This is a genomic window from Providencia sp. UF-183, assembly GCF_058246155.1.
Map to the genome: position 1 here is coordinate 288,356 of NZ_JBSICD010000001.1, position 57,671 is coordinate 346,026.

The 57,671-nt window shown below is 41.8% G+C and carries 56 protein-coding genes (2 of these 56 running past the window's edge); 39 read left to right on the forward strand and 17 right to left on the reverse strand.

Features of this window, described 5'->3' with window-relative positions; genetic code table 11:
• Positions 1-818, forward strand: the 3' portion of a protein-coding gene (locus AC4IFT_RS01180; RefSeq protein WP_490733767.1) for a LysR family transcriptional regulator. Its footprint begins 43 nt before the window's first position; only the last 818 of its 861 coding nucleotides appear in the window; the start codon falls outside the window, past its left edge; its stop codon occupies positions 816-818.
• Between the two features lie 182 nt (positions 819-1,000).
• Positions 1,001-1,480 (forward strand): DUF4822 domain-containing protein, encoded by a 480-nt coding sequence (locus AC4IFT_RS01185; RefSeq protein ID WP_490733765.1) that lies wholly within the window; start codon positions 1,001-1,003, stop codon positions 1,478-1,480.
• A 55-nt stretch (positions 1,481-1,535) separates the two neighbouring features.
• On the opposite strand, the gene yegD is transcribed toward AC4IFT_RS01185, so the two are convergent.
• A complete protein-coding gene (gene yegD / locus AC4IFT_RS01190) occupies positions 1,536-2,888 on the reverse strand; it encodes a molecular chaperone (protein WP_490733763.1) in 1,353 nt (450 codons plus the stop codon).
• 182 nt (positions 2,889-3,070) lie between these two features.
• Here yegD and AC4IFT_RS01195 point away from each other — a divergent pair, with 182 nt between their 5' ends.
• On the forward strand, positions 3,071-3,325 hold the full coding sequence (locus AC4IFT_RS01195) for a GDCCVxC domain-containing (seleno)protein (protein ID WP_490750430.1): 255 nt from the start codon (positions 3,071-3,073) through the stop codon (positions 3,323-3,325).
• 218 nt (positions 3,326-3,543) lie between these two features.
• On the opposite strand, the gene AC4IFT_RS01200 is transcribed toward AC4IFT_RS01195, so the two are convergent.
• The 7 genes from AC4IFT_RS01200 to nrfA all read right to left on the reverse strand — a co-directional run bounded on the left by AC4IFT_RS01200 (position 3,544) and on the right by nrfA (position 10,854).
• On the reverse strand, positions 3,544-3,942 hold the full coding sequence (locus AC4IFT_RS01200; protein ID WP_490733759.1) for a hypothetical protein: 399 nt from the start codon (positions 3,940-3,942) through the stop codon (positions 3,544-3,546).
• 314 nt (positions 3,943-4,256) lie between these two features.
• Positions 4,257-5,300, reverse strand: coding sequence for a heme lyase NrfEFG subunit NrfF (gene nrfF, locus AC4IFT_RS01205; RefSeq protein WP_490750432.1), 1,044 nt, complete (start codon positions 5,298-5,300; stop codon positions 4,257-4,259).
• A complete protein-coding gene (locus tag AC4IFT_RS01210; RefSeq protein ID WP_490733755.1) occupies positions 5,293-7,152 on the reverse strand; it encodes a heme lyase CcmF/NrfE family subunit in 1,860 nt (619 codons plus the stop codon). Before AC4IFT_RS01210 ends, nrfF begins: the two co-directional genes overlap by 8 nt.
• Before the next feature lie 24 nt (positions 7,153-7,176).
• Positions 7,177-8,133 (reverse strand): cytochrome c nitrite reductase subunit NrfD, encoded by a 957-nt coding sequence (gene nrfD, locus AC4IFT_RS01215; protein WP_490733753.1) that lies wholly within the window; start codon positions 8,131-8,133, stop codon positions 7,177-7,179.
• A complete protein-coding gene (gene nrfC, locus AC4IFT_RS01220) occupies positions 8,130-8,801 on the reverse strand; it encodes a cytochrome c nitrite reductase Fe-S protein (protein ID WP_490733751.1) in 672 nt (223 codons plus the stop codon). The genes nrfD and nrfC overlap by 4 nt, the downstream gene beginning before the upstream one ends.
• On the reverse strand, positions 8,798-9,367 hold the full coding sequence (nrfB, locus tag AC4IFT_RS01225) for a cytochrome c nitrite reductase pentaheme subunit (RefSeq protein ID WP_219246320.1): 570 nt from the start codon (positions 9,365-9,367) through the stop codon (positions 8,798-8,800). The genes nrfC and nrfB overlap by 4 nt, the downstream gene beginning before the upstream one ends.
• A gap of 47 nt (positions 9,368-9,414) precedes the next feature.
• A complete protein-coding gene (gene nrfA / locus AC4IFT_RS01230) occupies positions 9,415-10,854 on the reverse strand; it encodes an ammonia-forming nitrite reductase cytochrome c552 subunit (RefSeq protein WP_490750433.1) in 1,440 nt (479 codons plus the stop codon).
• Positions 10,855-11,665: 811 nt separating this feature from the next.
• Here nrfA and napF point away from each other — a divergent pair.
• The 13 genes from napF to AC4IFT_RS01295 all read left to right on the forward strand — a co-directional run bounded on the left by napF (position 11,666) and on the right by AC4IFT_RS01295 (position 22,731).
• The gene (gene napF / locus AC4IFT_RS01235) at positions 11,666-12,157 is read left to right on the forward strand and encodes a ferredoxin-type protein NapF (RefSeq protein WP_490733746.1); all 492 of its coding nucleotides are present in this window, start codon (positions 11,666-11,668) and stop codon (positions 12,155-12,157) included.
• Positions 12,147-12,425 (forward strand): chaperone NapD, encoded by a 279-nt coding sequence (gene napD, locus AC4IFT_RS01240; protein ID WP_273803969.1) that lies wholly within the window; start codon positions 12,147-12,149, stop codon positions 12,423-12,425. Before napF ends, napD begins: the two co-directional genes overlap by 11 nt.
• Complete coding sequence (gene napA / locus AC4IFT_RS01245; protein ID WP_353242170.1) at positions 12,406-14,892, forward strand: nitrate reductase catalytic subunit NapA; 2,487 nt, start codon at positions 12,406-12,408, stop codon at positions 14,890-14,892. The genes napD and napA overlap by 20 nt, the downstream gene beginning before the upstream one ends.
• Positions 14,893-14,898: 6 nt before the next feature.
• A complete protein-coding gene (gene napG, locus AC4IFT_RS01250; protein WP_219246330.1) occupies positions 14,899-15,609 on the forward strand; it encodes a ferredoxin-type protein NapG in 711 nt (236 codons plus the stop codon).
• Complete coding sequence (gene napH, locus AC4IFT_RS01255) at positions 15,596-16,459, forward strand: quinol dehydrogenase ferredoxin subunit NapH (RefSeq protein WP_273803968.1); 864 nt, start codon at positions 15,596-15,598, stop codon at positions 16,457-16,459. The genes napG and napH overlap by 14 nt, the downstream gene beginning before the upstream one ends.
• A complete protein-coding gene (napB, locus tag AC4IFT_RS01260) occupies positions 16,456-16,905 on the forward strand; it encodes a nitrate reductase cytochrome c-type subunit (RefSeq protein ID WP_273803967.1) in 450 nt (149 codons plus the stop codon). Before napH ends, napB begins: the two co-directional genes overlap by 4 nt.
• A 9-nt stretch (positions 16,906-16,914) precedes the next feature.
• Positions 16,915-17,553: a cytochrome c-type protein NapC gene (napC, locus tag AC4IFT_RS01265; protein ID WP_490750434.1), complete on the forward strand. Its 639-nt coding sequence runs from the start codon at positions 16,915-16,917 to the stop codon at positions 17,551-17,553.
• A gap of 197 nt (positions 17,554-17,750) precedes the next feature.
• Positions 17,751-18,491: a heme ABC transporter permease gene (locus AC4IFT_RS01270; RefSeq protein WP_353242173.1), complete on the forward strand. Its 741-nt coding sequence runs from the start codon at positions 17,751-17,753 to the stop codon at positions 18,489-18,491.
• The gene (ccmD, locus tag AC4IFT_RS01275) at positions 18,488-18,700 is read left to right on the forward strand and encodes a heme exporter protein CcmD (protein ID WP_490733740.1); all 213 of its coding nucleotides are present in this window, start codon (positions 18,488-18,490) and stop codon (positions 18,698-18,700) included. The genes AC4IFT_RS01270 and ccmD overlap by 4 nt, the downstream gene beginning before the upstream one ends.
• Positions 18,697-19,182, forward strand: a complete 486-nt coding sequence (ccmE, locus tag AC4IFT_RS01280; RefSeq protein ID WP_225819741.1) for a cytochrome c maturation protein CcmE — start codon at positions 18,697-18,699, stop codon at positions 19,180-19,182. The genes ccmD and ccmE overlap by 4 nt, the downstream gene beginning before the upstream one ends.
• Positions 19,179-21,110: a heme lyase CcmF/NrfE family subunit gene (locus AC4IFT_RS01285; protein WP_490750435.1), complete on the forward strand. Its 1,932-nt coding sequence runs from the start codon at positions 19,179-19,181 to the stop codon at positions 21,108-21,110. Before ccmE ends, AC4IFT_RS01285 begins: the two co-directional genes overlap by 4 nt.
• A complete protein-coding gene (locus AC4IFT_RS01290; protein ID WP_219246344.1) occupies positions 21,107-21,664 on the forward strand; it encodes a DsbE family thiol:disulfide interchange protein in 558 nt (185 codons plus the stop codon). The genes AC4IFT_RS01285 and AC4IFT_RS01290 overlap by 4 nt, the downstream gene beginning before the upstream one ends.
• Positions 21,661-22,731, forward strand: coding sequence for a cytochrome c-type biogenesis protein CcmH (locus AC4IFT_RS01295; protein WP_490733735.1), 1,071 nt, complete (start codon positions 21,661-21,663; stop codon positions 22,729-22,731). Before AC4IFT_RS01290 ends, AC4IFT_RS01295 begins: the two co-directional genes overlap by 4 nt.
• A gap of 76 nt (positions 22,732-22,807) precedes the next feature.
• Here the strand turns inward: AC4IFT_RS01295 and AC4IFT_RS01300 are convergent, their stop codons facing one another.
• A complete protein-coding gene (locus AC4IFT_RS01300) occupies positions 22,808-22,954 on the reverse strand; it encodes a hypothetical protein (protein ID WP_490733733.1) in 147 nt (48 codons plus the stop codon).
• Between the two features lie 390 nt (positions 22,955-23,344).
• On the opposite strand from AC4IFT_RS01300, the gene AC4IFT_RS01305 reads away from it, so the two are divergent.
• The 6 genes from AC4IFT_RS01305 (at position 23,345) to AC4IFT_RS01330 (ending at position 30,381) form a co-directional block, all read left to right on the forward strand.
• The gene (locus AC4IFT_RS01305; RefSeq protein ID WP_490733731.1) at positions 23,345-24,565 is read left to right on the forward strand and encodes a ribokinase; all 1,221 of its coding nucleotides are present in this window, start codon (positions 23,345-23,347) and stop codon (positions 24,563-24,565) included.
• A 26-nt stretch (positions 24,566-24,591) separates the two neighbouring features.
• Complete coding sequence (locus tag AC4IFT_RS01310) at positions 24,592-25,329, forward strand: glutamine amidotransferase (protein ID WP_490733729.1); 738 nt, start codon at positions 24,592-24,594, stop codon at positions 25,327-25,329.
• A gap of 119 nt (positions 25,330-25,448) precedes the next feature.
• A complete protein-coding gene (locus AC4IFT_RS01315; RefSeq protein ID WP_353242179.1) occupies positions 25,449-26,414 on the forward strand; it encodes a DMT family transporter in 966 nt (321 codons plus the stop codon).
• A 2-nt stretch (positions 26,415-26,416) separates the two neighbouring features.
• Positions 26,417-27,448: a phosphotriesterase family protein gene (locus AC4IFT_RS01320; protein ID WP_490733727.1), complete on the forward strand. Its 1,032-nt coding sequence runs from the start codon at positions 26,417-26,419 to the stop codon at positions 27,446-27,448.
• Positions 27,449-27,728: 280 nt separating this feature from the next.
• Positions 27,729-28,169: a DUF2946 domain-containing protein gene (locus AC4IFT_RS01325; RefSeq protein ID WP_490733725.1), complete on the forward strand. Its 441-nt coding sequence runs from the start codon at positions 27,729-27,731 to the stop codon at positions 28,167-28,169.
• Positions 28,170-28,344: 175 nt separating this feature from the next.
• Complete coding sequence (locus AC4IFT_RS01330) at positions 28,345-30,381, forward strand: TonB-dependent copper receptor (protein WP_490750436.1); 2,037 nt, start codon at positions 28,345-28,347, stop codon at positions 30,379-30,381.
• 51 nt (positions 30,382-30,432) lie between these two features.
• Here AC4IFT_RS01330 and AC4IFT_RS01335 read toward each other — a convergent pair whose 3' ends face one another.
• On the reverse strand, positions 30,433-31,317 hold the full coding sequence (locus AC4IFT_RS01335; protein ID WP_490733721.1) for a helix-turn-helix domain-containing protein: 885 nt from the start codon (positions 31,315-31,317) through the stop codon (positions 30,433-30,435).
• 912 nt (positions 31,318-32,229) lie between these two features.
• Here AC4IFT_RS01335 and AC4IFT_RS01340 point away from each other — a divergent pair.
• Positions 32,230-32,484 (forward strand): helix-turn-helix domain-containing protein, encoded by a 255-nt coding sequence (locus AC4IFT_RS01340; RefSeq protein ID WP_490733719.1) that lies wholly within the window; start codon positions 32,230-32,232, stop codon positions 32,482-32,484.
• A gap of 179 nt (positions 32,485-32,663) precedes the next feature.
• Here the strand turns inward: AC4IFT_RS01340 and AC4IFT_RS01345 are convergent, their stop codons facing one another.
• Both AC4IFT_RS01345 and AC4IFT_RS01350 read right to left on the reverse strand, forming a co-directional pair.
• A complete protein-coding gene (locus AC4IFT_RS01345; protein ID WP_490733717.1) occupies positions 32,664-33,659 on the reverse strand; it encodes a hypothetical protein in 996 nt (331 codons plus the stop codon).
• Between the two features lie 257 nt (positions 33,660-33,916).
• Positions 33,917-34,753, reverse strand: a complete 837-nt coding sequence (locus AC4IFT_RS01350; RefSeq protein ID WP_490733715.1) for a MurR/RpiR family transcriptional regulator — start codon at positions 34,751-34,753, stop codon at positions 33,917-33,919.
• A gap of 393 nt (positions 34,754-35,146) precedes the next feature.
• Here AC4IFT_RS01350 and AC4IFT_RS01355 point away from each other — a divergent pair, with 393 nt between their 5' ends.
• The 5 genes from AC4IFT_RS01355 to AC4IFT_RS01375 all read left to right on the forward strand — a co-directional run bounded on the left by AC4IFT_RS01355 (position 35,147) and on the right by AC4IFT_RS01375 (position 42,411).
• Positions 35,147-36,658: a CoA-acylating methylmalonate-semialdehyde dehydrogenase gene (locus AC4IFT_RS01355; protein WP_490733713.1), complete on the forward strand. Its 1,512-nt coding sequence runs from the start codon at positions 35,147-35,149 to the stop codon at positions 36,656-36,658.
• A 12-nt stretch (positions 36,659-36,670) separates the two neighbouring features.
• Positions 36,671-38,608 (forward strand): 3D-(3,5/4)-trihydroxycyclohexane-1,2-dione acylhydrolase (decyclizing), encoded by a 1,938-nt coding sequence (gene iolD / locus AC4IFT_RS01360; protein WP_490733711.1) that lies wholly within the window; start codon positions 36,671-36,673, stop codon positions 38,606-38,608.
• 513 nt (positions 38,609-39,121) lie between these two features.
• Entirely contained in the window at positions 39,122-40,108 is a 987-nt protein-coding gene (iolG, locus tag AC4IFT_RS01365) for an inositol 2-dehydrogenase (protein ID WP_206082752.1), read from the forward strand.
• 413 nt (positions 40,109-40,521) lie between these two features.
• Entirely contained in the window at positions 40,522-41,928 is a 1,407-nt protein-coding gene (locus AC4IFT_RS01370) for a sugar porter family MFS transporter (RefSeq protein WP_219246419.1), read from the forward strand.
• 54 nt (positions 41,929-41,982) lie between these two features.
• Positions 41,983-42,411 carry a PTS mannitol transporter subunit IIA gene (locus AC4IFT_RS01375; protein ID WP_206082750.1) on the forward strand — a complete coding sequence of 143 codons (429 nt, stop codon included), beginning with the start codon at positions 41,983-41,985 and terminating at the stop codon, positions 42,409-42,411.
• A 67-nt stretch (positions 42,412-42,478) separates the two neighbouring features.
• Here the strand turns inward: AC4IFT_RS01375 and AC4IFT_RS01380 are convergent, their stop codons facing one another.
• Positions 42,479-42,763, reverse strand: a complete 285-nt coding sequence (locus tag AC4IFT_RS01380) for a helix-turn-helix domain-containing protein (protein ID WP_490750437.1) — start codon at positions 42,761-42,763, stop codon at positions 42,479-42,481.
• A gap of 419 nt (positions 42,764-43,182) precedes the next feature.
• Between AC4IFT_RS01380 and AC4IFT_RS01385 the strand changes: the two genes are divergently transcribed.
• The 4 genes from AC4IFT_RS01385 to iolB all read left to right on the forward strand — a co-directional run bounded on the left by AC4IFT_RS01385 (position 43,183) and on the right by iolB (position 48,179).
• Positions 43,183-44,316, forward strand: a complete 1,134-nt coding sequence (locus AC4IFT_RS01385; protein WP_490750438.1) for a Gfo/Idh/MocA family protein — start codon at positions 43,183-43,185, stop codon at positions 44,314-44,316.
• Between the two features lie 25 nt (positions 44,317-44,341).
• Complete coding sequence (locus AC4IFT_RS01390) at positions 44,342-46,246, forward strand: bifunctional 5-dehydro-2-deoxygluconokinase/5-dehydro-2-deoxyphosphogluconate aldolase (RefSeq protein ID WP_490733704.1); 1,905 nt, start codon at positions 44,342-44,344, stop codon at positions 46,244-46,246.
• Between the two features lie 30 nt (positions 46,247-46,276).
• Positions 46,277-47,170 (forward strand): myo-inosose-2 dehydratase, encoded by an 894-nt coding sequence (gene iolE / locus AC4IFT_RS01395; RefSeq protein WP_219246425.1) that lies wholly within the window; start codon positions 46,277-46,279, stop codon positions 47,168-47,170.
• Positions 47,171-47,348: 178 nt separating this feature from the next.
• Positions 47,349-48,179, forward strand: coding sequence for a 5-deoxy-glucuronate isomerase (iolB, locus tag AC4IFT_RS01400; protein ID WP_219246428.1), 831 nt, complete (start codon positions 47,349-47,351; stop codon positions 48,177-48,179).
• Positions 48,180-48,279: 100 nt separating this feature from the next.
• On the opposite strand, the gene AC4IFT_RS01405 is transcribed toward iolB, so the two are convergent.
• A complete protein-coding gene (locus AC4IFT_RS01405) occupies positions 48,280-48,921 on the reverse strand; it encodes an NAD(P)-dependent oxidoreductase (RefSeq protein WP_490750439.1) in 642 nt (213 codons plus the stop codon).
• 128 nt (positions 48,922-49,049) lie between these two features.
• Positions 49,050-49,691 (reverse strand): TetR/AcrR family transcriptional regulator, encoded by a 642-nt coding sequence (locus AC4IFT_RS01410; protein WP_490750440.1) that lies wholly within the window; start codon positions 49,689-49,691, stop codon positions 49,050-49,052.
• Positions 49,692-49,783: 92 nt separating this feature from the next.
• On the opposite strand from AC4IFT_RS01410, the gene AC4IFT_RS01415 reads away from it, so the two are divergent.
• Positions 49,784-50,476 (forward strand): DAPG hydrolase family protein, encoded by a 693-nt coding sequence (locus tag AC4IFT_RS01415; protein WP_490750441.1) that lies wholly within the window; start codon positions 49,784-49,786, stop codon positions 50,474-50,476.
• A 19-nt stretch (positions 50,477-50,495) separates the two neighbouring features.
• On the opposite strand, the gene AC4IFT_RS01420 is transcribed toward AC4IFT_RS01415, so the two are convergent.
• Positions 50,496-51,491 carry an FUSC family protein gene (locus AC4IFT_RS01420; RefSeq protein WP_490750442.1) on the reverse strand — a complete coding sequence of 332 codons (996 nt, stop codon included), beginning with the start codon at positions 51,489-51,491 and terminating at the stop codon, positions 50,496-50,498.
• A gap of 207 nt (positions 51,492-51,698) precedes the next feature.
• On the opposite strand from AC4IFT_RS01420, the gene AC4IFT_RS01425 reads away from it, so the two are divergent.
• On the forward strand, positions 51,699-52,319 hold the full coding sequence (locus tag AC4IFT_RS01425; RefSeq protein WP_490733691.1) for a malonate decarboxylase holo-ACP synthase: 621 nt from the start codon (positions 51,699-51,701) through the stop codon (positions 52,317-52,319).
• A gap of 148 nt (positions 52,320-52,467) precedes the next feature.
• Here AC4IFT_RS01425 and AC4IFT_RS01430 read toward each other — a convergent pair whose 3' ends face one another.
• Positions 52,468-53,097 (reverse strand): glutathione S-transferase family protein, encoded by a 630-nt coding sequence (locus AC4IFT_RS01430; RefSeq protein ID WP_490733689.1) that lies wholly within the window; start codon positions 53,095-53,097, stop codon positions 52,468-52,470.
• 371 nt (positions 53,098-53,468) lie between these two features.
• On the opposite strand from AC4IFT_RS01430, the gene AC4IFT_RS01435 reads away from it, so the two are divergent.
• The 5 genes from AC4IFT_RS01435 to tehB form a co-directional block, all read left to right on the forward strand.
• A complete protein-coding gene (locus AC4IFT_RS01435) occupies positions 53,469-54,026 on the forward strand; it encodes a cytochrome b (protein ID WP_219246442.1) in 558 nt (185 codons plus the stop codon).
• Between the two features lie 13 nt (positions 54,027-54,039).
• Positions 54,040-54,618, forward strand: a complete 579-nt coding sequence (locus AC4IFT_RS01440; protein ID WP_219246444.1) for a YceI family protein — start codon at positions 54,040-54,042, stop codon at positions 54,616-54,618.
• 312 nt (positions 54,619-54,930) lie between these two features.
• Positions 54,931-55,704 carry a topoisomerase IV gene (locus AC4IFT_RS01445; RefSeq protein ID WP_490733684.1) on the forward strand — a complete coding sequence of 258 codons (774 nt, stop codon included), beginning with the start codon at positions 54,931-54,933 and terminating at the stop codon, positions 55,702-55,704.
• A 182-nt stretch (positions 55,705-55,886) separates the two neighbouring features.
• The gene (locus AC4IFT_RS01450) at positions 55,887-56,966 is read left to right on the forward strand and encodes a linear amide C-N hydrolase (protein WP_490733682.1); all 1,080 of its coding nucleotides are present in this window, start codon (positions 55,887-55,889) and stop codon (positions 56,964-56,966) included.
• Between the two features lie 120 nt (positions 56,967-57,086).
• A protein-coding gene (tehB, locus tag AC4IFT_RS01455) for an SAM-dependent methyltransferase TehB (protein WP_490733680.1) crosses the window boundary here: on the forward strand, positions 57,087-57,671 show its 5' portion. Its footprint extends 303 nt past the window's final position; the window shows 585 of its 888 coding nt (coding positions 1-585); it begins with the start codon at positions 57,087-57,089; the stop codon falls past the right edge of the window.

The following is a 57,671-nucleotide window of genomic DNA, read 5'->3' on the forward strand; positions in this document are numbered from 1 at the left end:
CATCGCTAAAATCATTTTCTGCGGCAGCAAGGAAGCTCAATAAAAGTCAGTCCACGATCAGTAGCACGATAAGTGGCTTTGAGGATGACATGGGTTTTGTGTTATTTGACAGACAAGGCCGTGAATCTACGTTAACACTGGCAGGGAAAAAAGTGTTGAGTTTGGTTGAAGATATATTATCAGCGGATGAGCGTTTGCAAGCATTAAGAGTGGAATTATCGCCTGATATAGAGCCACAATTAAGTTGTGCTTTTTCAGATATTTATCAGCCACCCCATGCTGAGCATATTCTAACAACACTAAATAGACAATTCCCTCATATTGAATTCGAATTTCTAATTGCAGAAAATAATGCGGTTATTGAGATGATCCAAAACCAGCAGGCTCATGTTGGAATGATGGAGTCGAGGACTGAATACCCTGCCGATATTTCTTTTTCACGTCTACCTATTCAAGGTGAGCTCGGATTATATGTATTAAAAACACATCCTTTAGCATTAGAAAAGGAGGTGACTTACCAGCATTTAACCATGACCCGTCAATTGCGCTTGAGTAGCAGCAGCCAAATTATTATTAACAGCGAGAAAAATTGGCTAGCACCGAATTATTTATTGTTATTGGAAATGGCGGAGCAAGGTATTGGCTGGGCTATTTTACCTACATGGTTAGTTAAACAATTTGGACATAATGTATTAGTTAGCCTAAATTACGATTTATGGCCTCGTAAAATAGATGTTGATTTAGTTTGGTCTAAAAATAGCCCTCCAGGTAAGGCAGGCTATTGGTTAATCAATAAATTATTGGCTGGTGAGGTTTAAAATAGACGTTATTTAGTATTAATAACGCGTATAAAAATCATCATTTTTAGATTGAAAATCTAAATATTTCATGTAACAAAATGTTATCTTGTAAATAAACGTAATACTATTTTGATAATAAGGCTCATATCGTTAACCTAAATAATATAAATGCTGTCGTTAGCGTTAATTGAGAGGAAAAAATGAAAAAACTATTAGTACCTACATTATTTGCTGTTGTATCTACTATGTCATTTGGTATTCATGCCGCTACAACTCAAGCTGCTACACAAGTTCAAAGTGCAGAACATAAATTAAATGCTTACGAAGAAATTATGGTCGGCAAAGTTTGGACAACGACGGAAGCGTTGGATCAAGATAAAAAAGCGGTAAGTGCTGATGATAAGCAAGTCGCTAATTTCTTTGGTTTAGCTGAGTATTACCCTGATGGTACATTTAACATGACCACTTTCGATGGCAAACCGAAAATGAAAGGGGATTGGTCGTTTGATGAAAATGGAAAAACACGGTCATTAACGGCAAAAAATGATAAGGGTGAAGTCTTATTTACCCGTGTTGTTGAAAATGTCACTGTGACTCCGGAAGAATATACTTACCGTATTTACCCAGAACAAGATAGCAAAGATAAGTACTTTGATATTGTTCATAAAGTAAAAAAATAGTTTTTAATTAATGCCGCGTAATGCGGCATTAATTTTAGGTAAGCTACCGTTCCTTTTATTTAAAACAGGTTTCTGCCCAGCGCGCTAATCCAGCCGTGACGGAGCCAAAATCATCACCTTTTACAATTGGAATATTAGGGAGTTCTTGGGTAATCGCTTGGTGTAATACAGGTGAGCGAGCACTTCCTCCGGTAACAAAAACGGCATCAGGTTGTACGCCACCTTGAATAACCGCTTCTTTCACCAGTTCAATCATTTTACTTTTGGGTGATTCAATAGACTCAACCATTTGGTCATGATGAATATTCACTTCTAATATTTCGCTCATTAGATTAATTTTCGCTAAATATTCAGTGCTATTTGATAATGCGATTTTGGCTTCCTCTGCTTTGCGAACAAGGCTATAACCTAATGTTTGGTTATAAACTTCCAGCAAACGAGCAATCTTTTCTGGTTCTTTGGCATCTTGTTTTAAGCGGGTGAGTGCTAATAAATTTGGCCTTGAATAAAATTCCTTTTGGGCTTCCACATTGTTAATGGCAATGGGGTTCCAAAATTGCAAAAATGGCATTTTTAGCCCTGAGAGTGATTGACTCTCCATACCAAAAGGTTGCATTAATTGTTTTAAGGCGAGGTAAATATCAAGATCATTTCCGCCTACACGTTGACCACTGTGAGCTAATAACGATTGCGTTCTGTCTTTAGTAGCGCGGTAGCTTGGTCCCATTTGAATTAATGAACAATCTGTTGTTCCACCGCCAATATCAACGACTAGGATTATCTGGTCATTATTTAGTGTTGACTCATATTCTAAACCCGCTGCAACGGGTTCAAATTGAAAGGCAATATTATGGAAGCCAGCCCGTTTTGCTGCGCGATATAAAATAGCTTCTGCTTGCTGGTTGGCGGTTTCCCCCCCACGACCATGAAAGTTAATTGGTCGCCCAATGACTGTATCTGCTATCTGATTTTGTGTACTGATTTCAGCAGTATCTTTTATATTACGCATCATGGCGCAAACCAGATCTTCAAAAAAGCTTATTTGTGTTTCATGTAAGCCTGAAGCACCTAAAAATGACTTTGGTGATTTAACGTAATATACGTCACGGGGATCCCGTAGATACAAATCCAATGCAGCTTGGCCGAAAACAATGTCTTCTGGCACTAAATCAATCCCTTCTTCTTGGTTAAATGCGATTGATCTTCTTAGAATTTGTTGCCCAATATTATCGGAAGGTGAAATTTTGCAATGACGAAATAAATGTTCAGAGACGGATTCTCTCGTTGGGGCACAAAGCGTCGATGGAATGTAAGCCTGATTACCCTCCAAAGGTAATAGTTTAGGAACGCCATTTTCCATTACCGCGACAGCACAGTTGGATGTTCCATAATCAAAGCCAATAAACATCACGCCTCCAAAAAGTTGAGTAGCCAAACAAAAAAGGGGAAAGACTTTATATCAAGCGGCTTTGAATTACTATCAGAATAGTAATTTTTATCTTGTTCTGCATTTAGCTCAAGGAAATCAGGGTTAATTCACGCTATCATCATAAGATAAACAATAATGAGACTGGGATGTACGGAGAGGAAATGAACAACCAACAAATAGAATTAATGTCCACAATTACCTGCCCTGAATGCGGGAAATCTGAAACGGAAGAAATGCCAACGGATTCATGCCAATGGTTTTATGAATGCAAACATTGTGGTGTTTTGTTGAAACCATTAAAAGGGGATTGCTGCGTTTTTTGTTCTTATGGCTCAGTTAAATGCCCACCGATCCAAGAAGCTGCAATTACAGGATCTTCCTCTTGCTGTTGCCAAAACTCAGAGAGTTGCAAATAAAAATAAAGCCCCATGGCTGTGAGGTGATCTTTAATAATATGTTTTCCAAATATTAGTGGTCACATTAACGCTATATGGGGCTTTGTTATTTTTTTAAAATGGGTAAGTCTAGGTATTGCCAAGGTTATTTGGTATCAAATTTATATTTAATATATATGCTTCTTACTTTTTTAATTAAGTTAAATCATAAATATGAAGTATGAAATATTTACGTTTTGTTAATTATTGCAATATTTATTCCAAAGAATATTAAAATCATCATTTGGAAACTCTTTCTCATCACTGTCGATTAGTGGAATGGAAACCACATTACGCCCATCTTGATGCAGGTATGTTTTAACAACAAATCGCTTAAAGCTATAAGTGTTTTGTGCAGTAAAAATGAGCACTTCCCCACAAACATAACCTAGCATACCATGGTCTAGAGTTTCTCTTATCTCATGATATTTAACGTTTTTATATTCCGCTGTTTTCGGAAAAGCTAAGAAGTCTTCCACCGCTTTTTGTGATTTAGAAACAATATCTAAATCCGGTGTATAGTTGCTGGCAACACCAGCGACAAACGAAGCGCCAGCTATAAGGCCAATGACTAAAAATGAAAATATTTTATTTTTCATAGTGTTTATTTCTATGTGTAGTTATTTTAATTATTCCTAATAATGCGTAGCTAAAAATAGTTAATATAATTAGTATATATAGATTATATGACTAAATTACTTACGGTATTTTACGCGTACATATTAAGAAATGCTGATTTCATTCAATCTAGCATAAATTTTTTTTAAGTAATAGAGGAAGGAAATAATGACAATCAATAAGAAACGAAAAATTACATATTTAAATAGATTGTCATCCTTTTGAGGGGAAATATCACTTAGTGATAGATTAGCATGTATTAATACCTAAGGTTAGCAATATTAGAATAAAGTTATTATTGTTTATTATTCATGATTTTTGCCATTTGAATAGCTTCAATAAGTTGGGCTCGATTAATCCGAGGACTATTGCTATCGAGTAAGGTTTGCCAAATTCGAATGGCTTTATCATAGTTTGCATTCATAAACGCATCAGAAGCGAGTAACATAAGTGCAGTCACTTCATTATTATCAAGGCTGAGTGCTTTGTTGATAACGGCTAAGGTATCATCTGTTAGGTGCTGGCCCGCTTGATAGTATAAAACAGTGGCAATAGCGGAATACAACTGTGCATTTTCACCTGTGTATTTTAAGGCTCTCTGGTAGGCGATTAACGCATTATCAAAGCTATTTTGGTATAAATAATACTCCCCAAGAACGGCCCAAAGCTCACCGTTTTCAGGAGATTGACGAATATCATTTTGTAGGCGTAATAAGTCATTTTGTTCTTGTTCTAATGGCGTAAAGGCGTTTATTGGGTCAGAAATACGTTGGTATTCATTATAAGTTAATTGAAAACGGGGCAATAAAAAATAGCTTGCCGTAATGCCTGCGAATAATACGATGAGTGAAATATTGAGTTTGCGATTCCATATATTTAGTTGCGAATTTAATTCAGGCATAGCCAGTAATTGTTCTGGCTGGCTTACTGATGATTGTGGCGACCCTTGTTTTCGTTGGGTACGAATGGCGCGTATGAGGTAGTAAGAAATCAGACAAAATGCAAAAAAAGGCAATATCCAAAGAATGGCGGTGGTGAAATTAATAGGCGGATTGTACAGGACAAAATCACCGTAGCGGTCAGTCATATACTGCACTATTTGGGTTTGATCTTTTCCTTCTGACACCATTTTATACACTTGATGGCGCATACTGACAGCGGTAGGGGCGTTAGACTCTAATAGATTTTGATTTTGGCATTGAGGGCAGCGCAGTTGTGAGGCAATCTGCAAAGAATATTCTTGTTCTTCAGCAGAATTAAATTGCCAAGTATCGACAATTTGCGCATTTGCGACCATTGAAATCAATAATAAAAATAGGGCGCGTAAGAGATTAACCATGTTTTTTTCGCCCTCGTATCCAGCCAAATAACAGCCCTAGGCACATGAATATGCCACCGCCCCATATCCATTGAATACCATCTTGCACATAAAAGCGCATTGCATAATGTTGGTCACTGGTTTTCTCACCGAGCACGGCATACCAGTTACGAAGCCATCCCCAGTTGATACCAGGTTCTATCATTAATTGTTGCCGAGCCAAATAAAAACGGCGTTCGGTAATTAAATCATGTTGAAATTGGTCCTCTTGAGTAATATGGATAATGGCTTTTTCAGTGGTGTAATTCGATTGTGCAGCAAGTTGTAAATCAGTAAATTTAAATTGATAGCCTGCCAATGTGATGGTTTGCCCAACGGCCAGATTGACACTGGTTTCTTGACGGCTACCGACGGATAAGGCAATACCCGCAGCAAAAATAACCACGCCAGTATGCGCTAGTAAAGCCGGAAGCTGTTGGCGGATTGTTTGTAAGGGTTTTAACCATAAAATCAACAAAATAGCCACTAATAAACTACAGGCTATCGCGATAATAGCACCTTGTGACGCTAACACTAGGCCAAGTAATAAGCAGAAAAGTGCAATATAAAGAATACGGTGTTTTTTCTGATTAGGATTAAATGCACTTAATGTGATTACCAGCAACATCAGGATGCCAAATGGCAATAAGGTTTGGTTGAAGTAGGGCGCGCCAACCGAAATTTTACCCCAGCTAAATAGCGTATAAATCATTGGGTACAGCGTACCTGTGAGTACAATAAATAGCACGGCGACGAATAAGATTAATGTGAGTAATAAATAAACTTCACGCTGTGTTTTTTCTTGGTTTGTACTGTCAGCTACTTTGGCCTTCCACCCATAGATAAGTAAGCTGGAGAGACTTAAAAAACTGAATAATATAAAGAGCGGGACGGCTCTTACATTGTCTAATGCGAAGGCGTGTACAGACATTAAAATGCCGGAACGGACTATCAGTGTTCCTAATAATGACAGAATAAATGTTGCGATAGCGAGTAATATTGACCAATGGCGATAGAGCCCATTTTTACGTGATACGGCTAAGCTATGAAGGAGTGCGGTAGCACTCAGCCACGGTAACAAAGATGCGTTTTCGACAGGATCCCAAAACCACCATCCACCCCAGCCCAACTCACTATAAGCCCACCATGAGCCAAGGATGATACCGAGAGTGAGTATACACCAACTAGGTACGAGGAAGCGCCAGCAAACCCAAGCGGTTGTTGCATTAAAGGCATTAGATAAAAGAGAGCCAATGACTACAGCACAAACCACGATTAACCCGCTATAACCTAAATAAAGAAGTGGGGGGTGCAGGATTAAGCCCCAATGTTGCAGCATTGGGTTGAGATCTCTCCCTTCAATTGCTGGAGGGAAAATACGTGCGAAAGGGTCGGAGTACAGAACAATAAACAGCAATAAAGCCGCATTAACAATGGCGAGTAGGGTAAGCGTTAATGAAAATAATGGGTGATTTTGCTGACGGTAGCGCCACGCAAATAAGGTACTCCAAGCGGAGATAAACAGTAACCAGAGGAATAATGACCCTTCGTGCCCGCCCCAAACAGCGGCAATTTTGATGGATAACGGAGAGAGTCGGTGGCTATGTTGAGCAACATAAACCACCGAAAAATCACTGTTAATAAAACTGACGGTTAAACAAATATACGCGCCGAGCAATAGGATAAACTGCAAAGATGTCCAAAACACGTTCTGAGGCATCTGCCTCGGAACATGTCTGAAGTGACCAATAAACCCAAATAATGCTTGGAAACTGGTGAGACCCAGCGCCAGCACAAGGCAGATGAAACCCACTTCTGGGAGTATTAGTTCCAATTATCACCTTTATTCTTGAATAAATTATGCAACCGTCAATTGCCCTGCATATAACACAAAAAAACGCAGGCAAAATACGCCGAATAAACTTGCACCACTTACCAGCAAAATTCTTGCTGCACCGTGGCTTTTATCCGCCCATTTTTTTAAGGCTAATGGGATAATAAAACCGAATCCAACCACACCAATCCAGAACCACCACGTCCAGAATCCGCCGCCTAATGCAGCAACTAATGAACGAATTTTACCGTCATCACCTAAGGCTAAGCCGACAAAAAATGCCGCCAATAGGAATATCTCTAACCAAATTACAAACCCTTCTACGCGATGCAAAAAGGCAGCTTCTGGGTTATGAATATTTTTGCGATAGCGTAATGCTAATGCAATTAATGACACGGCAATTCCTGACGATATTCCAGAGAATAGGAATAAAGCAGGTAATAATGGATTGTTTAAGAACGGATAAGATTTTAAGGCTGATAGCAAGAAGCCTGTATAAGCGCCCAGCAATACCGCTAAAACCAGCATAATGATATCGAGAAAGCGCATCACTCGGGTGAGCATTGCTAAGACTCGAGGAATGATGCTGAGTTTCGGCAGCCATTTTTGTTGCAAGCCAATCAGTTCGGTTTCATAAATTTTAGCCAGCCAAACCACTAAGACCGCCATATACACTTGGAATAGCATTACCCCCATCGACATGACGGAGGTTGGGCTGTAATGGAACATCAATTTCCAAAACGTCCATGGACGTGTTAAATGGAGAATCAAAATCAATAAGCCCAGCACAATGGTGGTTGGCGCTAAAATCAGGGTCGTGCGCATTAAGGTGCTGTCACTGCCAGCGGCGTTAGGGTAGTACTGGCGCAATAACACGGCTAATACAACCAAGCCCGCAGAAATACCGATTAAAAATAGGTAAACCGCGATAGGCCAGTCCCAAACCAGTGATTCAAAATGGAAAGCAGAAGCGGTTGTCATTGGCTAACCTCCCCATATTTGAATGGAACTCGGTACATTTTGGGGTGAGTACCAAGTGCGATTTTAAATCGATAAGTAGGTTTCTCTTTTAACATCAAAGAAATATCACTCTTCGGATCGTCCAAATTACCAAATGTGAGTGCTTTGGTTGGGCAAGACTCAACACAAGCAGGTTGCTTGCCATTTTTCAGATTGGTTTTTCGACAAAAATCGCATTTATCCGCTGTTTTATTGACTGGGTGAATAAACCGCACACGGTAAGGGCATGCCGCGATGCAGTATTGGCAGCCCACGCACAAGTCTGGGTTTACATCCACAATCCCTGTGGTTTTATCGATAAAGGAAGCGCCTGTTGGGCAGACATCAACACAAGGTGCACTTTCGCAGTGTTGGCATGAATGGCGAAAGAAGCGATATTTGACATCTGGAAACTGGCCGATGGGTTCACTACGAATAATGGTTAACCGTGAAACACCCTCTGGGACTTGGTTTACCTCGCGGCACGCATCCATGCATGCCGTACAGCCGATACACAAATTTTCATCGTGGATCATACCGTAGCGAACGCCGTCTATTTTCATGGTATTCGCCAGAGTTTGGCCAGCCATCCCTCCTACCGCCGCCAGTGCTCCTGAATAAATAATGAATTGACGACGAGAACAACTCATGGCTGCTCCTTACGCAATTTCACCGCTGCTGGGTTGAAAGCAGGGTTGTCGCGCTGCTCAGAGTGGCAATCAACACAAATCTTCACTTTGCCTTTATCGGTCAGTACCTTCATCGTATCTTGTTTTGGATGGAGGTCATGGCAACTGGCACAGGCCACTTTTGTCACGTGGACATCATGGGGCCAGAATGCTTTTTGTAGTTGCTCCGGTAAGTGGCAAGATAAACAGACACTGTTTTGCTGTTCCACCGTGTACATCGGGTTATTGAAGCGCATAACATCTTTTACGCCTTCGCGGTGATCAGGCCCTGGGTTACCGTGGCAGTTGGTACAAGTCACGGGTAAGTTATTGTTTGGGTTGACCACTTCTGAGTGCGTGCCGTGCATGCCTTCTTTGTCAGGCTTGTGGCAATCTAAGCATGCACCATCAGCGCTGCGTTGCTGTGTGACAACCCAACGGCCATCAGCATTTTCCTCAGCAATTTGAGGTGTAGCGGAGGCGGCAGCTGCCCATAATAAGCCTGTTGCCAGCACCCCAGCAGTGAATAACGAACGTAGTACGCTCATAATTACTCCATTGGTTGTATTGCCCCTTATCATCGGGGCAAATGCGGTTATTTGGCTAATAGGTCATTTTTACGAGCTTGTTCATCCCACTGTGGAACAACAGTTTTTAAGAACTCTTGTTTCTCAGCATTGATTTTTTGCATGTCTAAACCAATGGCTTTTTGCGCTTTTTCTTTAGTGGAAATATCTGGGATGGCAATTTCATGGGTGATGCCTTTCGAACCAAGCAGACGAGCAAGTTTAGTCCGTGCATCCGCGGCTTTATCCATTGCGCCACCTAACATGCGTAAGCCTTCATCAGGGGCATGCATATGGATACCGTGAGACGCAATCGCTAAGTCCCAGCGCCATTGTGCATGGCGAATATCGGTTAGGATTGGCTTCATTTCGTCTTCCGTTGCACCTGCATCCCAAGCGGCTTTCGCCTCAAAGTGAGCACGAACTAACTGATCTTCCACTTTGATTTTCATTTCTTGGATAGCATGTTTACGCTCTGCAACGACATCTTGCAGCTGTTGTTTGCTTTGAGTGTGGCAGTTGCTACAGGTTTGCTCGAAATTATCGAACGGGTTACCAATTTTATGGCTGGTATACAGTTCGCCTTTTTCGTTTTGCAGTTTCGGCATGTGGCAATCAATACAAGTCACATTGTTTTTACCGTGAATGCCTGCGCTCCATGTTTCATATTCAGGGTGTTGTGCTTTTAACAGTGGCGCTTTAGATAGTGTATTTGTCCAATCAGAGAAACCAATATTGTCATAGTACACTTCCATTTCTTCGACTTTGGTTCCGTTATCCCACGGGAACTTAACGGCTTTTTTGTCGCCAGAGAAATAGTACTCAACGTGGCATTGACCACACACCATGGATTGTTGATCAAAGCGGCTCGCTTGGTCGAATGGTTTACCAATGGTTTCCATCGCACGCTCTGCATAAGGGCGCGTTAGGGTGAGCTCAGGTTTTCCTTTCGCAAAATCAGGGGAGTCAGTTTTGTGGCAGTCACCGCAACCGAGAACATTAACGACTTCTGGGCCACCTTTTGCCCATTTACCTTCAAAATAGCCATCTTCACCATGTTCTTGAATAAGTCTTGCAACATCGGGGCTTTTACAGCTCCAACAAGCCATCGGTAGAGGGCCATCTTGTGCATCTTTTGGTGCGCCTGTACGCAATGTTTCGCGCACATCAATGATGGCATACGCATGACCCCGTGGTTTGTTATAGTCACGGGAGAATGGGTATCCTGCCCAAAGAATCACTAAACGCGGATCTTCTGCCAGGGCATCTTCGCGGTTAGCTTGTTCAGAGGTTGCTCGCCAAGAGTGGTATTGGTCTGGGTGAGCGGCTTCGAAAGTTTCATTTCGTGTATTTATTGTGGAGGTGCCATCCTTAGTCGGAGTAGGGGTTTGTGCATGAACAGAGGTAAAGAGAAATATTCCTGCAACTAGACTCAGTAAGCACAGTACATTATTTCTTATGTTTGCCATAAAAAGGGCCTCGAGTAATGTGAGCCAACCATCCCTTCATGTTTCGAGCGATTATTTTAGGGGGTAATCCTGCCCGAACGATTTTGGGTATTTTTTGTTATATAGGTTTGATAGCAAACAGACAGATGCTATCAAGACATTGCCAACTTATATGTGTAACAAAAAACCACACAAAAAATATTGTTTTTGATCAAAAGATAATTTGGATTAAAGAAATAGAATGCAGATAAATAATAAATACGGAGTATTAAAGAAACTGCTATAGTTATTATTGACTAGTTTTAAATTGATCATTTAGGGTAATTATTTAGTAATGATTCTTATTTTTACCCATGAGGTTTGTTTTACATAATAAATTGATTTTTAATAGTATTATCTTTTGATGTGATCCTTTTTATATTTCGCAAAGTAAAATAAGAAATAAATCGTGCGTAATATCAAAAAACTTGCAATTAATTTTTTTCAAAATGACATTACATCTACCACTTTGGTGGTAGATATTGGTGTTAATTTAAACTTAGAACATTAAAACTCGCGTCTAAATTAAATATCTATATTGAATGATTGTTAAAAAATAATTAAAAAATTGTCGGTATTCCCTGATTTTAGTCGTTTTGATATTCAAAAGTTATCAGGAATTCGGATACGGTGATTTTCAGTTGTAAGTCGTGTTATTACTCCTTTTACCTACTAGGTAGTATGTATTTTTCTAACCTCTATCGTTAATATTTCTCATAAATAATACACATATAAAAACTGCGGTTTATCAGTACTTTTTTACGATTTTGTTGGCAATGTAAAGGAAATAAACATGGTTGATCTCACCCGTCGGGGAGTATTAACTGGTGCGTGGCGTAATGCCGCTCCAGTGGTTCGACCGCCATGGAGTGGTAGTGAAGCGCACTTTATTGAAAAGTGTACCCGTTGCAACGCTTGCGTAGAAAGTTGTGAAACGACTATTTTGCAAGCTGGCGCAGGCGGATACCCTGTTGTCGATTTTAAACGTGGCGAATGTACCTTTTGCTACGCGTGTGCGACCGCCTGTCCTGAACCTATTTTCCTGCCACAACAAACCCAACCTTGGGATATCACCGTTTCTATCGGTCAAAACTGCCTTGCATTTAAATCTATCGAATGCCGCCGTTGCCAAGACAGTTGTGAACCTGAAGTTATCTCTTTTCGTCCGTCACTGGCAGGTATTTACCAGCCAAAAATAGAAACACAAGGCTGTACAGGCTGTGGTGCCTGTGTTGCAGGTTGCCCTGTATCAGCCATTACCGTGGAGCATGAACATGCACAGTAAATATCAAGTGTGCAGTTTGATTGTACAAATAAAAAGCGAACGAATGTCTGCTGTGACCGAGAAAATAAATCAGTTTCCGAACTGTGAAGTGGCGATTAGCGCCCCTGAAAACGGAAAACTGATTGTCGTTGTTGAAGGGCAAGGCAGTAAAACGTTGTTAGATACTATTGATTTAGTACGCGATTTAGAAGGCGTGCTAGATGTTTCGCTGGTGTATCACCAGCAGGATGAGCAAGGTGAGGAAGATTATGAAACTCAGTCGTCGTAGCTTTATGAAAGCCAATGCGATAGCGGCCGCTGCTGCGGCGGCAGGTATTGGCACACCCAGTATTGCGAAAGCGGTCGTCGGTCAACAAGAAAGCATTAAGTGGGACAAAGCCCCATGCCGTTTCTGCGGTACAGGTTGTGGTGTCCTTGTTGGCACACAAAATGGCCGTATTGTTGCGAGCCAAGGTGACCCTGAAGCCCCTGTAAACCGTGGCCTAAACTGTATCAAAGGTTATTTCTTACCGAAAATCATGTACGGAAAAGACCGTTTAACGCAGCCAATGCTGCGCATGAAAGACGGTGAATATGACAAAAATGGCGAATTCACTCCGATTACGTGGGAACAAGCATTTGATGTCATGGAAGAAAAAGTCAAAACCACCTTAAAAGAAAAAGGCCCAGAAGGGATCGGCATGTTCGGTTCGGGTCAATGGACAGTTTGGGAAGGTTATGCCTCATCTAAACTGTTTAAAGGTGGTTTTCGTTCTAACAACTTAGACCCGAATGCGCGCCACTGTATGGCGTCAGCGGTAGTCGGTTTTATGCGTACCTTTGGTATGGATGAACCGATGGGTTGTTATGATGATATTGAGCACGCAGATGCTTTCGTTCTGTGGGGCTCAAACATGGCCGAAATGCACCCGATTTTATGGTCGCGCATTACTAACCGTCGTTTATCTAATCCAGACGTACGTGTTGCGGTGCTGTCTACGTTTAAACACCGTAGCTTTGAACTTGCGGATAATGGCATTGTATTTACGCCGCAGTCTGACTTGGTAATCTTGAACTATATTGCGAACTATATTATTGAAAATAATGCAGTTAATCAGGATTTCTTGGATAAACACGTTAACTTACGCCGTGGTGCAACAGACATCGGTTATGGTTTACGTCCGACTCACCCATTAGAAAAAAGCGCGAAAAACGCAGGTTCTGATGCCTCTGAACCAATGACATGGGATGAGTACAAAGCCTTCGTTGCGGAATATACCTTAGACAAAACCGCAGAAATGACGGGTGTACCAAAAGACCAGTTAGTTGAATTAGCTGAGCTGTATGCGAACCCGAAAACCAAAGTGGTTTCTTACTGGACAATGGGCTTTAACCAGCACACTCGTGGTGTTTGGGCAAATAACCTTGCGTACAACCTGCACTTATTAACCGGCAAAATTTCTCAACCGGGTTGTGGTCCGTTCTCCTTAACGGGTCAGCCATCAGCCTGTGGTACCGCACGTGAAGTGGGAACTTTCTCACACCGTTTACCTGCGGATATGGTGGTCACTAACGAAAAACACCGTGAAAAAGTAGAAGGTGTTTGGGGATTACCTGCGGGCACCATCCCAGAAAAAGTGGGTTTACACGCCGTTGCACAAGACCGTGCCTTAAAAGACGGGAAGCTGAATTTCTACTGGGTCATGTGTAATAACAACATGCAAGCGGGCCCAAATATCAACGAAGAGCGTATGCCGGGGTGGCGCGATCCGCGTAACTTTATCGTGGTATCTGACCCATACCCAACGGTCAGTGCATTGGCTGCCGACTTAATCTTACCTACCGCAATGTGGGTAGAGAAAGAAGGGGCTTACGGTAACGCAGAGCGTCGTACTCAATTCTGGCGCCAACAAGTTCAAGCGCCGGGCGAAGCTAAATCTGACTTAATGCAGATGGTGTTATTCTCTAAACGCTTTAAAACTGATGAAGTGTGGCCAGAAGAGTTACTGGCGAAAAAACCAGAACTGCGTGGTAAAACGTTGTACGACGTCTTATTTGCGAATGAAGCTGTGAGTAAATTCCCTATCAGCGAATTAGCAGATGACCAGCTAAACGATGAGTCACGTGAGTTAGGCTTCTACTTACAAAAAGGCTTATTTGAAGAGTACGCAGGGTTTGGCCGTGGTCATGGTCATGACTTAGCGGACTTTGATGCTTACCACAAAGCTCGCGGTATCCGTTGGCCAGTGGTGGATGGCAAAGAAACTCAATGGCGTTATAGCGAAGGGAATGACCCTTACGTTAAAGCGGGTGAAGGTTACCAATTCTACGGTAAACCAGACGGCAAAGCGGTGATTTTTGCTCTGCCATTTGAGCCCGCCGCGGAATCACCAGATAAAGAATATGACCTGTGGTTATCAACAGGGCGTGTCCTTGAACATTGGCATACCGGTAGTATGACCCGCCGTGTGCCTGAATTGCACCGTGCTTTCCCTGAATCGTTAGTGTTTATGCATCCACTCGATGCGAAAGACCGTGGATTGCGTCGTGGTGACAAAGTCAAAGTGGTTTCTCGTCGCGGTGATGTGACAACTATCGTTGAAACTCGCGGCCGTAATAGACCACCAAAAGGCTTGGTGTACATGGCGTTCTTTGATGCAGCGCAATTAGTGAATAACTTAACACTGGATGCGACTGACCCACTTTCGAAAGAAACGGACTACAAAAAATGTGCCGTTAAACTGGAAAAGGTGTAATTGCTCATGCCCCAGAAAACTAATCCTAACAAGGTTAAGTCCCAGAATAGTCGCCGTCGCTTTTTGCGTGATGTAGGTCGCGCAGCAGGTGGGTTAGTGGCTGTTGGTGTGGTACTGGGGCTTCAGCAACAAACCTCCCGAGCGAGTGGAGTGAGACTTCGCCCGCCGGGTGCGCTGAATGAAACTGCATTTGCCAGTGCCTGTGTGCGCTGTGGTCAATGCGTTCAAGCCTGCCCTTATGACATGTTGAAATTAGCCACATTGGCATCAGGTCTGGCAGCGGGAACACCGTATTTTATCGCCCGCGAAAATCCATGTGAAATGTGTGAAGACATTCCCTGCGCGAAAGTGTGCCCAAGTGGCGCGCTGGATAAAGACATTGAGTCTATCAATGATGCGCGTATGGGCTTGGCTGTGTTACTTGACCAAGAAAACTGTCTGAATTTCCAAGGGTTGCGTTGCGATGTGTGTTACCGCGTTTGTCCGCTTATTGACGAAGCTATCACATTGGAACTTGAGCAAAACCATCGAACAGGTAAACACGCGCGTTTCTTACCAACCGTAAACAGCAATTACTGCACGGGTTGTGGTAAATGCGAGCAAGCTTGTGTGTTGGAAGAAGCGGCTATCAAAGTGTTGCCAAGAGACTTGGCGAAAGGTGAATTAGGCCATCATTACCGTTTTGGTTGGCTGGAGGGAAACAATGGCAAATCGTAAACGCGACGCCGGACGTGAAGCTCAGGCAAAAAAAGGGTGGTGGCAGAGCCACAAATGGTTGGTATTAAGGCGTGTCAGCCAATTATTGGTGCTAGCGATGTTTTTGAGTGGTCCATGGTTTGGTGTGTGGATCTTACACGGGAACTATAGCAGCAGCTTATTGTTAGACACTGTGCCATTGACCGACCCACTGATTACGTTAGAGAGCTTAGCAAGTGGTTACTTACCGGGGATCTCTGCGCTGATCGGTGCCGCCATCGTGTTCGGTGTGTATGCGCTATTAGGTAAACGCATTTTTTGCAGTTGGGTTTGCCCTGTTAATCCGATAACTGACGCCGCGGCATGGCTGCGCCGTAAGTTTGACCTGAACCAATCTGCCACCATTCCACGTTACATTCGTTATGTGTTGCTGGTGGTGATTTTAGTGGGGTCAGCGGTGACAGGCACGTTACTGTGGGAATGGCTAAACCCAGTTTCATTAATGGGGCGCAGTTTAATTTTCGGTTTTGGAAGTGGCGCATTGGTTTTAGTAGCGCTGTTTTTATTCGATTTATTGGTAGTGGAACATGGATGGTGCGGCCACCTTTGCCCATTAGGCGCACTGTATGGTGTCGCGGGTTGTAAAGGCGCACTGGTCGTCACAGCGGTGAATAAAAAAGACTGTAGCCGCTGTATGGATTGTTTCCACGTTTGTCCGGAGCCGCAAGTGTTGCGTGCCCCGGTCCTCGATAAACAAGCCCCAGCATTGATTTCCGATAAAGACTGCATCACGTGCGGTCGCTGTATCGACGTCTGTTCTGAGGATGTTTTTAAAATAACACTACGATGGAGCTCGGGAGCTAAATCATGAAAAATTCAGTCCTGAAAAAGACGCTAAGCCGCGCAATCGCAGGTATGCTCTTTGTTGTTAGTGGCCTAGTTTGGGCTGCTAATGGTGTCGATTTGACGCAATCACCTGAAGTGTCTGGTACGACTGAGGGAAGTATTCATATTCCTAAAGAGCAAGAAAGAATGGCACTAAACTATGTGAACCAGCCGCCGATGATCCCACATAGTGTGGATGGTTACCAAATTACCACCAACACAAACCGTTGTTTACAGTGCCACGGCGTTGAAAACTACCGTACGACAGGTGCGCCGCGTGTTAGCCCAACACACTTTATGGATGCCACGGGGAAAGTGTTGGGTGAAGTCGCACCAAACCGTTATTTCTGTTTACAGTGCCATGTACCGCAATCTGATACGCCGGCTATCATTGATAACACATTTACCCCATCCAAAGGCTTTGGGAAATAAGGGGGAATTATGGCAAATAATAACGAAAAACCAACAACGGGCGACAAGCCGAAGAAAAAAGGCTTGTTTGGGCTTATTGGACGTATATGGCAGTGGTGGCGTAGACCAAGCCGTTTAGCATTAGGCACTTTATTGCTAATTGGCTTTGTCAGTGGCGTGATTTTCTGGGGCGGGTTCAACACCGGTATGGAGATGGCAAATACTGAAGAATTTTGTATTAGCTGTCACGAAATGCGTGAAAATGTCTATGAAGAATATATGGATACAATTCACTATACTAACCGTAGTGGTGTTCGTGCAACTTGCCCAGATTGCCACGTACCTCACGAATTTGGCCCGAAAATGGTGCGTAAAATCCAAGCCAGTAAAGAGTTATACGGGAAAATTTTTGGCATTATCGATACACCGCAAAAATTTGAAGATCACCGTTTAGCCATGGCGCAAAGTGAGTGGCGGCGCATGAAAAACAATGACTCGCAGGAGTGCCGTAACTGCCACAACTTTGAGTATATGGATTTCACAGCCCAAAAAGGGGTAGCAGCCAAAATGCATGACCAAGCCGTTACGGATGGTAAAACCTGTATAGACTGCCATAAAGGGATTGCTCATAAGCTGCCTGATATGCGCGAAGTCGAGCCGGGCTTTTAATTTGGAGACATCGTTTTATGATGAGTTATCTCAATGAATTATAAGTGATGATCACGAAATAGGCTGATTATGCGTAAGAGTATAATCAGCCTAAGTTATATTTGTGTTAAATCAATATCTTTGCTTTTTTAATGTGTATTGTATGATGCTGTCACTCAGCATTTACTAACAATATAATAAATCAGGGTAATTAAACTATGTGGAAAAAGCTTCATCAACTTGCCATCCCCGTTAACCTTTACCGGTTATGTGGGCGTCTAGTACCGTGGTTTATTATATTAAGTGTGATTTGTTTAGCGGTAGGTTGGGTCTGGGGCTTCGGTTTTGCACCAACCGATAAAGTACAAAGCGAGAGCTACCGCATCATGTATATCCACGTGCCTGCTGCGATGTGGTCAATGGGGATTTATGCCACTATGGCTATCACGGCCTTTATTGGGCTGGTGTGGCAGATGAAAGTGTCTGAACTGGCGATTGCCGCGATGGCACCCGTTGGCGCGGTTTTTACTTTCATTGCATTAGTCACTGGCGCGACCTGGGGTAAGCCGATGTGGGGCGCTTGGTGGGTGTGGGATGCACGCTTAACCTCTGAATTGATTCTATTTTTTCTGTATGTGGGCGTTATTGCGTTATGGCATGCTTTTGATGATCGCCGTACCGCAGGCAAAGCCGCGGCGATTTTAGTATTAATTGGCGTGATTAACTTACCTATCATTCATTACTCTGTTGAATGGTGGCAAACGCTGCATCAGCCGTCAACACGGATGCAAGAAAGTATCAACCCAGCGATGCGCACACCACTACGGTTAGCTATCCTCGGGTATTTATTCTTATTTATCTCTTTAACACTCATTCGCTTACGTAATCAGTTATTGGTTCTCGAACGTAATCGCCCTTGGGTGCTCGATATTGTGAAAAAAGGAGGGCGCCCTCAATGACCAGTGCATTTGCATCTTGGAGCGATTTCTTTGCGATGGGAGGCTATGGGTTTTATGTCTGGTTGGCGGTAGCGCTGACTTTAATTCCCATTTTGCTACTCTGTATACATACCGTTATCCAACGAAAAATAATTATTAATGCCATTATTCAACAGCAAGCTCGCGAACAAAGACAAAAAGCCGCAAGAGCGCGTAGGGAGGGGATGTGAATATTCGTCGTCGTAACCGACTTTGGTTGATTTGTTCCATACTTATTGGAGTTGGCTTAACGCTAGCACTGATCCTCTACGCACTGCGCTCAAGTATTGACCTCTTTTATACACCCGGTGAAATCATTTACGGTAAACGTGAAACTCAGCAAATGCCTGAGGTTGGGCAACGTTTACGTGTGGGGGGTATGGTCATGCCAGGCAGTGTCGTGCGCGATGCTGATCCAAAATCATTAAAAATCACCTTCACTGTTTATGATGCAGAAGCCGAAATTGATGTCAGTTATGAAGGCATCTTGCCGGACTTATTTAAAGAGGGGCAAGGCGTCGTCGTACAAGGTGAATTACAAGAAAACAACCATGTTTTAGCGAAAGAGGTACTGGCAAAACATGATGAAAACTACACGCCGCCAGAAGTGGAAAAAGCGATGCAAGAAAACCACCGGAGACCTGCCGCAGCCTATAAGGAAAATGCGTCATGATCCCAGAAATTGGTAGCATTTTACTGTGTTTAGCGCTAGGCCTTGCCGTTTTGCTGTCTATCTACCCATTGTGGGGAGTGGCTCGCAACGATACGCGCTTGATGGCCTCATCGCGCCCATTGGCGTGGTTATTGTTTCTTTGTGTGACGGGGGCGTTTCTTGTTCTCGTCAATGCGTTTGTCGTAAATGATTTCTCTGTCACTTATGTGGCGAACAACTCCAATACTCAACTACCAATTTGGTACCGTGTTGCCGCAACGTGGGGTGCTCACGAAGGTTCCCTGTTGTTATGGGTCTTGTTGATGAGTGGCTGGACATTTGCGGTTGCGCTGTTTAGCTATCGCATGCCGCTGGATATCGTTGCTCGCGTGCTTGCTGTAATGGGGATGGTGAGCGTCGGTTTCTTGTTGTTTATCATTTTTACCTCAAACCCATTTTCACGCACATTGCCGTCGTTTCCGATTGAAGGGCGCGACCTGAACCCATTGTTGCAAGACCCCGGTCTTATCTTCCACCCACCTTTATTGTATATGGGGTATGTGGGCTTCTCGGTGGCATTTGCCTTTGCGATTGCGGCCTTGCTCAGTGGGCGATTAGACAGCTCCTTTACCCGTTTTGCACGCCCTTGGACGATGGCTGCGTGGTTCTTCTTAACCCTCGGGATCATGTTAGGTTCCGCATGGGCATATTATGAGCTTGGTTGGGGCGGCTGGTGGTTCTGGGACCCAGTAGAGAATGCCTCCTTTATGCCATGGTTGGTGGGAACGGCGTTAATCCACTCTTTATCAGTGACAGAACAACGGGCGACGTTTAAAGCGTGGTCATTGCTCTTGTCGATATTTGCTTTCTCATTATGTTTACTCGGCACATTCTTAGTGCGATCGGGCGTATTGGTTTCCGTGCATGCGTTCGCTTCTGACCCATCCCGCGGGCTATTCATCTTAGCATTTATGGTGCTGGTGATTGGTGGCTCGCTGTTGGTGTTTGCGTTACGAGGCCATAAAGTTCGTTCACGGGTCAACAATGCGCTGTGGTCACGAGAGTCAATGTTATTGGGTAATAACGTGATTTTAACCGCAGCGATGTTAGTCGTGCTGCTTGGCACATTACTTCCGTTAGTGCATAAACAAATCGGGTTAGGCACCATTTCTATTGGTGAGCCATTCTTTAACACCATGTTCATTGCATTGATGGTGCCTTTTGCCTTGTTATTAGGGATTGGGCCATTGGTTCGCTGGGGGCGTGACCGTCCTGCGGCGATTAAAAAAATGCTGATTATTGCAACGGTGATGACGCTGATTCTGTCATTTGCATTACCTATGCTGATGGAAGACCGCGTTGAAGCATTAACCGTAGTCGGTTTGATGATGGCAATATGGATTGCCATTTTAGCGTTCGCTGAAATGAAAGTGCGTATTAGCAAAAAAATCAAACTTACCCCAAGTTACTGGGGCATGGTTTGTGCGCACTTAGGCTTAGCGGTCACCATTGTCGGGATTGCCTTTAGTCAAAACTACAGTATTGAGCGCGATGTGAAAATGAAACCGGGGGATAACATTGCTATTCACGGTTACACCTTCACGTTTAATGGTGTACATGAAGCGGATGGCCCGAACTACCAAGGGGTTATCGGCAGTATTTCCGTCACCAAAAACGACAAAGTGGTTAGCATCTTAATGCCCGAAAAACGTTTTTACAGCGTGAGCCGTGCCGTTATGACTGAAGCGGCGATTGATGGTGGGATTACCCGCGATTTATATGCTGCTCTCGGTGAGGAAGTCGATAAAAACACGTGGACCATGCGTTTGTATTATAAACCTTTTGTTCGCTGGATTTGGTCTGGCGGTGTGTTAATGGCAATCGGCGCGTTGTTCTGCCTGTTTGACCCACGTTATCGTCGTCGTAAATTACAAGGGGAAACAGCATGAACCGCAAAGTCTTTTTAATCCCTTTTATTATCTTCGCAGGGATAGCTGCGGTATTGCTGTGGCAGTTGATGCGTAATGCAGAGGGCGATGACCCACGTTTATTGGAATCGGCATTAATTGGCAAGCCCGTGCCCGTTTTCCGCTTGGAATCGTTAGAAAACCCCGGAAAGCATTACGAGTCAGAGGTGTTAACGCAAGGCCAGCCTATCTTATTGAATGTTTGGGCAACATGGTGCGTCACTTGCCGTGCAGAGCACCAATACCTCAACACGTTATCCGCGCAAGGTGTGCGTGTGGTTGGCTTAAATTACAAAGACAAACGCGACAAAGCGGTTGTGTGGTTACGTCAGCTGGGCAACCCTTATGCATTGAGTTTATTTGATGGTGAAGGCATGTTAGCGCTTGATCTTGGGGTTTATGGTGCGCCAGAAACCTTCCTTATTGATGGCAATGGCATTATCCGTTACCGCCACGCAGGGGCAATGGATGAACGTGTCTGGGAAAAAGAATTTAAGCCCCTTTGGGAGCGCTATAACCAGGAGGCGAACCAATGAGGTATTTACTCGGTTTATTGATGTTGGCTCTTAGTGCAACAATCACGTATGCCTCTACGGAAGTATTTACGTTTGATAACGAACAGCAAGAGCAGCAATTTCGTAAATTAACGGAAGAGTTGCGTTGTCCTAAGTGCCAAAATAACAGTATTGCCGATTCTAACTCGATGATTGCACTGGATTTACGCCAAAAAGTGTATGAGTTGATGAAAGAAGGCAAAAACCGTGATGAAATCGTCGATTATATGGTGGCGCGTTATGGTTACTTTGTTACTTATAACCCACCATTAACGCCATTAACCATAATGTTATGGGGGCTGCCATTTGCCGCGATTATCATTGGTGGTTGGATTATTTTTGCCCGCTCGAAAAAACGCGTGCGCATCAAGCAAGTCGAAAACGGAGAAGAAGATGAAATTCCGGAAGCTTCACGGGCAAGTAATTGGGTTTACCTGCCGGGTGTAGTCATAGCACTCGGCGTTGCTGCTGGGGCGTATTATCAAGTGGGCAGTTATGAAAAAGTTGCCGATTGGAATAATGCTTATCAACAAGCACCTGCCTTGCTGGATAGAGCCTTAGACCCGTCAGAGCCGCCGCTGAATAATGCCGAAATGGAGCACTTAGCATTAGGCTTGCGTACTCGCTTACAAGAAGACCCGCAAAATGTAGAAGCATGGGTGATGTTAGGGCGCATTGGCATGGTGCTGGGTAATGCAACGATGGCAACCGATGCGTATGGCCGTGCGTACCGCCTTTCACCGAAAGATGAGAATGTGGTGATTGGTTATGCAGAAGTCTTAACGCGTTCCTCTGACCCTGAAGATAATCGCCAAGGTGCAGAGTTACTGAAAAAGCTGATTGCAGAAGACCGCACGAATGTAAAAGCGTTAAGTATTTTTGCTTTCAATGCTTTTGAGCAAGAGCGTTACGCAGAGGCGATTTCAGCATGGCAAATGATGTTAAAACTGCTGCCTGAAAATGATCAGCGCCGAGTGATTATCGAGCGCAGCGTAGAGCAAGCACTAATGATGGTGCATGAAAAGAAAGGCATGCCTGCTGATAAGTAACATCAGTTTGGTCTATATGATTAAAACGGGGGCGTAAGTCCCCGTTTTTGTTTTTATAGTTTTAAGTCCCTCCAAGTCACGTTAGCGCCTTTAGCGAACAATGCTTTGCTTCAAAGGCGTAAAACATCACAATCCCACTTAACCTACCTCTGCCATGTTCCTCTGCTTCAACCAGTTCTTGCTGTTGGTTTGTATGAATGTATTGAATTGTGAATACCATCACAAATAGCGGCTTCTTCATTATTTATAGGTTACAACGATGGATAAGAGTATTTGTTATAATAAAACCAAATTGATGGTGTATGATGGTTTGATAATTTAGCTTTAAAATTTTAAATAAACTGTTTATTTTAAAATTAAATAATTAAAGAAAGGAGAGTTAATATTTTCTTATATTTACAGTGGTAAGTTGAAATTCAATTAAATTAATTAATCAATTCTAATATTATATTGATAATAATAGTCCATTTAGCTTTGGTTGTTCTTTTTTGGTTTTTTTTGTTTTTATTTTTATGCTTTTTGCTTTTTTTTGCTTTTGAATGGGAAGGTATGAGTATAGTCACATTAACGTAACAGGGTATAAATTAGAGTAAATGCCATGAGGTAAAATGGCATGAAAGCAGAACGACATAAGAAAATAATTAGTATTTTAAAAAATACAGGCTCAGCAAAAGTTTCTGTTTTATCGAAAGAACTTAATGTCACGAAAGAAACCATTAGGGCGGATTTAAATTCTTTAGCAAAAAAAGGAATTATTAGCCGTTGCCATGGTGGCGCATATATCGAATTTGAAACCCTAGACAAAGTTGCTAAAAAGGAAATTATTCAATTTCTTGAGTGCAATGAAAGTTTTAATGAAAGAACAGATAAGGATGATGCCGTGTTAGGTAAAGTATGTGTATTAGGTTCATTTAACGTTGATATGATTAGTTATTTACCTCGACTTCCTGAAGCGGGTGAATCATTGTTATCGAATAAATTTATTTTTTCACCAGGTGGAAAAGGTTGTAACCAAGCACTAGCAGCAAGTTATTCCGATTCACCTGTGCATTTTATTACTAAAATAGGGACTGATCAATTTAGTGAATATGCAATAAATTTTATTTCTTCATCAAAAATAAAAACATCAACAATATACCAAACGGAAAAATACCAAACAGGAACGGCATCAATATTTGTCTCTGAAAACAGTGGGGAAAATATTATTTCGATATATCCAGGTTCAAATATGGATATCACTGCGGATGAGGTTAAAATTCAGAAAGATAAAATTGTAAATTCAAATATTATTCTTCTTCAACTGGAAACGAATATTGAAGCATTAAGGGAAATAATTGAAATCGGTAATGAATATAATATTCCGATTATCTTAAATCCTGCGCCTTACAATAATATCGTTAATGAGCTAATTGGAAAGATCGATATTTTGACACCGAATGAAACAGAAGCAAGCTTGCTCTCTGACATCAATGTTGTGGACATTGAAACTGCCAAAAAAGCAGCTGAAATTATCTATAACAAAGGTGTAAAAAAAGTTGTCATTACACTCGGAAGTAAAGGCTCTATTGCATTTGATGGTAATAAGTTCATTTATTCTCCGGCTTACACTGCCGTTGTTAAAAATACGGCGGGTGCAGGTGATGCATTTAATGGCGCTCTTGCAGCTTCATTAGCGAAAGGGAAACAATTTTCTTATGCCTTACGTTATGCATCCGCGTTTTCATCCCTTGCTGTTGAAACAAGCAACGCTTCAGAAATGCCTGAAGATATTAATGTTATGCATCGTATTAATCAAACAACCTACTCACAGGTTGTGACTCAATCCCCTGAATAAATTAATATTCTGAAACGAGGAAAAAAATGAAAATTTTATTTATTGGTGAATCATGGCATATCCATATGATCCACACAAAAGGTTATGACAGCTTCACATCAAGCAAATATGAAGAAGGCGCTACATTTTTATTAGAGTGTTTAAGAAATAAAGGTGTGGAAATTGATTATATGCCAGCCCACACAGTGCAAATGGCATTTCCGAAAACTGTCGAAGAATTAGAAAAATACGATGTTGTTGTAATCAGCGATATCGGTGCTAATACATTTTTACTGCAAAATGATACTTTCTATAATATGAAAGTATTACCAAATGCATTAGGCCTAATTAAGCAATATGTTAGCCAAGGCGGCGGTTTATTAATGATTGGCGGTTATTTATCCTTTATGGGTATTGAAGCGAAAGCGAATTATAAAAATACGTTATTAGCAGAAGTATTACCGGTTGAAATGCTAGATGGTGATGACCGTGTGGAAACGCCTGAAGGTATTTTCGCAACACCAGAAAATACACAACATGACTCTATTAAAGGTTTTGGTAATTGGCCGATGTTCTTAGGCTATAACAAAGTTAAGCCAAAAGAAAATACAGACGTCGTTTTAAATATTGGTGAAGATCCATTACTCGTCTTTGGCCAATATGAAAACGGAAAAACAGGTTGTTTTATGAGTGACTGTTCGCCGCACTGGGGAAGTCGTGAATTTATGGCTTGGGAGCATTACTCAGATATGTGGGTAAATATCCTAAAGCAAATCGCACGTTAATTAATTATTTAAAAGTAAAAAATCAAAAATAAAGAAAATAAGTGCTGGATTCTATTCAGCACTTTGTAAGCCGATTACAAAAATAATGACTCATAGTCAAAATCCAAAAGGAATATTTTATGAGTGCTAAAAGTTATTCTACTCCGTTTTTAATGATAGCGACGGTATTAGCCGGTATGTTATCGCCAATGCAATCCGCAGTGAATGGGCAGCTCGGTGATGTTTTAAAAGATGGTAATGCGAGCGCGGTTATTTCCTTTGCTAGCGGTTTGGTTGTGATGTTTTTTATCATTATTGCGAAAAAACAAACCCGACAACAATTTGCAGCAATTCCGAGTTTAATTAAAAACAAAAAAATTCCGCTGTGGAACTGGTTTGCAGGGTTATGTGGCGCAATGGTCGTGTTTTCTGAAGGGGCATCCGCCAGTGCATTAGGGATTGCAACCTTCCAAACAGCATTAATCTCCGCATTATTACTTTCTGGGCTATTATGCGACCGTTTTGGTATTGGTATCGATGAGAAAAAACCGTTTACCACGTTTCGTGTATTAGGCGCGGTGTTTGCTGTTGTTGCGACTTTATTTGTGGTGTCACCACAGTGGCATTCCAGCTCAGCAATTTATTTAGCTATTCTGCCGTTCTTAGCGGGTCTATTAGCCGGTTGGCAGCCAGCAGGTAACTCTAAAGTTGCCGAAGCGACAGGCTCAATGATGGTTTCTATCACGTGGAACTTTATTGTTGGCTTTACTGTTTTAACGATTGCGTTAGTCATTCGTATGGCATTGGGACACCTAACCCTTGAATTACCGGGTGTTTGGTGGATGTATTTAGGTGGCCCATTAGGTCTGATGTCGATTGCATTAATGGCTATTTTAGTTCGCGGTTTAGGTTTATTGATGTTAGGTGTGGCTTCAACGGCAGGCCAGTTACTTGGCTCCGTATTAATTGACCTTCTGTTACCATCCCTCGGTAATACCGTCTATTTAGTCACTATCATCGGTACCGTATTTGCCTTAGTGGGGGCGATTATCACCACCATTCCTGAGTTTAGAGAAGCAAAAGCGACAAAAGCCGCAGGAGTATAAAAATGAAAGGGTATATCCAAACAGTGACGGGTCCTGTTAAAAAAGAAGAGATGGGACTGACATTGCCACATGAGCATCTGTTTAACGATTTATCAACCGTTGTCGATGAGCCATTCTATGACTTTTCGCATGTTCTAGTTGATAAAAAAGTCAGCGCAGATATCCAATGGGGACTTAAACATGACCCGTATTGCTGCTGCGATAACATGGATAAAAAACCCATTGAAGATGTCATCTATGAAGTGAATAACTTCAAAGAGTTAGGTGGTAGAACATTAGTCGATGCTACAGGGTCAAAAGCGATTGGACGAGATGTCCATCAATTACGCGAAGTGGCGATTAAAACAGGCATTAATGTTGTTGCTTCTTCGGGGTTATATATCGAAAAGTTTGAAGGTGATCGCCTCGTTAATGATATCGATGCCATGGCTAAAATGATTGATGATGAGCTGAATATTGGTATTGATGGAACCGATATCTGTGCGGGTATGATTGGTGAAATTGGTGTTTCACCATTTTTTACCGAAGGCGAAAAAAACAGTTTACGCGCGGCTTCCGTTGCACAGTTGGCAAATGATCATGTCTCAATGAATATTCACATGCCGGGCTGGCAGCGCCGTGGTGATGAAGTCCTTGATATCTTAATTAAGGAAATGGGTGTTAACCCAGCTAAAATTTCATTGGCGCACTCAGACCCATCAGGGAAAGATTTTGATTACCAACGCCGGATGCTAGACAGAGGCGTATGGCTTGAGTTCGACATGATAGGTTTAGATATTTCATTTCCAAAAGAAGGGGTTGCTCCCACAGTGACCGAAACTGCGGATGCAGTGTGTAAGCTGATTGAGATGGGTTATGGCCAGCAAATCGTGTTAAGCCATGATGTATTCCTTAAGCAAATGTGGGCTAAAAATGGGGGGAATGGTTGGGGATTTGTTCCTAATGTTTTCTTATCTTTACTCGCGAAAAAAGGCGTTGATAAATCAATGCTCAACCGTCTTTGTATTGATAATCCTGCGAATTTATTGGCATAAATGATTTAGTTCTATTTGAAAAGAAAACATTTGCGGCATCTCATAATGAGTGCCGCATTTTTTGCTTTTTTAGTTTGGTAAGGGGCACTCATGAGCTTGAGATAACTTATCAATTATTCAACTGATTGATTTTACTATTGAATTATATCGGACGTATATTACTAAAAACACGCATAAAACTTATATTCAATTAACATTTTCCACAAATACCAATAACAATGAGAATCAAAATAAGATACAATCGCGCGTTATAAATTCGTACCCAGATGACGGAAAAACGTTGCACCTGCGCTCCTCAATTAGACAACTTGCTGCCTATCTGGCGTTATTAGCGGTTGCTATGTTGTTCATTGCGCCATTGATCTCTAAATCGATGGAACAGATGAATGATTGCATAGCAACGAATAACGTTACAGAGAACACTGCAATGGCAGAGCATTCGATGCATTCGCATCAAGGTATGCTGATGCCTGAAAGTTGTGAGCACAGTGGTGCAATGAATCACATGTTAATGACGGGTATTGGGCAATCGCCGATGGAAGATATTGCCTGCGGTTACTGTCAATTATTGGTTCACTTTCCATTTCTTATCTTATTTATTGCCGCTGTTATTCGACAGCTTGCAACACTAACACTGTTCCTGCCATTTGAACGTCGCGTCCAGCTTTGGTTATTTAGGCCTTGGACCTTGCGTTTAGCCCGTGCTCCACCATTTATCTGATTTTTTATCATTAATACATTCATAACATAATTCTATTTTTGCCTTATTCAGCAAAGTCGATTGCGTGCGTCTTGAATTTGATTGCTTTTTCAAGAGGTATTCCTATTGGGAGCGTCGATTTTGTGGCTAAGACAACGATGGCAGTATTTCTATTGATATAAAAAACAGGCTATAAATGAAGACATTACAATTTAGATTTGCACCTGCGGCAGCATTGGTTATCAGCGTGATTGGTTCCACCTCAGTGATGGCGAAAAATGATATTAACCAAAGCCCAATCTCTGAAAGCTCAGTCATGATCGTGACTGCACCTGTTGATTCCCCATTAACGATTACGACGTCACCAAAAACACCAAGGCAGCCCGTTCCTGCCAGTGATGGTTCTGATTACCTCAAAACTATTCCCGGTTTTTCCCAAATTCGTAATGGTGGAACCAATGGCGACCCGGTATTTCGTGGCATGTTTGGTTCACGTTTGCGTATTTTAACTAATGACAGTGAAATGCTAGGCGCATGCCCATCAAGGATGGATGCACCAACATCTTATATATCCCCTGAAAACTTTGATGTGCTCAATATGATTAAAGGGCCGCAAACGGTATTGTGGGGGCCGGGTAACTCAGCAGGAACTATTCGTTTTGAACGTGAAAAACCATTATTTACTGAAAGTGGTATGAAGGGGAATGCAAGCGCGTTAACGGCCTCGAATCACCGCTGGGATACGAACGCGGATGTTAGTTTGGGCAATGAAACAGGCTACTTACGCGTTATTGGCAATAAATCACGTTCTAATGATTATAAAGATGGTAATGGCGATAAAGTTCCGTCGAAATGGGACAAATGGAACGCGGATATTGCACTGGGCTGGACGCCAGATGAATACACGCTATTAGAACTTACTGCGGGTAAAGGCGATGGCGAAGCGCGTTACGCAGGACGTGGTATGGATGGTTCCCAATTTAAACGTGAAAGTTATGGGTTGCGATTTGAAAAGAGCAATATCGGCGATGTTCTCGACAAAATAGAAGCCAATGCCTATTACAACTATGCCGACCATATTATGGATAACTATTCTTTACGCTCACCATCAGGTGGCGGAATGGGAGGGCATATGGGGATGGGGCATGGCGGCCATAGTATGATGAACATGCCAATGAAAATGCGCGTTGACCGTGAAACCATGGGTGGGCGTGTGATGGGAACATGGTTATGGACGGATTATGAGCTGCGAGCGGGGGCTGATATGCAAACTAACAAGCACCGCAGTAAAAATACGGCTGGCTGGGTGAAAGATGCGCAGTTCCAAGATTATGGCGTATTTAGCGAATTAACATGGCAAGCCACGGCACAAGGAAAAGTTGTCAGTGGAGCACGTTTGGATCGCGTAATCGTTGAGAATAATAAGGAAATCGGCTCTTCAGGGCGTAATACCGTCATGCCAGCGGGTTTCGCTCGTTATGAGCATTCCCTCGAAAATACCCCTGTAATGTTGTATGCAGGTGTCGGCTATACCGAGCGTTTTCCTGATTATTGGGAACTGTTTTCACCAAAAATGGGCCCAGACGGTACAAGTAATGTTTTTGATAGCTTAAAAACAGAAAAAACCACCCAATTGGATATTGGGGCTAAGTTCAGTCATGAGAATACCAATGCGTGGGTTTCTGCCTACGTAGGTCGTGTTGATGATTTCATTCTTTTCCGTTATAGCGCCAGCAATCCTCGGATGAGCCAAGTTGAAAATGTGAATGCCATGATCATGGGCGGAGAGCTCGGTGTGGCGCAAAAACTTAGCGATGAGTGGAAAGCCGATGCTAGCCTTGCTTATGCATGGGGTGAAAACAGAACAGACGGTAAAGCGCTTCCACAAATGCCACCACTTGAAAGCCGTTTTGGTTTGTCTTGGGAAAAAGGGGATTGGACAACGACAGGGTTAGTGCGTGTTGTCAGTCGTCAAAGTCGTGTCGCCATCAACGACGGCAATGTGGTGGGGAAAGATTTTAGTAAAAGTGCAGGTTTTACCATTTTCTCATTCAATACCGCATACAAAGTGAATGAAAATATGAAGTTAAGTGCTGGGGTCGATAATTTGTTTGATAAGACTTACAGTGAGCACTTAAATTTAGCGGGTAACAGTGGGTTTGGTTATTCATCTAACGTACCGGTGAATGAACCGGGCAGAACGTTCTGGGCTAAACTGAACGTAACGTTTTAATTTCTAGCCTACAAATAACCCGCTATTTATTAGCGGGTTATTAAGAACATTTTAAATTATAACGGGTATATAATAATTGAGTTCTTGAATATAGCTATATGGGTTATTGATAAAGTCATCGTAAGTGGGTTTAGACTTCAGGACATAAAGCTCAACATCTGAGCCATCCCCTCGAACAATATCCATTTCAGCCAAAACCTTACCATAAGCAGTATAAATAATATCGTTGTAATCAGTGCCTTGAAGGCTGCCACTAAATTTAATTTCTAAATAATCTCCTGCGGGGACTTGCAGGCTTTTAGCTTGTGCGGGAACGATATCCACATCTTTTTCATCTAAAGCCGTAGTATATAAAAAACGGCCTTCTTCGTTAGCATTCGGGTCAACGCCATGAATAGCATATAAATGCTGAGTAACATATTGGTTTTTATCAAGAAATGACTGCCAGTAATGGCGTCTAAGTTCTTCAGTCTTGAGATTCCACTCATTAATGTCTTGTGTATAGCGGTGTTGTACACCTAATAGATGAGTTGCAGGAAGTTGTGTTAACTTCACCTGCACTTGTAACTCTTTACTGTCTCGAAGTGGAAGGCAGAAACCATCCACTTTCCAACCTTCACGTTTGCGATATTCTGATGGTGTCAGATTAAACTGCTTTTTGAAGGCGCGGCAGAATGTTTGCTGAGAATCGAAGCGATAGCGAAGAGAGATATCCATGATACTATCATTGGTTAAACGTAGTGCTACCGCAGAACATGATAAGCGCCTTGCTCGAATATACGAACCCAGCGCTAACCCTGTTTGATTTTTAAACAGGCGTTGAAAGTGCCATTTTGTGTATCCTGACCTATCAGCCACCGTATCAAGGGATAGGCGAGACTCCAAATTTTGTTCAATCCAAAGAATAATTTCTCTGATAACGCTTTCTTGTAGCATGATAATCCCTTCAATTCGCTTTTACTTAAGACCAACAGAATGCAAAACTATCAATAGTAGAGGGTAATGTTAGGTAAGTATTCATAAGTGCTCTAAATAGGATAACATGTCTACTGACAATTTAATTAAAAAGATGTGAAGTTAAGTAAGTTTTCTATTGGTTTGATTTAACATGGAATCAATGCATTACGCATGTTCGGTGTTAATTTCGATGTTCGCCTAATATTACTATAACGTTTAATTTTTTTATAAAATAAATCTTAATATTAAATTAATATGTAAAATAAGAAAGAGTGCTGTAATTCATAAATCATCAATATTAGATGGTGATTTAATGATTATTTAAAAAAGATATAGTGTGGTAAATGTTATTATGTTTATTTAAAGAGAAAAACATTTGGATTATTTAGATGATTTTTTATCGATGCACTGGTTTTTTATGATTAGTAGGTTAAGGTAAGTTTTAGCTTGTTTTTATTGATTAATTTCTGAAGGTGGAAACTAAATGATACAATTGACAATAAATTGACACGATAAATGTAAGGAAATAACAATAAATAGCTCAGATTGATTTTATAAGATGAAAAAAATAAGCTAGAATTTTAAATTAATTAAAAATCAATTTCAAAAACAGAATGACATTATTGGATTATTCTGAAAAAGAATGTTCATTATGTGTTTTTTTGCTATTGAATTGTGATGTTGTTCAAGTTTAAAATGTAACAATGTAAATTTAAAAATTGTTTTATTTCAATTGGATGGGCTTTGATTTTTTATTTTTTTATAAGTTAATAGTCTTATTTTGACGTGTTTAACTGAAATTTTATTATCATAAATCAATTTATATATTTAATGGTAATGATAATTTACGCATCCATTAATAGTAATGTTATTAAATCTATCGGGAAAGTTATGAGCAAAGATAATATCGCAAAAATGTTAGGCTTGAAAATTAAAATGCAACGTGAGAGTCATAAAATGACAATTAAGCAAACTGCAACATTAATTGGTGTGTCTGAAGATGAAATGAATCGTTTTGAGACAGGTGATAGTTGTATTGATGTTGATTCATTATTTCAATTTGCATATTTATTTAACTTAGAACCAGCCAGCTTTTTATATGGCGTAGTCAACACAAATAGTGGTGCTCGTAGTACGTTACATTAGTTTATTATCTTATTAATCGTTATTGGAAAGCTAATTAATTAGATTTATTTATAATGTATGTCATGGTACTCATTTTTATAAAATGTATTATTTTAAAATACATTATATAAATTCAATGAGTTATGAAATATGAAAGCAAATAGCCTTTACATCATTAAGTATTTACAAATAGATTTATGCTAAATAAAATCATTGTTAGTCAGCAGGTTTATTATTTCATCAGTGAGTTTATTTGCTTGTAACCAGTGATTTATTTGAAATGATTTTTCTTCATTACGGAGTTTTAGAATAAATTGGTCAAGTTGCTTAACGATGGAGGTTTCCTCGTTAATGTTTTGATTTTCTTGGCTAATAGTCAGTTTACTCTCAGCTTCGTAACTGTGATTACACTGTTTAAGTGAAATTTTATCAGCGATGTTTCCGGTATTAAAAAACAGCTCAAATGAAACGAGTAGTCCGCTTTTATGGCGAAGGTTGATGATAATGACGTCACCATTTTCCATTTTTGCGAACGGGTGGGAGTATTGAACGGAAGCCTCGCTTAGCGAGAAGTCTGGTAATAATGATAAAAGTAATGCAACTTTTTGCGTTAATACGCTACGTAACGTATTAAAAGGTAGCCTATTTTCAGGCTCAATCACTCGGTGTGCCGAAAGCCTTAGCAAGCCAGTTTCGGAACCACTACTGATTGTTAAAGCCGTTTTTAATTGAGTGAACGCATCTTCAAATGAAAGTACAGGGTTGTAATTAATGCACACGCCATTACGTTTGGCGCGTTTAAGTAAATCACTGAGTTCTAACTCACTGTAGTTAGGAATATTATTGAGTAAGAGATCTTTTCCTGCATCAATAGCTCGCTCTATCGTGAATTTTAGTAATTCATCGCTGCATACTGATGTCATGATGATGGAATTAATATCATCATTATTCATCAACTCTTCGATTCTGCGCTTTTGACACATGTAATAGCTCATTGACGGTAATGGCGGTTCAATATCGCAAACCGCTTTTAACTCGCAGTGGTGTGAGCTTAACTTTATCGATTGAATATAAGGCAAATTTTGGTTATGCGTCCCGATTAAACCAATTCCAGTACGGTCCAAAGACATCACTGAGTGCTGTTCTTCGAGTAAACGAAGGTGGCCAAGCAAATAAAGGAAGTGAGTGTTTATCATGCTTTTTCCTTATTTTCGGTTTTGAGTCGGAAATTTACATAATCTCAACATAACAGGACGGAATAATAATTTCATTTGAATGTTATAATGGAATTTGTATTTTCTGATGTAACTCACAATTTACAGAAAATAATGTCGAAAAATCACATTTAAGTTGTCGAGTCGGAAAATGCGCGGTGGGTTAAGAAATTTTGGTTCACAATCGGCAAATAGAATGCTCTTAACCCATGGAGGCGTGAGTTAAGAGCAATTATTAGCTAAATGAGTTTATTACCTTGGCGGTAGGCTAATGCAACGGTTAATGACTGTGCTAAACATAATGTGGCTGACTGAGAACGAAACGCATCAACTTGGGCTTCTTTAATTACAAAGCAGACATCACTAAAGCTGGCGAGTGGGCTAATTTGGCTATCGGTAATCACAATTTGCTTTGCTCCTGCCTGAGCCGCTTTTTCACTTACCATCACTGTTTCTGAGGCATAAGGTGTGAAACTGATCGATATAACGACGTCATTTTCGCTAATCCGGCTGATCTGCTCTTTAAACATTCCACCAAGACCATCAATTAACACCGGGCGACATTCTAAATGGCTGAGAGCATAACTTAAGTAAGTTGCCACGCTAAAAGAACGACGCAGCCCTATAATATAGACATTCTGGGCATCGGCTAATAATGAAACGGCTTTTTCCATATCTTCAGCAGGGGTTCTTGCTGCCATTTGCTGCAACGCTTGTGCGTTTGAATGGGCAAATTCTTTTAAAATTTGTGCTGGATCATCACTTAACTCCTGCTCGCTATCCATCTCACGAAAGAGCCTTGCTCTATCTGTATAGCTTGCGGTTTCCTCGACCAAATTCATGCGAAACAGTTGTTTCATTTCATTGAAGCCACTGAAATCGAATGCATTGGCGAAGCGGATCAAGGTAGATGGAGGCACATTGGCCTCTTTAGCGATAACCGCAACCGTATCAAAGGCGACACTATTCGTATTATCGAGTACGTATCTTGCGACTTGTTGTAGACGTTTACTTAACTCATCGTACCGAGCACGAACTTGCTCTTGAAACTCATTTAAATTTGCTGCACTTGACATATAACCTCCATGATTTGGCTCTAATTGTAGTTGTTTTGTGCCGTTAGTCGAATCTTTTTGAAACAATCAGTTCATACGATCCTGTCTTTTCTTATCATTTATTGTAATTACTGGGTATTTCACTCAACAAATTGAATGGGTTATCTCACGTATTTCTTTTATTGAATACAGGAGAACAGCCCCATTTAACCCCATAAGTTTGATTGTTCTTGGGGCAATTAATGATTAAAGCGGTTTTTGAAACGAGCGTCTCTAAAGTGAATAAAAAATTTCATAAAAACTTTGGCTGGATCACATATATTGAATGTTGTTTCAAATTTGATTGAAAATGAAATGAATATTTCATATACATTAAGTAACACAAGGTAACTCTATCAGCTAAAGAGAGGCAGCATGGAACAGATTCATAATTTCATTGGTGGTGAAATCGTATCCAGTCAAAGCGGGCGATTTGCGCCAGTATTTAACCCTGCAACAGGGGCGCAAATTGCACAAGTTGGACTTAGCAGTGCCGATGAAACGAAAAAAGCCATAGAAGTTGCGCACAAAGCATTCCCAAAATGGGCAAAATTATCACCGTTAAAACGTTCACGCATCCTGTTTAAATTTAAAGCATTACTCGAAGACAATATGGATGATTTAGCGCGTTTAATTTCAAAAGAACACGGTAAAGTTTTCTCCGATGCAGTGGGTGAATTGACCCGTGGATTGGAAGTTGTTGAATTTGCTTGTGGTATTCCACATCTGCAAAAAGGTGAGCACTCAGCCAATGTCGCAACGGGCGTAGATAGCCATTCATTAATGCAACCTTTAGGGGTGTGTGCAGGGATTACGCCGTTTAACTTTCCAGCAATGGTACCCATGTGGATGTTCCCAGTAGCGATTGCAACGGGGAATACCTTTGTTTTAAAACCGTCTGAAAAAGACCCTTCTTTAGCACTAGCATTGGCAAAACTGCTTAAAGAAGCGGGCTTACCTGATGGCGTTTTTAACGTTGTACAAGGGGATAAAGAGTCTGTTGATGTCTTATTAACAGCGCCGGAAGTCCAAGCGGTCAGTTTTGTCGGTTCAACACCTATTGCAGAATATATTTACGCAACTGCATCTGCTCATGGTAAGCGTTGCCAAGCGTTAGGTGGTGCAAAAAATCATTGTATCTTAATGCCTGATGCAGATATGGGGCAGGCCGCAAATGCGATTATGGGCGCAGCGTTTGGTGCTGCGGGTGAACGCTGTATGGCGTTGTCAGTGGTATTAGCGGTTGGTGATGAAACCGCAGATGCGTTGATTGCTAATCTGAAAGGGCAAATTGCCAAAATGACGGTTGGCCCAGGTATCACTGAAGGCAAAGAAAATGACATGGGGCCAGTTATCTCTGCACAGCATAAAGCTAAAATTTGTGATTATATAACTAGCGGCGAAAAACAAGGTGCAACCCTGTTAGTTGATGGTCGTGATTTTAAAGTGACAGGTTTTGAAAATGGCTATTTCGTTGGGCCAACATTGTTTGATAATGTCACGCCTGAAATGGACATTTATAAAGAAGAAATTTTTGGACCGGTGCTTGCTGTCGTCCGTGTTCCAGATTTTGAAACTGGTTTGAAACTGATTAACCAGCACGAATATGGTAATGGAACCGCAATATTTACCCGTGATGGTGAAACAGCTCGTGAATTCCAAGAGAATGTTCAAGCGGGAATGGTGGGTATCAATATTCCAATTCCTGTTCCGATGGCATTCCACAGCTTTGGTGGATGGAAACGTTCTATTTTTGGACCCTTAAATGTGCATGGAAATGATGGTGTTCGCTTCTATACTCGCATGAAAACGGTGACAAGCCGTTGGCCTGCTAGTGTGCGCTTAGAGCATCATGAAAGTAGTTTCACAATGCCAACCATGGAATAAATGGAGACCCAAATGAATAAGCAGAAAATGACTACAGCTCAAGCATTGGTAAAGTTTCTTAACCAACAATATGTTGATGTCGATGGTGAGCAGTATCCGTTTATTCAGGGAGTATTTACGATTTTTGGCCATGGTAACGTTGTAGGTTTAGGGCAGGCGCTTGAAGAAGCACCTGGCCACCTGCGTGTCTATCAAGGGTGTAATGAGCAAGGTATGGCGCATATTGCGACGGGATTTGCTAAGCAAAAGAAACGTAAACAAATTTTTGCTGTTACCTCTTCAGTCGGCCCCGGTGCGGCGAATATGATCACCGCTGCCGCGACTGCCACGGCGAATCGTATCCCATTGTTATTATTACCGGGTGACACATTTGCTACTCGCCAACCTGACCCTGTTTTACAGCAAGTCGAACAATATGGTGATGGCACAATCAGTACCAATGATTGCTTCCGTCCTGTTTCCCGCTATTGGGATCGAATTTCGCGTCCTGAACAATTGATGGCGGCAATGGTTAATGCCATGCGAGTATTAACTGACCCTGCGGATACCGGGGCTGTAACCATTTGTTTACCGCAAGATGTGCAAGGTGAAGCGTGGGATTACCCTGATTATTTCTTTGAAAAACGTGTTCACCGCATCGAACGTCGCCCTGCAACAACGGTGAGTATCGAAGAGGCTGTTGCCCTGATTCAAAGTAAGAAAAAACCACTGTTAGTCTGTGGTGGCGGGGTGCGTTACTCTGAAGCGCATGATGCATTTGTGCAGTTCGCTGAAGATTACCACATTCCGTTTGGGGAAACCCAAGCAGGGAAAAGCGCCATTGTTGCGAGCCACCCACTGAATATGGGGGGGATTGGCACGACTGGGGGATTAGCCGCGAATTTACTGGCGAAAGAGGCTGATCTTGTTATAGGTGTCGGCACCCGTTTTACTGATTTTACAACGGCGTCGAAGTCGTTGTTTAGTCACCCTCAGGTTAAATTTTTAAACATCAATGTCGCCGAGTTTGATGCAAGCAAATTGGATGCATTAAAAGTGGTGGCAGATGCAAAAGAAGGGCTGCAAGCACTTGATGCCAAACTGAAAGGTACAGGTTATCAAGGTCAATGGGGTAATGAAATAAAACAAGCGAAAGCGCAGTGGAAAGAGGAACTCGACCGCTTGTTTAGTATTCAGTACCAGCCATTAGATTTTGTTCCTGAAATTGCAGGGCACCTTGATGATAAGCTCGAGGAATACCGTAAGGCGCTAGGAAGTGAGTTGACGCAAACCCGTGTGCTGGGGTTGATGCAGCAACATATGGAAGATAACGCCATCATTGTGGGCGCAGCGGGTTCATTACCCGGTGACTTGCAGCGTATTTGGTTACCAAAACAGCGTGATACCTACCATTTGGAATACGGTTATTCTTGTATGGGGTATGAAATTGCGGCGGCAGTCGGTGCCAAGATAGCGGCACCTAAGCAACCTGTGTATGCGATGGTTGGCGATGGTTCTTATCTGATGCTACATAGCGAGTTACAAACGGCTATCCAAGAGAACATTAAAATCACGATTTTATTGTTTGATAACGCAGGGTTTGGTTGCATCAATAACTTACAGATGAGCCAAGGTATGGGGAGTTTTGGCACAGAGAATCGCCATCGAAACCCACAAACGGGTTTAATGGATGGGCCATTAGTGAAAGTGGACTTTGCGAAAAACGCAGAAAGTTATGGCTGCAAAAGTTATCGCGTACACGATGAAGCCCAGCTTTTAGATGCCCTAGAGAGCGCTAAAGATCATCCAGGTTGTGTATTGATTGATATTAAAGTACTGCCAAAAACAATGACAAATGGTTATGAGGCTTGGTGGCGAACAGGTACGGCTCAAGTATCTGAGAAACCAGAAATTGTTGCTGCGGCAGAAAGTATTAAACAGATGGTTGAGAACAACGTTCGCCTTTATTAATGAATGTTTAGTTGCTCATTGAATGGTCATCGGCGGTAGTTAACCGCCGAGAAGCACTCTTGGGTGCTATGCCTATAAGGGGCATCAACATCGTCAGGTAGGGTCGTTATTGGAAATTTAGCAAGGATTGCGTTTCATTTTATATTCTACGTGGTTAACATTTGCGTTAGCTTTATCTATTTATGCCCAGCTTTTGCTGGGTTTTTTTTATGGTTTTAATAGTTTAAAAATTAAAAAATAGAAACGTATGTTTCGAAATATCACTTTGTTGAGTCGGGAAAAGGGATGATGAATTAAAAAAGGGATATGGAACGCAGACTTTATTGTCAAATACTGATAGGTTGCATTATTGTTTTGTGATCTAAATAACACTAAAAAACCACTTTAATGTAACATTTGTTACCTAGAGCCCAAAAACATAATTTCCAAAAAATTATAAATTGAAATGAACGTTTTGTTTGGTATATTTCATATTATCCAAATAGTGGATTTAAAGTATCAAGGAGCATTTGAATGTTCAATATAGCACTATTCGGCGCAGGACGTATCGGACAGGTTCATGCTGTTAATATTGCCGGCCATAAAGAAACCGCACTTTATTCTGTTATCGACCCTTATCAACCCAACGCGGTTGCCTTGGCTGAAAAATACCAAGCAAAAGTGCAAACGACAGAAGAAGCGATGCAAGACCCGAATGTTCACGGTGTTTTGATTGCTTCTGCGACAGATACCCACGCTGATTTAATCGAGCTTGCTGCTAAACATAAAAAAGTGATTTTCTGTGAAAAGCCAGTTCACCTTGACCTAGAGCGTGTTAAGCAGTGTATCAAAAGCGTTAAAGAACATAATGTACCATTGTTTATTGGTTTTAACCGCCGTTACGACCCACAGTTTCGCCACCTGAAAAATTTATTCCAACAAGGCGCAATTGGTAAAGCGGAATCCTTAATTATTACTTCGCGTGACCCTTCACCTCCACCAGCAGAATATGTCAAAGTATCGGGCGGCATGTTCAGAGACATGACTATCCATGATTTTGATATGGCGCGCTTTATGATTGGCGAAGAGCCATGCTCAGTTTTCGCACAAGGCAGTAATGTGGTTGACCCTGCCATTGGTCAAGCGGGCGATATCGATACGGCATTTATTATTTTGAAATTCCCATCGGGTGCGATGGCGACCATCTCCAATAGTCGCCGTTCTGGCTACGGTTATGACCAGCGCATTGAATTACATGGTGAAAAAGGCTTGTTAACCGCTGGGAACATTAAAGAAAACAGCGTTTCATTGTTAAGTGAAGCAGGGGCATTATCTGCAAAACCAGAGTATTTCTTCTTGCAACGCTACCATGAAGCTTATAAGGCAGAATGGGAGCATTTTGTGGACATTTTAGCGGGTCGTGCACAATCAGAAACGACAGGAACAGATGGTGAGTTAGCGCTGTATTTAGCGGATAAAGCACTTGAGTCACTGAAATCAGGTAAAGAAGTTAAGTTGTAGTTTGTTTCTTTGAACGTGTTTTAAATTCGATTACAAATTTGCGGGCGAAAAATAATTTCGTCCGCAGACAAAACCTAAAAGTATTTAATGATATTCAAACATCAATTAAATATAAAAAATAAGTTTTGTACTTAATAAAAAACTCTACAGACTTTTTATATTCCGATATAGATTGAGGGACTTTTACAATCTTATTTTTGCTCTATTTAATTAACTTATTGTATTTATTTATTTTAGTTTTATTTTCCTCTCGTAGGTTAATTTAAAAGCATATTAAAAGTTAATTCAATAGTGATTCAATTCAGCGTGTTAAAAAATATTTTCATTATTTAATTCCTTACATAAGGCATTTGCTTAAATACTGAAAAGGCATTTTTTGACTGACATAATGATACAAATAATAAGGTAATAATATGTCATTAATAATGAATCTCAACGAACAACAGCGAAAAAGGTTGCACCAAATTACACTGGTTGCCACTTTTGGTGGATTACTTTTCGGGTATGACACTGGTGTTATCAACGGCGCATTTTCATCACTAAAAGAAAATATGGGGCTCACACCGACCACAGAAGGTTTAGTGATGAGCGTCCTGCTAGTGGGCGCAGCCCTTGGTAGTGTTTGTGGTGGGCGTGTTGCTGACTATGTAGGTCGACGAACTTACTTACTTTATCTCTCCTTTTTATTCTTATTCGGGGCATTTTTATCCGCGGCAGCGCCGAATATTGAAGTCTTATTAGTGGCGAGGTTTATCCTTGGCTTTGCTGTTGGTGGTGCTTCTGTCACAGCGCCGACTTTTATCTCTGAAGTTGCCCCGACAGAGATGCGGGGAAAACTCACTGGGCTCAATGAGGTTGCCATTGTTATTGGGCAGCTAGCCGCATTTGCGATTAATGCCATTATCGGCTCTATTTGGGGGCATTTACCCGACGTTTGGCGCTATATGTTGCTCGTTCAAGCTGTTCCTGCATTGTGCTTATTATTTGGTATGTGGAAAGCCCCTGAAAGCCCACGTTGGTTAATGAGCAAAAATCGCCGCGAAGAAGCGCTAAAGATTTTAAAGCAAATTCGCCCTGAAAAACGTGCAATACAAGAGTACGAAGACATCGTGACGCTGTTAGACGTTGAAGCGGCAGAAGCGAAGAAAAACCCGGATGCAAACAAACGAAATTTAGCCCTTATCCTCAATACTCCGTGGATTTTAAAGTTAGTTCTCATCGGTATGGTGTGGGCAGCATTGCAGCAAACCACGGGTGTGAACGTGATCATGTACTACGGGACTGAAATCCTAAAAACAGCCGGTTTTTCTGAGCAAACATCGTTAGTTTTCAACGTACTTAACGGGGTGTTCTCTGTTGGTGGTATGGTTATCGGGGTACTTTTCTTAGTTGACCGTTTCAAACGTAAAACCCTGATTGTGGGTGGTTTCGCCTTAATGGCCTCATTGCACTTATTAATCGCTGCAACGGATTACTTCTTAACGGGGGATGTGAAAGCGACCTTAATTTGGTTATTGGGTGCGGTGTTTGTCGGGGTAATGCAAGGAACAATGGGCTTCCTGACCTGGGTTGTATTAGCCGAGCTATTCCCACTGAAAATTCGTGGGTTATCTATGGGGATCTCTGTTTTCTTTATGTGGATCATGAACGCAATTGTCAGTTACCTGTTCCCAGTGTTACAGGCAGAGCTTGGATTAGGCCCAGTATTCTTGATTTTCGCGGTAATAAACTACCTCGCCATTGTGTTTGTGGTGAAATTATTGCCTGAAACATCAAACAAATCTCTGGAACAGCTGGAAGAAGAATTGTCATCAATGTAATTACAGTGCATTCACTCTGTGAATGCACCTAATAAATTTACAAGAGGGTGGAATATGATTGAACAACTGACCACACAAAGCCTACATTTAGGTTGCCAAGCGAGAAACAAAGCCGAAGTATTGCAAATGGTTGGCGCTGAATTTAAACGAAAAGGCTATGTCGATAGGGATTGCGTCCACTTTTTAACAGAGCGAGAGCAGCAAATTTCGACCTTTTTAGGCAATGGCATTACCTTGCCACACTTACCAAAATCGGCGAATGACATTATTTTGCACAGTGGTGTGGAGATTTTTCAATTTCCTGATGGGGTAATTTGGGACCGAACAAATGTGATGTTCATCGCCATTGGCGTTATCGCAAAATCAAGGGAGCATATTGATGTGCTCAGAGAAATTGCGTTGATTTTTAGTGATGAATTTATTGCGAATGCGCTGTCACTGACCTCAAGCAAAGAGGAATTTTTGAGCATTCTTCATCGTTAATGTTCTAGCTCATAAATGCGCTCACCATGGCGGTACTGATTTGCATGGTGGGCGTAATGTTCTGAGTTTACAGCATAATTTTAGGTTTTTTTATACCGCATGCGGCGGCATAGCGAGCTAGTGTTTCGATTGTTGCTTTTTCCGCATGCCTTTCGGTTCTCGATACGGCTGAAGGGGAAATGCCTAATCGTGCTGCAATTTGAGAACTCGTTAGCCCCGCAGAGCAGCGCCATGCAAGTAATTGTTCTCTGACTCGTTCTGCGCGTAATTCGGCTTCATAAATGGCGTTGACTTCTGGATCAGATAAAATATCGTTGAGAACATCTTCCCAAGCAATTGATTTTTTACTCATCGTTTAGCATCTCCTCTAGTCGCTTTGCAGCTGAAGTTAAAATAGCTGACAGTAAAAGAGAAAATAATGATACTCAAGAGTTAAATGAAGCTATAAGTTTAATTAAGCTATAAGTGTAATTAAAACTCATACAATACCAAACACATCTCCTTTTATTTCATTTTTCATTTCATTTAGTGTCTTTTTATTGGACTTCTCATCTCTATTTATTTGGTGAAATAGAATTTTTAAACCTTTAATTCTTTATAAATTAGTAAATTACAGAAAAATCTATGCCAGATCACATAATGAAATTAATATTTCTAACTTTATTGAAAATGAAATAAATATTCCGTATAACAGTATTATCAAATCAAAAGTATTCAATAAAGCATTGGGACAGCCATTGCGCCATACAGAATGTGCGAGGGAGAGAACAAATGAAAGAAATCCGTATTGGTATGATTGGAACAGGCTACATTGGGCGCGCACATGCGATTGCTTATGCACAAGCATCAACGGTTTTCCCACTAAAAGGAAAGCTAGTTCGTGAAATGATTGCGGAAGTGACACCAGAGCTTGCGCAAACTCGTGCACAAGAAATGGGGTTTAATCGTTCAACGGATGATTGGCGCAAACTTGTAGCGGATCCAAATATTGATGTGGTGGATATTTGTTCTCCTAACTTTTTACACAAAGAAATGGCGATGGAAGCGATTAAACATGGCAAACATGTTTATTGTGAAAAGCCACTAGCCCTCAATTCCCACGATGCAAAAGAGATGGTTACCGCGGCTGAAAAAGCCGGCGTAAAAACCTTGGTTGGGTTTAACTATATGAAAAACCCAACGGCGCAATTAGCAAAAGAGATCATCGAAAATGGCGAAATCGGCAATGTGATCCATTTCTACGGCACACATAATGAAGACTATATGGCTGATCCAACGGCACCTATTCATTGGCACTGCTTTAAAGAAAAGGCAGGGTTGGGTGCGTTGGGGGATCTATCTGCTCACATCATCAATATGGCGCAATATTTAGTGGGCGATATTGAAACGGTGTGTGGCGATATGGAGATAGTCATCAAAGAACGTCCAGAAAAAGCAGGTTCGTCAGTGATGGTTGCGGTAGAAAATGAAGACCAAGCTCATGCGATGGTGCGTTTTGCGGGTGGTGCGATGGGGGTTATCGAAACTTCTCGCATTGCATCTGGCCGCAAAATGGGGCTGACCTATGTGGTCACGGGCACCAAAGGCACGTTGTCATTTACCCAAGAGCGAATGGCGGAATTAAAACTGTATCGCCATGATGAGCCATCAAACCGCCAAGGGTTTAAAACTATTTTAGTTGGGCCTGAGCACCCAGATTATGCGCCATTTTGCGGCGGTGCAGGTCATGGAATTGGGTTTAACGATCAAAAAACAGTCGAAGTACGCGATTTAATTGATGGTGTCGCGACAGGCAAAGGCATGTGGCCAGACTTTGAAGAAGGTTGGAAAGTATCGCGTATTTTAGATGCCATCGCCCGCTCTTATGAAGAGCAGCGCTGGGTCAAAGTAAAAGAAATCAATTAATTCTGTTGTAGTTAAGGGGTAATTAATGGATAAGCAGAAGAAGTTAGATGTTATCTGTATGGGCCGTATTGCCGTTGACCTGTACGGACAACAGATAGGTTCTCGTTTAGAAGATATGAGCACGTTTGCCAAATATTTAGGCGGCTCATCAGGTAACGTTGCATTCGGTACAGCAATACAAGGTTTGAAATCATCAATGTTAGCCCGTGTGGGGGATGAACATATGGGGCGCTTTCTACGCGAGGAATTACAACGCGTAGGGTGCGATACCAGCCACCTGATCACGGACAAAGACAGATTAACCGCATTAGTGATCTTAGGGATCAAAGACCAAGATACTTTTCCGTTGATTTTCTACCGTGATAATTGTGCTGATATGGCCATTACTCCGGATGATTTCACGGAAGACTATATTGCCTCTTCCCGCTGCTTAGCGATTACGGGTACGCATTTATCGAACCCGAAAACCCGCGCGGCGGTATTAAAAGCGCTGGAATATGCGAAACGCAATAATGTGAAAACCGCGATTGATATCGATTACCGACCGGTGTTATGGGGGTTAACCTCTTTGGGTGATGGCGAAACACGCTTTATTGCCTCAGACAGTGTAACGCAGCAACTGCAAGACGTATTATCGATGTTTGACCTGATTGTGGGAACCGAAGAAGAGTTTCACATTGCAGGAGGAACAACCGATACCATCCAAGCACTGAAAAATATCCGCAAATTAACGGATGCAGAATTAGTGTGTAAACGCGGTTCATTAGGGTGCTCGGTATTTAGTGGTGCGATCCCAGAGACTTTAGACGAAGGCATTACAGTGCACGGTGTTAGAGTCGATGTTCTTAACGTGTTAGGCGCGGGTGATGCGTTTATGTCTGGCCTGTTGCGGGGCTATCTAAATGGAGATGGTTGGGAAAAAGCTTGTGCCTACGCCAATGCGTGTGGTGCGCTGGTGGTTTCACGCCACGGCTGTGCGCCAGCAATGCCAACGAAGGTTGAGTTGGATAACTACCTTGAGCGTGCAGCGGCAGTGCCGCGCCCAGACCTCGACCCAGTATTAAACCACTTACACCGTGTGACGACACGCAGCACACAATGGAACGAACTGTGTGTGATGGCATTTGACCACCGCATCCAATTTGTGGATATGGCACGCGCTGCTGGAGCCGACATTTCCTGCATCCCGCATCTGAAAAAACTGATTTTCCGTGCCAGTCTTGAAGTGTCGCAAGAAGCGAATTTACAAGGTAAAGCGGGTTTGCTGTGTGACAGTACCTTTGGGCAAGATGTGCTCAACGACGTAACAGGGCGTGGCTGGTGGATTGGCCGTCCAATCGAGTTACCTGCATCAAGACCATTGTGCTTAGAACATGGCAATATCGGTTCACAGCTGATCAGTTGGCCGAAAGAGCATATCGTAAAATGTTTGGTGTTCTTCCACCCAGAAGACAACCACCCGCTGCGCTTAGAGCAAGAAAAAACGGTGCAAGAGGTGTACAGCGCATGTTGCCAATCAGGCCATGAGTTATTGCTTGAAGTGATTTTACCTGCGGACATGGAACGCACTGACGAGCTGTATTTACGTGCCATCAAGCGCTTCTATAACTTAGGCATTAAACCCGATTGGTGGAAGCTGCCACCGTTGCAAGCCGAAAATTGGGATGCGGTGGATGCCTTAATTCAAGAGCGTGACCCGTATTGCCGCGGAGTCGTGTTATTAGGGCTAGACGCGCCGCAAGACGAACTGCAAGCAGGCTTTAATGCCGCCGCAGGCAAATCAATCGTTAAAGGATTCGCAGTGGGTCGTACGTTGTTCGGTAAACCTTCTTTAGAATGGATGAAAGGTGAGCTGAATGATGACGAACTCGTGCAGAAAATAAAAACAAACTATTTAAACCTGATTGCCCTATGGCGTCAGCGTAAATAATATCCCTCTTACCTACACAGGAGCTTCATCATGGCAATCCAACTTGGTATCAACCCTTTGACATGGACCAATGATGATTTACCCACTCTGGGGGCGGAAACGTCACTAGAAACTTGTTTGACCGAAGGCCGTCAGGCAGGGTTTGCTGGCTTTGAATTGGGGAACAAATTCCCACGTAAAGCCGATGTTTTAGGGCCAATTTTAAAACAGCACGACTTACAATTAGTCTCTGGCTGGTATTCGGGGGAGCTATTAACCCGCAGTGTAGAAGAAGAAATTGAAGCTGTGCAAGGGCACTTAGCGTTATTGCGTGACCTTGGTGCTAAAGTGATGGTGTTTGCTGAGGTTACCCATTGTATTCATGGGGATCAAAACAAACCCGTGCATATGCGCCCACTGTTCCCAGCGGACAAATGGGAAGAGTACGGTAAAAAACTGACAGAGTTTGCGAAATATACGTTATCTCAAGGCGTTAAAATTGCCTACCATCACCATATGGGGACGGTGATTGAATCGGCTGAAGATGTGGATAACCTAATGAAATATACGGGTGATGAAGTCGGTTTATTGCTTGATACAGGTCACTTAACATTTGCAGGGGCAGACCCTGTAGAAGTCGCGAAACGTTGGGCAAAACGCATCAACCACGTGCACTGCAAAGACGTACGTGCCGATGTGCTCAATGATGTGAAAAACCGTAAAACGAGTTTCTTAGATGCGGTACTGGCAGGGGTCTTTACCGTACCGGGTGATGGCTGTGTTAACTACCCAGAAGTTTTCAAAGTATTGAAAAATAGCCAATATGAAAATGGCTGGTTAGTGGTAGAAGCGGAGCAAGACCCGGCAATTGCGCATCCACTGACGTATGCGACTTTAGGATATAACAATTTACACAAGTTAGCGAAAGACGCAGGCCTCATCTAAACCTTCGTCACATTTCAGTCTGTGATGTTGTTGGTCTCGTTTACCATCCCTAGATATTGATTTGTGCGTTTCTAGGGATTGGTACTTTTGATCACAAACGCATATTAGATATGCGCTAAAAGTTAATAAAATAGGTTGTGAACAACGGTCACAACCTGAAAAAAGCTAGAGGAAAGTTATGTCAAAATTACTGTCGAAATATCATGCTCCAGATGCACATAAGCGTACTCAGCATATCACGCCACAGATTGCCAACTGGGGATATGTACACTTTGATGTGTATGAACTGAAACAAGGAGAATCCATTTCTTTACCTGCGTCTGAAAACGAAATGTGTTTAGTCTTAGTGGCAGGTAAGGCGACGATCAAAACGCCAGATCAAACGTTTGAAAATATTGGCGATCGCATGGATCCATTTGAGCGTAAAAAACCGTATGCGGTGTATGTGACGGCGCAAGAATTTGCAGAAGTTAAAGCTGAAACGGCTTTAGAGCTTGCCGTGTGCAGTGCGAAAGGCAAAGGCACTTACCCAACCCGTTTAATTGGCCCTGATGATATTGGTGCAGAACAACGTGGTCATGGTTATAACAAACGTTATGTCCACAATATTTTGCCTGATGATAAAGCCGCAGACAGTTTGTTAGTGGTGGAAGTGTTTACGGATGAGGGATGCACCAGTTCATACCCAAGCCATAAACATGATACCGATAATGAACCGAATGAAACCTATTTAGAAGAAACCTATTATCACCGTTTGAACCCATCCCAAGGTTTCTGTATGCAGCGTGTTTACACTGACGACCGTGAATTAGACGAATGTATGGCGGTGTATAACAAAGATGTGGTTATGGTGCCAAAAGGGTATCACCCAATGGCAACGATGGCAGGCTACGATAACTACTATTTGAATGTGATGGCAGGACCAACACGTAAGTGGTTATTTACATGGGAAAAAGACCATAATTGGGTCAATAGTGACGTGTATGCCGCCAAGCACAAAGCGCAGTAAGTTGTTACCTGTAGTCACCTGTAGTCGTGAATAAAGTTATAAGCACCAAATCTGTTATCTATTTTGCCGGTAAATTATTTACCGGCTTTTTTATCTGTCATTAATAAGCCGCTGTAAATTGTTGGCGAACAAATTGGGCATTATTGACTTCATCAAGGATAGCAACGGCAAAATCTTCCACAGAAATTTTCGCAGGCACATTGCCATTCATCAATAATTCAGTGCCACCCAAACGGAACGTTTCTGTGCGTTCACCGGGTTCTAACATGGCAGCGGGGGACACATAAGTCCAGTCAAGGGTATCGATAGTTTGCAACTGGTTTTTAAACTCACGCATTGCCTGTGCGCCGGGTTTGATTTCGGCTGGGAAATCAGGCGAATCAATTAAATCCATATTAGGGGCAATTTTTAAACTACCCGCGCCACCGACCACAATAAAGCGTTTTACCGAAGCTTTTTGTACCGCTTGCAAAATAGCGTTATTCCCTGTGACCGTGTCTTGGTACAAGTTCGGATTTTGCCAGCCGCCGTTAAACGCACTGATCACCACATCTTGGCCTTTCAGGCGAGATGTTAGCCACGCGACATCGGTAATATCCCCAGATTCTGTTATCAAATGAGCATGTTGTGGCAGGGTGTTGCTATGGCGAGAAATGGCAGTCACTTGGTGATGGCGGTGCAGCGCTTCTGCAACTAATGCTTTTCCCACAAAACCGGTCGCACCAATGATCGATATTTTCATACGGAACCCCTAGTGTGTGACACACTGTTGTTTGATTGATTTTGTAAATATCATCTAATTAAAGTATAGGGCAGATTTATCTTCCGCGGAATGTACTTAGTGCGTTTTCTTGACATCATTCGCCAGTTTTATGGGTGCAAGACGTGTTTGCAAAGGGCAACGACATGTTCCGTTCTTGCTTCGAGTGTGGGTGTTAACCCCGCAGGGGAGAGCCCTAGGGAAATTTGCCGCAATGGCTCAGCAATGGCCATGGATAAGATTAAATCGCTGAGTACCATAAAATCTGCTTGTTTAATAAGCTGCTTTTTCTCATGACGAACTAACCACTGTGCCAACAGTTGGCGGCTACGTTCAATGCCACTTTTTTGGTATTTATCGAGCAAAATGTGTTTTTGCTTGAAATCGGTTTGCAATAAACGAAAGAGCCCAACAGCTTCATAAGACAAAACTTTTTGTGCAATTGCATTGATGTTTTGAGTGAGTAAGGTAAAAAAGTTATCAGTTGATTGTGCTTCTTGCTCAAACAGAGGAACAAAGCTGTCGGTCCAACTCAAAATCACCATTTCAATTAACGTTTCGCGGTTATCCACAAATCGGTAAATAGTCTTTTTCGCCACCCCTGCGCGTTTTGCCACTGTATCAATGGTGGTGGATAAGTAACCTTCCTCAAGGAGCGATTGTGCAGTGGCCTGAATAATTTTTTCTTTTAATTCAGCCTCAGGAACACTGGGTCTACCGCGTGTTGATTTGCTTGGTTCATTTTTTTGCATAAATGGCGCTCTATTTTTTTGTACTTGACTTAGGCGTATTTTAGCTCAAATATAATTAGGAAACAAATAAAGTTTCCTAATTGAGGTGAAAAATGAAAACGAATACAGCTTGGGCCGTTGAAAATGTGAATGACTTACTGTTACCCGCACCATTACGGTTAGAGATGGGGATTGAAAGGGATGAAAATGGGTTACTCACTGTTGCAGTCCGAACGGACTTACACGGTTGTAAAGGCCGAATGTTAGAGTGGTGGTTTACGTTTTTTGAAACGACTCAGCACATTCGCTGGTGGCACCCCCATGACCATGTCGCCCATCATGGTTGGGATGACAAATGGAAAAAAGGGGAGAGCTACATTGGCGCATCAATTCATGCAGTTGAATCATTGGGAGAAATTCCACCTGTTGCGGCTAAATTGAAATTTCGCGAAGCCAGTGACTTTTTTGATTCGAACGCATTGAAACAAGCGATTGAAAACCAATCAATCTCAGGGGCTGTCTGCGCTTCAATTGGCTTTGGGGACAATGTGTTGATGGATGCCGAAGGCTACCCTGTTGATGGCAAAATGATGCACATTACGCGAGACACTGAGTTTGGTTGCGTTTTGCGGAGTCGTTTTTTACTGGGCGCTTCATTAACAGACCCAGTGAATGAATTGCCCGACCATATTGGCCTTGAATTAATGCGCCATTGTTATAACGAATTTACCTATCTATCGCGTTTCTTACCGTCTTTATATTACGGGGAACACGCGAATAATGAGAAAGCCCCTCTACCTTGGTAAATGAGGCCGCCGTGGGAAATTAGCTTTTTTCCACGGTTTGCTCAGGTGTGTTTCCCTCGCGGAACAACTTCAAAATAATACTCGTCACAATGGCAATTACACCGCCCAATGCCGTTTCTAATACACGGTCGAACAGTAATTCATAGGTCGGATGGCGCCAATACACCACTTGTTCAAGCACGGAGAGTATTAAACTCGTTACAACAAAAGTCATAAACGTATATCCGTGATGGAAACTCATTGGCATTAAAAATGCAAAAACCACCATCGCAATTAACCCGATATACGGCATGAGTGGGGTATTAAATAAAAAATAGAGTAATAAAACAGAAATCAGGCTACCTAAGACTCTCTGCAAGGTAATCTTAATAATGCTTTGTGATTTGGGATGTAAAACAAACACAAAGGTCAGCAGTGTCCAATAAAAATGCCCAAGGTCGATAAAGCGTGGAATAGCAAGTGCGAGCAATAATCCCAGTGCATAGGTCATTGACCGAGGAATAATGTTTTTACGCAGAGTAAATAAATTGCGTTCAACCAAGGTGCTGGTGATCACACTGTGGCGTGTCATTTTATGGCTAAGCACATAATAGGTAATCAGTGTCACAGCACTGCCAATAATAAAGCCTAGCGCTAGGCTTTTAGAGATATCCGGTAAGATCGTCCCAATTGTTGACATGATAATCATAAATTTCATGGTTAAATCCATGGCGGGATCGGTGCCGTACAATTGATAATAAATAAACGAGAAGATGGCGAGGTAAATATAAAAAGGAATACCCAGACGCAGGGTATCACCGATGAAAATTGCCGCTAAGATCATCAGTAAACAAAACGCGGTGTAAGCATAATTTTTATACTCTTTCGCCGCATTGAATAAATTAAAGGAATATAAGGTTGAGAAGGCCGCCCACATGGCAGCTTGCGCATCTAAAATGGCAAAAGCTGCTGCCGCACTGAAAAACATGCAACTGGTAAAGATAATCCCATCGTGAATAGCCGGAAATGTTCTCATAATACGATGCTCATAAACCGATTTTAACTTATTAATTAATAAGGTAATTAAATAATAAGCATCACGGGATTACAAGGGGGAATGTGTATTTTGTCTGATTGGGAATAAATGTTATTGCACAAGTAAAGTGGAGGTAACTTCTGTTTTTATATAGCAAAAAAGGCATAATAGGCAAAGAGCAGTCGTAACAATCATAAAGGTAAAAAAATGCAAATAATCAATCCTCATGATTTTGTTTGGGTCGGCAGTAATGAAGACGTCGAGATAGAATCACTCCCCGAATGGGTTGGCGTACAGTGGAATAGCAAACTGCCACTGACGGTGTACCGTGACAAGGCTGAAGACGGTAAGGTGACAGTCGCAATACGGGGTATCAAGCCACATCAACGCGTTACGACTCAAATTAAAAAATCAGCAATCACTCACATCATGAATGTTGAGTCATTGGTGGCTGACTCCGTTGAATTGCAACGGTCGATGTTTATTGCATTGCCACCTGTACAAGTTTTATGGTTGATTTCACAAACCAAATGGCCGTGGATATGGGGCGTGGCGGGGAGCTGCGCTTATACACTGGCAACAGATATTCAAAGCATGCTATCTGATTGCGACCTCGATGTGGTGCTGCGTTGCCCAACGCGCCATCAAAAAGAAGATTTTGCTGAATTTGCCATCAAAGCTAATACACCTTATTGCCCCATTGATATTCATGTGGAAACGCCGAAAGGCGGTTTTTCATTAGCTGAGTGGTTTAAAAACGATCAGGTCACATTGCATACACCACAAGGGGATGTGATGACAGCAGATCCGTGGGATGAATCGCTTTAAAGGGTCACTGTCGTAAAAATGTACGGGTTTCGTTTGCTTGTTGAACGCATTGTTTAATAATTAATTTTGATGTTCGTACAGGTGATTTTTTACCGAGCAATAACGGGTTGAAAATAGCGCAGAGGGAAAAGACTCTGCGCTATTTTTTTTAATGAGAAATATGGGGTTCTTGAATACCAGCTTGTCGCCATTCTTGCATCGCAGGCAAACTTAGTATGCGGGCAACCCATTGTTGTGCCGCGACATTGACTGGCAACTGGTAACTGTGGATACGAAATGCGACAGGGGCATAAAACGCATCCACTGCGGTAAATTCATTCCCTGCCAGCCAAGGGCCGCCAAATTTTTCCAGCCCTTCTTGCCATAGCTGTGAAATTCGGTCGAGGTTAGCCTGCAACTCACGAGAGATTTCGTTTAACGGGGCATTGCGAGAAACATCCATTGGGCATTGTTGACGTAAGGTGGTGAAACCTGAGTGCATTTCAGCGCTGGCGCTACGTGCCCAAGCCCTCGCTGCACGGTCTGTTGGCCACACTTGCGGATACTCTTCTGCCACATATTCACAAATCGCTAAAGAATCCCAAACGGTTTGCTTTCCGTCTACTAAACAAGGGACTAACCCCGTTGGTGAAAAACGGCTAAATTTATCATGGCTACTTTTACCATTTTCAAAAAAACAGATATTTTCTTCAAAAGGAATTTGCAGTGCTTTTAATAAAACCCAAGGGCGTAATGACCAAGAAGAGTAATTTTTGTTAGCAATCCAAAGCGTATACATAGGCAAACCTGCTCATCAAAGAAAAAGGGTGGGAAAGGGATAATACCAATGTAAAAGGAAGATGGAGGGTCTACAAATGTTTTTTATCGCAAAAAAGAATATAACGAATAGGAATAAGATAGAATGAATCGTGCTATTAAAAAATAACCGGACACAGTGATTTACAAAACTGGAAAAAACTTTATTCAAATTTTATTATTTAATATAGACAAAATAGAATAATAAACTATTTTTTATAATGGTGATCGTATTTGAATATCTTCAACAAAATATTTGTTTAACTTTGGGATAGGAATAAAATTAATTTCACCTTATGATTATTACGGCTTAGTTAATTAAATATCACCTTCATCTCTAACTGGTTTTTTATCATGCAATGGAAAAATAATACAACCCGTTATGGGCACATTTCGCTGCTCATTCACTGGTTAGTCGCGATTGTCGTATATGGAATGTTTGCCTTAGGTTTATGGATGGTGACTCTGGGCTATTATGATAGCTGGTACCACCAAGCACCAGAAATTCATAAAAGTATAGGAATATTATTATTTATTGTTATGGCATTTCGTGTGATTTGGCGATTTATTTCACCACCACCAAAGCCATTATCAAGCTACAGTAAATTAACGAAAGTCAGTTCTATTACTGTTCAAATTCTGATTTATATTATTTTATTCAGTATTTTGATTAGCGGTTATTTAATTTCGACCGCTGATGGACAACCAATCAGTGTATTTGGTTGGTTTGAGGTTCCCGCTTTATTTACTGGCGCTGCAACACAAGCCGATACCGCCGGTGAAATTCACTTGTACCTTGCTTGGGCGGTAGTTTTATTGTCAGTTTTACATGCGTTTGCCGCATTTAAACATCACATTTTTGATCGTGATATTACATTAAAAAGAATGTTGGGTTTTAACCCCGATAAGTAACGTGGAGATAATTATGTTGAAGAAAACGGTTCTTGGTCTGGCTTCTGGTGCACTATTTTTAACGGCAGGTTCTGCACTTGCTGAAACTTACCAATTTGATAAGCAAGGCCAACACGCTTTCATCGAATTCCGTATTCAGCACTTAGGTTATAGCTGGGTATACGGTAGCTTTAAAGATTTTGATGGTAACTTTACTTATGATGCAAAAGACCCAGCAAAAGATAAAGTTGAAGTGACGATTAAAACAGGCAGCATCGACACTAACCACGCTGAGCGTGATAAGCACTTACGTAGCGCAGACTTTTTAAATGCCTCTAAATTCCCAGAAGCGAAATTCGTTTCAACGGAAGTGAAAAAAGACGGCGAAACTTACAAAATTACCGGTGATTTCACCTTAAATGGTGTAACGAAACCAATCACATTAGATGCAAAACTTATGGGTGAAGGTAAAGACCCATGGGGTGGTTACCGTGCAGGTTTCGAAGCGCAAGGTAACATCAAACTGAAAGAGTTTAACATCAAGTCTGATTTGGGCCCTAAATCCCAAGAAGCTCAACTGTTAATTTCAGTTGAAGGCGTTCAGGCTAAATAGTTTTATTCAAACACCCTCGGGGAGATAAACCTCGAGGGTGTTTTTTATTATAAAATAATGAATTGATTTTTTGTGGCAAATACCCTCGCCTTTACCTTGCAATTTCCCTTATTCCTATAGCGAGCCCGCATTGATACAGGCTAAAATAGTCAATATCACTTTTTTCAGGTTAATTCAGAATGTTATCGTAATGCACACTATAATTACTTAAGTGACTTTTTGTCAGTGAGTGATTGGATGTGATGAAAAGATAACCTAATAGCGTGAAAGTTAGCATCGTAATTCGTTTGATTAAGAAAAGGCAGGGCGACTTTGAATACAAATAGTTCACGTAAAACCGCATTGATTGTTAGCATCATTTTTATTGCATTTGCAGTCGGTTTTTACTGGTTAAGCAAAGATAACAATGTGTTATCGACTGAGAACAATACCGCTATCCATTCGGAAGCATTAGCGCAAGCTGAAAAAGAGCTGCCGATTATTGCAACCGTGAAAAAAATTAGCCCTGAAACCTACCAAAGTTTTGAACACTTAATCACGCAGTATGATCCCGAAAATGAAGATATTCGTCGCCAGCTATTCGACCAAGTTGTTGGTGGTGTGATGAAGCTCGTTGTTGAGCGCATGGAATATGCATCTGATGATGCAGTGATTAATTTTACCAGTAAGGTCAATGATTACCTTAAAGTGTTATTAGAAGAAGACCCAACGGGAAAAACCTGTTTTTACTCACTGTTTCCACATTTAAGAGAAACGGCTGAAATCATCCCTCCGAAAAAAAGCCAAGCGGTATTATTAAAACAAATTCAAGCCACTAATGAGTTATTGATTTCCAGTGAAGCGGGTAAAACTCAAGCATTGATGTCACCGACAGAATATACAGAAACACTGGCACAATTAGCCTCTGGCCTAAGCGCTAAATATGGTGCAGATGCAGCAATTCTTGGGAATTTGAGTGCAGGTAAAAAATCCCCTGCATTAGCATGCCAAGTATCGATTAGTTTTTATGATGAAATTCTTGCGATCCCTGACAATGGGAAAAAAGCGGCCTTATTGCGCTCTTTATTTTCATCGGTAAATAACTAATTTAGTGATAAAAAAATGGCACCCTGAGAGGGGTGCTATTACTACGTATTATCAATTATTACATTTATTTTATTCACATCTCCTGCCATTTTTTATACTTTATCTGTACAAAACTCATTATTTCAATTTATGTAGTATGCTTACTATATCAATCTGTTAGTTTTATCTCTCTTGGAGGTGGCATGAAGTTCGTTCAAAAAAGTATTGTGACGCTCATTACCCTAGCGGCAATTTCTTTGCCAGCCGTGGTTAGCCAAGCTTGTACCCGTGTTGTGTATTTGGGGGAAAATGAGCAAATCATGACAGGGCGAACCATGGACTGGAAATATGATATCGGCACGAATCTTTGGATTTTTCCGCGTGGTATGACGCGAGATGGTGTTGCTGGGCCGAATTCAGTGAAATGGAAATCAAAATACGGCAGTGTGATTGCGTCTGGGTACGATATTTCGACCACTGATGGGGTTAATGAAGAAGGATTGGTTGCCAACCTACTTTGGCTAGCAGAGTCAAAATATCCGCAAGTAAATGATAAACAACCGGCGTTATCAATTTCATTATGGGCACAGTATGTTTTAGATAACTATGCGACTGTTGCCGAAGCGGTTGAAGATCTTGAAAAAAATCCATTGCTGGTGGTTACTGATAATGTTCCCGGTCAAGACCGTTTAGCCACCTTGCATTTGTCTATTTCAGATGCCAGCGGTGACAGTGCAATCATCGAATATATCGATGGTAAACAGGTTATCCATCATAGCCGTAAATACCAAGTAATGACCAACTCGCCAACCTATGAAAAACAATTGGCAATGCAGGAATATTGGCAAGGTATTGGTGGCACCGTCATGTTGCCGGGGACAAACCGTTCGGCGGATAGGTTTGCTCGTGCGCAGTTTTATGTCAATGCCATTCCACAAAACACCACGGCAAATAAAGCGGTTGCGAGTGTGTTTGGGGTGATCCGTAATGTCTCTGTGCCTTATGGTTTAAGCTCTGAATCTTCTCCAGAAATATCTTCAACTCGTTGGCGTACACTGGTGGACCATAAGCGTCAATTATACTTTTTTGAATCAGCGCTCACGCCAAATATCTTTTGGACGGATTTAGCGAAAATTGATTTTTCGGCTGAAACTGGGAAAGTGAAAAAGTTGGATTTGGGTGAAGAACAAAGTCATATCTATTCAGGGGATGCCACCAATAACTACGTGGTGGCAAAACCATTTGAATTCTTAGGGCTTAGTGCAAAACAATTAGGCTATTAGTGCCCAATTTTGCTGTATCAACCTGCGGCAATTGCTGTAGGTTGATATGCATCAAAGCCTCAGTAATTTATTGATGAATACTTTGCAGATAATAAACGAACAGTATAAGATGCATTTAAAATGCAACTTATTGGTGATGATATGAACGAGCTAGTGTGTTACAAGACCATGCCTGTCTGGGATAAAGCGTCTCTTCCGTTAATGTTCCAAGAACGTCATAACACAAAAGAAGATTCTTATGCGCAATTGAAGGTGCTGCAAGGGTCTTTGGATTTCATTATTTTTAATGATGATGGTAGCGAGCAACATTTTACGTTTGATGTAAACAACCAGCCACCAATAATAGAACCGCAAGTTTGGCACCGAATTGCGGCGTGTAGTGATGACATGCAGTGCCAGCTTTCATTTATGTGCAAGCCTGAGCTTAAATTTTTTAAAGAATACGGTTTGACGACTCCACATTCAGAAGTGCGTTATCTGTGTGAAAATAACCTTTCTAAGCCATGTAAAACATTGGATCTTGGTTCAGGACGTGGCCGCAATAGCTTCTACCTCGCTTTACAAGGGTATGATGTCACTTCAGTTGATATCAATCCGCAACATATTCAGGCAATTGATTTTGTTAAAAAACAAGCGGGTATTGAAAATATCAACACCGCGGTTTATGACATCAATAGCCATCAAATTCAAGGCGATTACGATTTA

Coding starts and splice junctions, on each gene's coding strand:
- iolE (WP_219246425.1), top strand. CDS start 46,277: ATGGCAATCCAACTTGGTATCAACCCTTTGACATGGACCAATGATGAT.
- nrfF (WP_490750432.1), bottom strand. CDS start 5,300: ATGGTTAATCTCTTACGCGCCCTATTTTTATTATTGATTTCAATGGTC.
- nrfD (WP_490733753.1), bottom strand. CDS start 8,133: ATGACAACCGCTTCTGCTTTCCATTTTGAATCACTGGTTTGGGACTGG.
- AC4IFT_RS01200 (WP_490733759.1), bottom strand. CDS start 3,942: ATGAAAAATAAAATATTTTCATTTTTAGTCATTGGCCTTATAGCTGGC.
- AC4IFT_RS01315 (WP_353242179.1), top strand. CDS start 25,449: ATGAGTGCTAAAAGTTATTCTACTCCGTTTTTAATGATAGCGACGGTA.
- AC4IFT_RS01370 (WP_219246419.1), top strand. CDS start 40,522: ATGTCATTAATAATGAATCTCAACGAACAACAGCGAAAAAGGTTGCAC.
- AC4IFT_RS01305 (WP_490733731.1), top strand. CDS start 23,345: ATGAAAGCAGAACGACATAAGAAAATAATTAGTATTTTAAAAAATACA.
- napA (WP_353242170.1), top strand. CDS start 12,406: ATGAAACTCAGTCGTCGTAGCTTTATGAAAGCCAATGCGATAGCGGCC.
- AC4IFT_RS01345 (WP_490733717.1), bottom strand. CDS start 33,659: ATGATAAACACTCACTTCCTTTATTTGCTTGGCCACCTTCGTTTACTC.
- AC4IFT_RS01295 (WP_490733735.1), top strand. CDS start 21,661: ATGAGGTATTTACTCGGTTTATTGATGTTGGCTCTTAGTGCAACAATC.
- AC4IFT_RS01385 (WP_490750438.1), top strand. CDS start 43,183: ATGAAAGAAATCCGTATTGGTATGATTGGAACAGGCTACATTGGGCGC.
- AC4IFT_RS01380 (WP_490750437.1), bottom strand. CDS start 42,763: ATGAGTAAAAAATCAATTGCTTGGGAAGATGTTCTCAACGATATTTTA.
- AC4IFT_RS01425 (WP_490733691.1), top strand. CDS start 51,699: ATGCAAATAATCAATCCTCATGATTTTGTTTGGGTCGGCAGTAATGAA.
- AC4IFT_RS01350 (WP_490733715.1), bottom strand. CDS start 34,753: ATGTCAAGTGCAGCAAATTTAAATGAGTTTCAAGAGCAAGTTCGTGCT.
- AC4IFT_RS01375 (WP_206082750.1), top strand. CDS start 41,983: ATGATTGAACAACTGACCACACAAAGCCTACATTTAGGTTGCCAAGCG.
- AC4IFT_RS01335 (WP_490733721.1), bottom strand. CDS start 31,317: ATGCTACAAGAAAGCGTTATCAGAGAAATTATTCTTTGGATTGAACAA.
- AC4IFT_RS01355 (WP_490733713.1), top strand. CDS start 35,147: ATGGAACAGATTCATAATTTCATTGGTGGTGAAATCGTATCCAGTCAA.
- napH (WP_273803968.1), top strand. CDS start 15,596: ATGGCAAATCGTAAACGCGACGCCGGACGTGAAGCTCAGGCAAAAAAA.
- AC4IFT_RS01195 (WP_490750430.1), top strand. CDS start 3,071: ATGAACAACCAACAAATAGAATTAATGTCCACAATTACCTGCCCTGAA.
- iolB (WP_219246428.1), top strand. CDS start 47,349: ATGTCAAAATTACTGTCGAAATATCATGCTCCAGATGCACATAAGCGT.
- AC4IFT_RS01405 (WP_490750439.1), bottom strand. CDS start 48,921: ATGAAAATATCGATCATTGGTGCGACCGGTTTTGTGGGAAAAGCATTA.
- AC4IFT_RS01330 (WP_490750436.1), top strand. CDS start 28,345: ATGAAGACATTACAATTTAGATTTGCACCTGCGGCAGCATTGGTTATC.
- AC4IFT_RS01285 (WP_490750435.1), top strand. CDS start 19,179: ATGATCCCAGAAATTGGTAGCATTTTACTGTGTTTAGCGCTAGGCCTT.
- AC4IFT_RS01430 (WP_490733689.1), bottom strand. CDS start 53,097: ATGTATACGCTTTGGATTGCTAACAAAAATTACTCTTCTTGGTCATTA.
- napF (WP_490733746.1), top strand. CDS start 11,666: ATGGTTGATCTCACCCGTCGGGGAGTATTAACTGGTGCGTGGCGTAAT.
- napC (WP_490750434.1), top strand. CDS start 16,915: ATGGCAAATAATAACGAAAAACCAACAACGGGCGACAAGCCGAAGAAA.
- AC4IFT_RS01290 (WP_219246344.1), top strand. CDS start 21,107: ATGAACCGCAAAGTCTTTTTAATCCCTTTTATTATCTTCGCAGGGATA.
- AC4IFT_RS01440 (WP_219246444.1), top strand. CDS start 54,040: ATGTTGAAGAAAACGGTTCTTGGTCTGGCTTCTGGTGCACTATTTTTA.
- AC4IFT_RS01435 (WP_219246442.1), top strand. CDS start 53,469: ATGCAATGGAAAAATAATACAACCCGTTATGGGCACATTTCGCTGCTC.
- nrfC (WP_490733751.1), bottom strand. CDS start 8,801: ATGAGTTGTTCTCGTCGTCAATTCATTATTTATTCAGGAGCACTGGCG.
- AC4IFT_RS01270 (WP_353242173.1), top strand. CDS start 17,751: ATGTGGAAAAAGCTTCATCAACTTGCCATCCCCGTTAACCTTTACCGG.
- napD (WP_273803969.1), top strand. CDS start 12,147: ATGCACAGTAAATATCAAGTGTGCAGTTTGATTGTACAAATAAAAAGC.
- AC4IFT_RS01415 (WP_490750441.1), top strand. CDS start 49,784: ATGAAAACGAATACAGCTTGGGCCGTTGAAAATGTGAATGACTTACTG.
- ccmD (WP_490733740.1), top strand. CDS start 18,488: ATGACCAGTGCATTTGCATCTTGGAGCGATTTCTTTGCGATGGGAGGC.
- AC4IFT_RS01420 (WP_490750442.1), bottom strand. CDS start 51,491: ATGAGAACATTTCCGGCTATTCACGATGGGATTATCTTTACCAGTTGC.
- AC4IFT_RS01340 (WP_490733719.1), top strand. CDS start 32,230: ATGAGCAAAGATAATATCGCAAAAATGTTAGGCTTGAAAATTAAAATG.
- napG (WP_219246330.1), top strand. CDS start 14,899: ATGCCCCAGAAAACTAATCCTAACAAGGTTAAGTCCCAGAATAGTCGC.
- AC4IFT_RS01185 (WP_490733765.1), top strand. CDS start 1,001: ATGAAAAAACTATTAGTACCTACATTATTTGCTGTTGTATCTACTATG.
- AC4IFT_RS01320 (WP_490733727.1), top strand. CDS start 26,417: ATGAAAGGGTATATCCAAACAGTGACGGGTCCTGTTAAAAAAGAAGAG.
- yegD (WP_490733763.1), bottom strand. CDS start 2,888: ATGTTTATTGGCTTTGATTATGGAACATCCAACTGTGCTGTCGCGGTA.
- AC4IFT_RS01310 (WP_490733729.1), top strand. CDS start 24,592: ATGAAAATTTTATTTATTGGTGAATCATGGCATATCCATATGATCCAC.
- nrfB (WP_219246320.1), bottom strand. CDS start 9,367: ATGAGCGTACTACGTTCGTTATTCACTGCTGGGGTGCTGGCAACAGGC.
- AC4IFT_RS01450 (WP_490733682.1), top strand. CDS start 55,887: ATGAAGTTCGTTCAAAAAAGTATTGTGACGCTCATTACCCTAGCGGCA.
- nrfA (WP_490750433.1), bottom strand. CDS start 10,854: ATGGCAAACATAAGAAATAATGTACTGTGCTTACTGAGTCTAGTTGCA.
- iolD (WP_490733711.1), top strand. CDS start 36,671: ATGAATAAGCAGAAAATGACTACAGCTCAAGCATTGGTAAAGTTTCTT.
- AC4IFT_RS01410 (WP_490750440.1), bottom strand. CDS start 49,691: ATGCAAAAAAATGAACCAAGCAAATCAACACGCGGTAGACCCAGTGTT.
- iolG (WP_206082752.1), top strand. CDS start 39,122: ATGTTCAATATAGCACTATTCGGCGCAGGACGTATCGGACAGGTTCAT.
- napB (WP_273803967.1), top strand. CDS start 16,456: ATGAAAAATTCAGTCCTGAAAAAGACGCTAAGCCGCGCAATCGCAGGT.
- AC4IFT_RS01390 (WP_490733704.1), top strand. CDS start 44,342: ATGGATAAGCAGAAGAAGTTAGATGTTATCTGTATGGGCCGTATTGCC.